General features: G+C 60.9%; 53 protein-coding genes (1 of these 53 cut by a window edge). 18 read left to right on the top strand and 35 right to left on the bottom strand.

Going from position 1 to position 56,602, the window contains the following annotated elements:
• From rplX to Q5Y75_RS20230, 7 genes are all read right to left on the bottom strand, one after another.
• On the bottom strand, nucleotides 1-260 hold the 5' portion of the coding sequence (rplX, locus tag Q5Y75_RS20260; protein ID WP_306200996.1) for a 50S ribosomal protein L24. Its footprint begins 52 nt before the window's first position; only the first 260 of its 312 coding nucleotides appear in the window; the start codon lies at nucleotides 258-260; the stop codon falls past the left edge of the window.
• Complete coding sequence (rplN, locus tag Q5Y75_RS20255; RefSeq protein WP_008757934.1) at nucleotides 260-628, bottom strand: 50S ribosomal protein L14; 369 nt, start codon at nucleotides 626-628, stop codon at nucleotides 260-262. The genes rplX and rplN overlap by 1 nt, the downstream gene beginning before the upstream one ends.
• Before the next feature lie 78 nt (nucleotides 629-706).
• Nucleotides 707-937 carry a 30S ribosomal protein S17 gene (gene rpsQ / locus Q5Y75_RS20250; protein WP_306200995.1) on the bottom strand — a complete coding sequence of 77 codons (231 nt, stop codon included), beginning with the start codon at nucleotides 935-937 and terminating at the stop codon, nucleotides 707-709.
• A 4-nt stretch (nucleotides 938-941) separates the two neighbouring features.
• On the bottom strand, nucleotides 942-1,148 hold the full coding sequence (rpmC, locus tag Q5Y75_RS20245) for a 50S ribosomal protein L29 (protein WP_306200994.1): 207 nt from the start codon (nucleotides 1,146-1,148) through the stop codon (nucleotides 942-944).
• A gap of 200 nt (nucleotides 1,149-1,348) precedes the next feature.
• Nucleotides 1,349-1,636: a hypothetical protein gene (locus tag Q5Y75_RS20240; protein WP_306200993.1), complete on the bottom strand. Its 288-nt coding sequence runs from the start codon at nucleotides 1,634-1,636 to the stop codon at nucleotides 1,349-1,351.
• An 82-nt stretch (nucleotides 1,637-1,718) separates the two neighbouring features.
• On the bottom strand, nucleotides 1,719-2,495 hold the full coding sequence (locus Q5Y75_RS20235) for an SDR family NAD(P)-dependent oxidoreductase (RefSeq protein ID WP_306200992.1): 777 nt from the start codon (nucleotides 2,493-2,495) through the stop codon (nucleotides 1,719-1,721).
• 99 nt (nucleotides 2,496-2,594) lie between these two features.
• Nucleotides 2,595-3,545, bottom strand: coding sequence for a GlxA family transcriptional regulator (locus Q5Y75_RS20230; protein ID WP_306200990.1), 951 nt, complete (start codon nucleotides 3,543-3,545; stop codon nucleotides 2,595-2,597).
• A 93-nt stretch (nucleotides 3,546-3,638) separates the two neighbouring features.
• Between Q5Y75_RS20230 and Q5Y75_RS20225 the strand changes: the two genes are divergently transcribed.
• Genes Q5Y75_RS20225 through Q5Y75_RS20210 form a run of 4 tightly spaced genes read left to right on the top strand, consistent with a single transcriptional unit; the run spans nucleotide 3,639 to nucleotide 8,111 of the window.
• Complete coding sequence (locus tag Q5Y75_RS20225; RefSeq protein WP_306200989.1) at nucleotides 3,639-4,349, top strand: GntR family transcriptional regulator; 711 nt, start codon at nucleotides 3,639-3,641, stop codon at nucleotides 4,347-4,349.
• Between the two features lie 7 nt (nucleotides 4,350-4,356).
• Nucleotides 4,357-5,274 carry a dihydrodipicolinate synthase family protein gene (locus tag Q5Y75_RS20220; protein WP_306200987.1) on the top strand — a complete coding sequence of 306 codons (918 nt, stop codon included), beginning with the start codon at nucleotides 4,357-4,359 and terminating at the stop codon, nucleotides 5,272-5,274.
• A 3-nt stretch (nucleotides 5,275-5,277) separates the two neighbouring features.
• Nucleotides 5,278-6,774 carry an aldehyde dehydrogenase gene (locus Q5Y75_RS20215; RefSeq protein ID WP_306200986.1) on the top strand — a complete coding sequence of 499 codons (1,497 nt, stop codon included), beginning with the start codon at nucleotides 5,278-5,280 and terminating at the stop codon, nucleotides 6,772-6,774.
• Nucleotides 6,771-8,111, top strand: coding sequence for an NAD(P)/FAD-dependent oxidoreductase (locus Q5Y75_RS20210; RefSeq protein ID WP_306200985.1), 1,341 nt, complete (start codon nucleotides 6,771-6,773; stop codon nucleotides 8,109-8,111). Before Q5Y75_RS20215 ends, Q5Y75_RS20210 begins: the two co-directional genes overlap by 4 nt.
• Before the next feature lie 12 nt (nucleotides 8,112-8,123).
• Here the strand turns inward: Q5Y75_RS20210 and Q5Y75_RS20205 are convergent, their stop codons facing one another.
• The 15 genes from Q5Y75_RS20205 to Q5Y75_RS20135 form a co-directional block, all read right to left on the bottom strand.
• Nucleotides 8,124-9,677: a trimethylamine methyltransferase family protein gene (locus tag Q5Y75_RS20205; RefSeq protein ID WP_306200984.1), complete on the bottom strand. Its 1,554-nt coding sequence runs from the start codon at nucleotides 9,675-9,677 to the stop codon at nucleotides 8,124-8,126.
• 104 nt (nucleotides 9,678-9,781) lie between these two features.
• The gene (locus Q5Y75_RS20200; RefSeq protein ID WP_306200983.1) at nucleotides 9,782-10,192 is read right to left on the bottom strand and encodes a GlcG/HbpS family heme-binding protein; all 411 of its coding nucleotides are present in this window, start codon (nucleotides 10,190-10,192) and stop codon (nucleotides 9,782-9,784) included.
• A 59-nt stretch (nucleotides 10,193-10,251) separates the two neighbouring features.
• Nucleotides 10,252-11,178, bottom strand: coding sequence for an SMP-30/gluconolactonase/LRE family protein (locus Q5Y75_RS20195; protein ID WP_306200982.1), 927 nt, complete (start codon nucleotides 11,176-11,178; stop codon nucleotides 10,252-10,254).
• The gene (locus tag Q5Y75_RS20190; RefSeq protein WP_306200980.1) at nucleotides 11,138-11,899 is read right to left on the bottom strand and encodes a cytochrome b561 domain-containing protein; all 762 of its coding nucleotides are present in this window, start codon (nucleotides 11,897-11,899) and stop codon (nucleotides 11,138-11,140) included. The genes Q5Y75_RS20195 and Q5Y75_RS20190 overlap by 41 nt, the downstream gene beginning before the upstream one ends.
• Nucleotides 11,899-12,834 (bottom strand): carbohydrate ABC transporter permease, encoded by a 936-nt coding sequence (locus Q5Y75_RS20185; protein WP_306200978.1) that lies wholly within the window; start codon nucleotides 12,832-12,834, stop codon nucleotides 11,899-11,901. Before Q5Y75_RS20185 ends, Q5Y75_RS20190 begins: the two co-directional genes overlap by 1 nt.
• The gene (locus Q5Y75_RS20180) at nucleotides 12,834-13,745 is read right to left on the bottom strand and encodes a carbohydrate ABC transporter permease (protein ID WP_306200976.1); all 912 of its coding nucleotides are present in this window, start codon (nucleotides 13,743-13,745) and stop codon (nucleotides 12,834-12,836) included. Before Q5Y75_RS20180 ends, Q5Y75_RS20185 begins: the two co-directional genes overlap by 1 nt.
• A 67-nt stretch (nucleotides 13,746-13,812) precedes the next feature.
• Complete coding sequence (locus Q5Y75_RS20175) at nucleotides 13,813-15,141, bottom strand: extracellular solute-binding protein (protein ID WP_306200974.1); 1,329 nt, start codon at nucleotides 15,139-15,141, stop codon at nucleotides 13,813-13,815.
• A gap of 30 nt (nucleotides 15,142-15,171) precedes the next feature.
• Nucleotides 15,172-16,260 carry an ABC transporter ATP-binding protein gene (locus tag Q5Y75_RS20170; RefSeq protein WP_306200973.1) on the bottom strand — a complete coding sequence of 363 codons (1,089 nt, stop codon included), beginning with the start codon at nucleotides 16,258-16,260 and terminating at the stop codon, nucleotides 15,172-15,174.
• A 100-nt stretch (nucleotides 16,261-16,360) separates the two neighbouring features.
• Nucleotides 16,361-17,401 (bottom strand): LacI family DNA-binding transcriptional regulator, encoded by a 1,041-nt coding sequence (locus Q5Y75_RS20165; RefSeq protein ID WP_306200971.1) that lies wholly within the window; start codon nucleotides 17,399-17,401, stop codon nucleotides 16,361-16,363.
• Nucleotides 17,402-17,495: 94 nt separating this feature from the next.
• Nucleotides 17,496-18,635, bottom strand: a complete 1,140-nt coding sequence (locus tag Q5Y75_RS20160) for a substrate-binding domain-containing protein (protein WP_306200969.1) — start codon at nucleotides 18,633-18,635, stop codon at nucleotides 17,496-17,498.
• Between the two features lie 85 nt (nucleotides 18,636-18,720).
• Complete coding sequence (locus Q5Y75_RS20155; protein WP_306200967.1) at nucleotides 18,721-19,839, bottom strand: ABC transporter permease; 1,119 nt, start codon at nucleotides 19,837-19,839, stop codon at nucleotides 18,721-18,723.
• Nucleotides 19,839-20,609 (bottom strand): ATP-binding cassette domain-containing protein, encoded by a 771-nt coding sequence (locus tag Q5Y75_RS20150; RefSeq protein ID WP_306200965.1) that lies wholly within the window; start codon nucleotides 20,607-20,609, stop codon nucleotides 19,839-19,841. The genes Q5Y75_RS20155 and Q5Y75_RS20150 overlap by 1 nt, the downstream gene beginning before the upstream one ends.
• Before the next feature lie 143 nt (nucleotides 20,610-20,752).
• The gene (locus Q5Y75_RS20145; RefSeq protein ID WP_306200964.1) at nucleotides 20,753-21,802 is read right to left on the bottom strand and encodes a substrate-binding domain-containing protein; all 1,050 of its coding nucleotides are present in this window, start codon (nucleotides 21,800-21,802) and stop codon (nucleotides 20,753-20,755) included.
• Between the two features lie 26 nt (nucleotides 21,803-21,828).
• Complete coding sequence (locus tag Q5Y75_RS20140; RefSeq protein WP_306200961.1) at nucleotides 21,829-22,851, bottom strand: ABC transporter permease; 1,023 nt, start codon at nucleotides 22,849-22,851, stop codon at nucleotides 21,829-21,831.
• Entirely contained in the window at nucleotides 22,838-24,364 is a 1,527-nt protein-coding gene (locus Q5Y75_RS20135; protein WP_306200959.1) for a sugar ABC transporter ATP-binding protein, read from the bottom strand. Before Q5Y75_RS20135 ends, Q5Y75_RS20140 begins: the two co-directional genes overlap by 14 nt.
• Nucleotides 24,365-24,487: 123 nt before the next feature.
• Between Q5Y75_RS20135 and Q5Y75_RS20130 the strand changes: the two genes are divergently transcribed.
• Nucleotides 24,488-25,519 (top strand): LacI family DNA-binding transcriptional regulator, encoded by a 1,032-nt coding sequence (locus tag Q5Y75_RS20130; RefSeq protein WP_306200958.1) that lies wholly within the window; start codon nucleotides 24,488-24,490, stop codon nucleotides 25,517-25,519.
• Here Q5Y75_RS20130 and Q5Y75_RS20125 read toward each other — a convergent pair.
• From Q5Y75_RS20125 to Q5Y75_RS20115, 3 genes are read right to left on the bottom strand one after another with little or no spacing between them, the layout of a single operon-like run.
• On the bottom strand, nucleotides 25,516-26,523 hold the full coding sequence (locus Q5Y75_RS20125) for a LacI family DNA-binding transcriptional regulator (RefSeq protein ID WP_306200956.1): 1,008 nt from the start codon (nucleotides 26,521-26,523) through the stop codon (nucleotides 25,516-25,518). The genes Q5Y75_RS20130 and Q5Y75_RS20125 overlap by 4 nt on opposite strands.
• Nucleotides 26,520-27,407, bottom strand: a complete 888-nt coding sequence (locus Q5Y75_RS20120; RefSeq protein WP_306200954.1) for an NAD(P)-dependent oxidoreductase — start codon at nucleotides 27,405-27,407, stop codon at nucleotides 26,520-26,522. The genes Q5Y75_RS20125 and Q5Y75_RS20120 overlap by 4 nt, the downstream gene beginning before the upstream one ends.
• Nucleotides 27,408-27,443: 36 nt before the next feature.
• Nucleotides 27,444-28,208 carry an SDR family oxidoreductase gene (locus tag Q5Y75_RS20115; RefSeq protein WP_306200952.1) on the bottom strand — a complete coding sequence of 255 codons (765 nt, stop codon included), beginning with the start codon at nucleotides 28,206-28,208 and terminating at the stop codon, nucleotides 27,444-27,446.
• 97 nt (nucleotides 28,209-28,305) lie between these two features.
• Here Q5Y75_RS20115 and Q5Y75_RS20110 point away from each other — a divergent pair, with 97 nt between their 5' ends.
• A complete protein-coding gene (locus Q5Y75_RS20110) occupies nucleotides 28,306-29,253 on the top strand; it encodes a 2-hydroxyacid dehydrogenase (protein WP_306200950.1) in 948 nt (315 codons plus the stop codon).
• Between the two features lie 7 nt (nucleotides 29,254-29,260).
• Nucleotides 29,261-30,289 carry an L-idonate 5-dehydrogenase gene (locus Q5Y75_RS20105; protein ID WP_306200948.1) on the top strand — a complete coding sequence of 343 codons (1,029 nt, stop codon included), beginning with the start codon at nucleotides 29,261-29,263 and terminating at the stop codon, nucleotides 30,287-30,289.
• Nucleotides 30,290-30,350: 61 nt separating this feature from the next.
• Here Q5Y75_RS20105 and Q5Y75_RS20100 read toward each other — a convergent pair whose 3' ends face one another.
• The 3 genes from Q5Y75_RS20100 to Q5Y75_RS20090 form a co-directional block, all read right to left on the bottom strand.
• The gene (locus Q5Y75_RS20100) at nucleotides 30,351-31,115 is read right to left on the bottom strand and encodes an enoyl-CoA hydratase-related protein (RefSeq protein ID WP_306200946.1); all 765 of its coding nucleotides are present in this window, start codon (nucleotides 31,113-31,115) and stop codon (nucleotides 30,351-30,353) included.
• 57 nt (nucleotides 31,116-31,172) lie between these two features.
• Nucleotides 31,173-32,147 carry an NAD(P)H-dependent flavin oxidoreductase gene (locus Q5Y75_RS20095; protein WP_306200945.1) on the bottom strand — a complete coding sequence of 325 codons (975 nt, stop codon included), beginning with the start codon at nucleotides 32,145-32,147 and terminating at the stop codon, nucleotides 31,173-31,175.
• A gap of 306 nt (nucleotides 32,148-32,453) precedes the next feature.
• Nucleotides 32,454-34,736, bottom strand: coding sequence for an adenosylcobalamin-dependent ribonucleoside-diphosphate reductase (locus tag Q5Y75_RS20090; protein WP_306200943.1), 2,283 nt, complete (start codon nucleotides 34,734-34,736; stop codon nucleotides 32,454-32,456).
• A gap of 119 nt (nucleotides 34,737-34,855) precedes the next feature.
• On the opposite strand from Q5Y75_RS20090, the gene Q5Y75_RS20085 reads away from it, so the two are divergent.
• Nucleotides 34,856-35,287, top strand: coding sequence for a DUF1489 family protein (locus Q5Y75_RS20085; RefSeq protein ID WP_306200941.1), 432 nt, complete (start codon nucleotides 34,856-34,858; stop codon nucleotides 35,285-35,287).
• An 85-nt stretch (nucleotides 35,288-35,372) separates the two neighbouring features.
• A complete protein-coding gene (locus Q5Y75_RS20080) occupies nucleotides 35,373-35,822 on the top strand; it encodes a cupin domain-containing protein (RefSeq protein WP_306200939.1) in 450 nt (149 codons plus the stop codon).
• On the opposite strand, the gene hisG is transcribed toward Q5Y75_RS20080, so the two are convergent.
• From hisG to Q5Y75_RS20060, 4 genes are all read right to left on the bottom strand, one after another.
• Nucleotides 35,819-36,511: an ATP phosphoribosyltransferase gene (gene hisG, locus Q5Y75_RS20075; RefSeq protein ID WP_306200937.1), complete on the bottom strand. Its 693-nt coding sequence runs from the start codon at nucleotides 36,509-36,511 to the stop codon at nucleotides 35,819-35,821. The two genes, Q5Y75_RS20080 and hisG, sit on opposite strands and share 4 nt — an antisense overlap.
• The gene (locus tag Q5Y75_RS20070) at nucleotides 36,508-37,596 is read right to left on the bottom strand and encodes an ATP phosphoribosyltransferase regulatory subunit (protein WP_306200935.1); all 1,089 of its coding nucleotides are present in this window, start codon (nucleotides 37,594-37,596) and stop codon (nucleotides 36,508-36,510) included. The genes hisG and Q5Y75_RS20070 overlap by 4 nt, the downstream gene beginning before the upstream one ends.
• Complete coding sequence (gene hisS / locus Q5Y75_RS20065) at nucleotides 37,596-39,092, bottom strand: histidine--tRNA ligase (protein ID WP_306200933.1); 1,497 nt, start codon at nucleotides 39,090-39,092, stop codon at nucleotides 37,596-37,598. Before hisS ends, Q5Y75_RS20070 begins: the two co-directional genes overlap by 1 nt.
• A 102-nt stretch (nucleotides 39,093-39,194) precedes the next feature.
• The gene (locus tag Q5Y75_RS20060; protein ID WP_306200931.1) at nucleotides 39,195-39,998 is read right to left on the bottom strand and encodes a crotonase/enoyl-CoA hydratase family protein; all 804 of its coding nucleotides are present in this window, start codon (nucleotides 39,996-39,998) and stop codon (nucleotides 39,195-39,197) included.
• Nucleotides 39,999-40,091: 93 nt separating this feature from the next.
• On the opposite strand from Q5Y75_RS20060, the gene Q5Y75_RS20055 reads away from it, so the two are divergent.
• Entirely contained in the window at nucleotides 40,092-40,286 is a 195-nt protein-coding gene (locus tag Q5Y75_RS20055; RefSeq protein WP_306200930.1) for a SlyX family protein, read from the top strand.
• Nucleotides 40,287-40,359: 73 nt separating this feature from the next.
• Nucleotides 40,360-41,028 (top strand): pyroglutamyl-peptidase I, encoded by a 669-nt coding sequence (pcp, locus tag Q5Y75_RS20050; RefSeq protein ID WP_306200929.1) that lies wholly within the window; start codon nucleotides 40,360-40,362, stop codon nucleotides 41,026-41,028.
• Nucleotides 41,029-41,059: 31 nt separating this feature from the next.
• On the opposite strand, the gene Q5Y75_RS20045 is transcribed toward pcp, so the two are convergent.
• Both Q5Y75_RS20045 and dnaE read right to left on the bottom strand, forming a co-directional pair.
• A complete protein-coding gene (locus tag Q5Y75_RS20045) occupies nucleotides 41,060-41,770 on the bottom strand; it encodes a DUF1194 domain-containing protein (protein ID WP_306200928.1) in 711 nt (236 codons plus the stop codon).
• Nucleotides 41,771-41,875: 105 nt separating this feature from the next.
• Nucleotides 41,876-45,376 (bottom strand): DNA polymerase III subunit alpha, encoded by a 3,501-nt coding sequence (gene dnaE, locus Q5Y75_RS20040; RefSeq protein WP_306200926.1) that lies wholly within the window; start codon nucleotides 45,374-45,376, stop codon nucleotides 41,876-41,878.
• A gap of 380 nt (nucleotides 45,377-45,756) precedes the next feature.
• On the opposite strand from dnaE, the gene Q5Y75_RS20035 reads away from it, so the two are divergent.
• From Q5Y75_RS20035 to Q5Y75_RS20005, 7 genes are read left to right on the top strand one after another with little or no spacing between them, the layout of a single operon-like run.
• Nucleotides 45,757-47,115, top strand: a complete 1,359-nt coding sequence (locus tag Q5Y75_RS20035; protein ID WP_306200924.1) for a xanthine dehydrogenase small subunit — start codon at nucleotides 45,757-45,759, stop codon at nucleotides 47,113-47,115.
• Nucleotides 47,112-49,523, top strand: a complete 2,412-nt coding sequence (gene xdhB / locus Q5Y75_RS20030) for a xanthine dehydrogenase molybdopterin binding subunit (RefSeq protein ID WP_306200922.1) — start codon at nucleotides 47,112-47,114, stop codon at nucleotides 49,521-49,523. Before Q5Y75_RS20035 ends, xdhB begins: the two co-directional genes overlap by 4 nt.
• Nucleotides 49,513-50,448, top strand: coding sequence for a xanthine dehydrogenase accessory protein XdhC (gene xdhC / locus Q5Y75_RS20025; protein WP_306200920.1), 936 nt, complete (start codon nucleotides 49,513-49,515; stop codon nucleotides 50,446-50,448). The genes xdhB and xdhC overlap by 11 nt, the downstream gene beginning before the upstream one ends.
• Complete coding sequence (locus Q5Y75_RS20020; RefSeq protein WP_306200919.1) at nucleotides 50,445-51,962, top strand: ABC transporter ATP-binding protein; 1,518 nt, start codon at nucleotides 50,445-50,447, stop codon at nucleotides 51,960-51,962. The genes xdhC and Q5Y75_RS20020 overlap by 4 nt, the downstream gene beginning before the upstream one ends.
• Nucleotides 51,963-51,992: 30 nt before the next feature.
• Nucleotides 51,993-53,075 carry an ABC transporter permease gene (locus Q5Y75_RS20015; RefSeq protein ID WP_306200917.1) on the top strand — a complete coding sequence of 361 codons (1,083 nt, stop codon included), beginning with the start codon at nucleotides 51,993-51,995 and terminating at the stop codon, nucleotides 53,073-53,075.
• 3 nt (nucleotides 53,076-53,078) lie between these two features.
• A complete protein-coding gene (locus Q5Y75_RS20010; RefSeq protein WP_306200916.1) occupies nucleotides 53,079-53,999 on the top strand; it encodes an ABC transporter permease in 921 nt (306 codons plus the stop codon).
• 34 nt (nucleotides 54,000-54,033) lie between these two features.
• Nucleotides 54,034-55,107, top strand: coding sequence for a BMP family ABC transporter substrate-binding protein (locus Q5Y75_RS20005; protein ID WP_306200915.1), 1,074 nt, complete (start codon nucleotides 54,034-54,036; stop codon nucleotides 55,105-55,107).
• 106 nt (nucleotides 55,108-55,213) lie between these two features.
• Here the strand turns inward: Q5Y75_RS20005 and Q5Y75_RS20000 are convergent, their stop codons facing one another.
• Nucleotides 55,214-56,038, bottom strand: coding sequence for a helix-turn-helix domain-containing protein (locus Q5Y75_RS20000; RefSeq protein WP_306200914.1), 825 nt, complete (start codon nucleotides 56,036-56,038; stop codon nucleotides 55,214-55,216).
• Nucleotides 56,039-56,602: the final 564 nt, after the last annotated feature.

Genomic DNA, 56,602 nt, shown 5'->3' with positions numbered 1-56,602 from the left:
CCTTCCATGCGGAAGCCAACGCGGGTCGGTTTGCCGTTCTTGTCCAGATAGGCCAGGTTCGACAGCTCGATCGGCAGGGCCTTGGGCAGGCGGCCACCTTGGCTGTTCTGGGTCTGGCGGGTGTGGCGGATGGCGATGTTCAGGCCATCGACAACAGCTTTGCCGGCTTTCGGGTCAACGGAAGCAATGGTGCCTTCCTTGCCCTTGTCCTTGCCGGCCAGCACGACGACCTTGTCGCCTTTTTTCAGTTTCGCAGCCATCAGAGCACCTCCGGAGCCAGCGAGATGATCTTCATGAAATTCTTGCCGCGCAGCTCGCGAACAACGGGGCCAAAGATACGGGTACCGACCGGCTCGTTGTTGTTGTTGAGGATGACGGCGGCGTTGCGATCAAAACGGATCGCGGTGCCGTCTTCGCGACGGACTTCCTTGGCGGTGCGTACGACGACGGCCTTGCGGACGTCCCCTTTCTTTACGCGGCCGCGCGGGATGGCTTCCTTCACCGAGACGACAATGATGTCGCCGACGGAGGCGTATTTACGCTTGGAACCACCCAGGACCTTGATGCACTGAACTCGGCGTGCGCCGGAGTTGTCAGCGACATCCAGATTGGTCTGCATCTGGATCATGTGGTTTCTCCCGACCTGTGGGGGCTGGTCTTGTTAGTTCCCCCAGGGTTTCGACTAAAAAGGAAAAGTCCTGGGGGCTTACGCCTCCAGAACTTCCCAACGTTTGGTTTTCGATTTCGGCGCGCATTCGATGATGCGGACCGAGTCACCTACCTTGAAGGTGTTCTTCTCATCGTGCGCCCGGTATTTCTTGGACTTACGAATGGTCTTTTTGAGAACCGGGTGCGTGAAGCGGCGTTCCACCGACACGGTTACGGTCTGTTCGTTGGCGTCGCTGGTGACGGTGCCTGCAAGGATACGCTTGGGCATCTGATTACTCCTCGGATGCCGCGGCAGCGGCCTTTTCATTCAGAATGGTCTTCACGCGCGCGGCGTTGCGGCGGGCCGCCTTGATGCCAGCGGTGTTTTCCATCTGGCCGGTGGCCTGCTGAAAGCGCAGGTTGAAGCTTTCTTTTTTCAGATTGGCCAGATCCTCACGGAGCTGGTCCGGCGTCTTGTCACGCAGTTCGTTGGCGTTCATCGCCCTCTTCCTTTTCTCAAAACACCAGAAGGCCCCGATTTGCCCGGGTGACCTTGGGCCTGGTGGATGAATGATAAAAACGAATCCCCCGACAAAGCCGGGGGAGCCGCAAGATGCCGCTCTATAGGGGGTTCGGATGTGGGTGGCAAGGGAAAGTTTGACCGCCCAGGAATATGCGCGATTTGCTGGCCCCGGGCTCTTCAGGGATTGCAGGTTTTCAGCACTTCAAACAGTGCGTAGAAGGTTGCGCCAAACGTTGCGGCCATCACAAACATCTCCAATATTGAGATGTTCTTCATACCGCGAAGCCCAATAAGCTCCAGAATACTCTCTCGGAAGTTCCAATCCAATCTGTAGAGTACCAATATAAAAAGTACGAATATGCCTGCAAAGGAAACAGGCGAGCTTGAATAAATCGCCTCGACTAGGCAGGCGTTGTTCGCATTTGCGCTCAAAACAAACATGGGGTCGCTGGTTGACTGACGCAATCAATGTCAGGCCTCAAACTAAACAGCCCAGTCATCAAGAGAAGCACCGAAAGTTCATTGACCATTAGTTCATAGTCAGTCCTCATTTCTCCTGCATCTTCCGCACCATTTTTAAACGCATGCCGCGCGGCAGGAAGGGCATGACCCAGCCCAGCATGAAAGCCAGCGACTTGTCATTGATGATCGTCAGCTTGCCGTCGATCATCGCGTCATAGCCCACTTTTGCCACGGCTTCTGCCGTTGCTCCTTTCTGGGCGACCAGTTGTGTGCCCTCAAGGTCAGCCACCGCTGCAAACTCGGTCACCACGTAGCCGGGTTCGAGCGCAGTGACCGTCACCCCTTTGTTCTTAAGCTCTTCCGCCAATGCCTGGCTGAAACTGGAGACATAGGCCTTGGTCGCGAAATACGTCGCTTGCAGCGGGCCGGGCATATGGGCTGCGGTTGAGCTGACATTGAGTATCTTACCGCCTCCAGACGCCACCATATCCCGACCGAACATGTGACAGAGCGAAACCAGCGCCTCGACATTCAGGCGGATCATGTTCAGGTCGTCGGTCAGATCGCGATCCAGAAACGCGCCATGCCCGCCAAAGCCTGCATTGTTGATCAGATAGTCGACCTTGATAGCCTCGGCCTTGACCGCCTCATAGAGCTTTGCGGCCTCGTCCGGTGCACCCAGATCAAGCGGGATGACCGTGACAGTGACCTCATGGGCCGCCTCAAGCTCGGCCTTGAGCGCATCAAGCGCCTCGCCGCGGCGGGCGGTGATAATGAGGTCACCGCCAAGCGAGGCGTGATAGCGGGCCAACTCACGACCAATGCCGGATGATGCTCCGGTGATAAGCGCGGTCTTGGACATAGAAACCTCCAGGAGAACTCCAAATCGCCTCCTAAACATAAGGCGGAACTTCTGGGCTTTTACCCTTACGCCGGATTATTCCCAACCAAAGGTGTCGCGCTACGTAATGCGGTCGCGTTGCTGGGTCGGGGGCAAACCATAGGCAGCACGGTAGACGCGGGCAAAATGACCGGCGGATTCAAAGCCGCAGGACAGGGCGATGTCGATGATTGACGCCTCGGATTGGATCAGCAGGTTGCGCGCCCGTTCCAACCGCAGTTCCATGTGGTATTTCTTGGGTGACGTGTTCAGGTAACGACCAAACAGGCGTTCCAGCTGCCGTGTGGAGATGCCGACCTCGTCGGCGATACTGGCCGGGGAAATGGCCTTGTCGGTGCGGTCACGCATGATCTTGATCGCCTTTGACAGATGCGCGTTGCGCATGCCGTTGCGCGATTGCAGTGACACGCGCTGCGCCGCGCTGGCATCCCGCACGGCGTTGTAGACCATCTGGTCGGCCACCTCGACCGACAGATCGCGGCCATGGTCCTGCTCGATCAGGTGCAACATCAGGTCGGCCGTTGCGGTTCCGCCCGACGCGGTGATGTGCTTGCCATCCGCGACAAAGACGCTCCGCACCAGATTTGCCTCGGGGAAGTGCTCCATGAAGCTGTCATGGTATTCCCAGTGGATCGCCGCCCGCCGCCCGTTAAGGAACCCGGCCTCGGCCAAAATCCAAGCGCCGGAACACAGCGCACCGATCTGCGTGCCAACCGACCGCTCTCGCCGCAAGGTCGCAAGCAGCGGCTTGCTGACGTGGTCGCGCATATTGATACCCGACAGCACGAACAGCCGGTCACATTTTGGGATATCCGCCAGCCCATGATGGACCTGCGTGACCGTCCCGTTCGAACAGGTCGCCACCGTGCCATCCTCGGAAATCAGCGACCAGCGGTACAGATCCTTACCGCTGACCAGATTGGCGATACGCAAGGGTTCAACCGCACAGGAGAACGCGAGATGCGAGAACTCCTCAACCAGGATGAAGCTGAAATGAAGCGGCGTCGCCATTGGTGTCGGTCCTGTGATCATTGGGGTCGTTATTTTGTATACAATGTGTATTCTTGCAGGATACGATACCTCTGACAATGGGAGAATTCACCGGTGAAAGACAGTGTTGGGGATCGCAAGGCAGGGCTCGCTGCGCATTTGAAACGTTCGGTGCTGACGCTTGCACTGGAACCGGGCGCCGATCTGGACGAGGCGCAGCTTTGCGAGGCGTTCGATGTCTCCCGCACGCCGCTGCGCGAGGTGTTTCGGGAACTGGCAGGCGAAGGATATCTGAGCTTGCGCCTCAATCGCGGCGCGCGGGTATCCGATCTGTCGCACACCACGCTCAGGGACTTTTTCCTTGCCGCGCCCATGATCTACGGGGCGGTGATGCGGTTGGCGGCGCTGAATGCCACTGCACAGCAGATCGAAGCGCTGAAGCTGGCGCAGTTTGATTTTCGCGACGCCTTGCGGACGGGTTCGGGCGCGCATCGGGCGCTGGCCAACAACCGCTTTCACCAGATCACCGGCGAGATGGCAGGCAATATCTATCTGCTGCCTTCGTTCAACCGGCTTCTGATCGACCATGCCCGGATCGCGATGACCTTCTATCAACCGCAGACACAACAGATGGCGCAGAACCTGACCGAGGCGTGCCAGCAGCATGACGCCATCATCGCGGCGATCGAGGCGCGGGACGAGGGTGCCGCGGCGCAACTGGCCGAAGACCACTGGAACCTGTCGCGCAACCAGATCGAGCTGTTTGTGATGCCCGCCGCGCTGGACATGCCCATGGGTGACCTGTCGCGCAAGACCCCTGCATGAGGATCAGATGACCCCACTCTTTCAATTCCAAGGCATTTATACGCCTGTTGTCACCCCCTATCACGCGGATGGCAGCGTCAATTGGGAGGCGCTTGCCGACGTCATCGAGTTCCTGATCGAAAAGGGCGTGCATGGCATGATCTCGGGCGGGTCGACGGGCGAAAACTATGCCCAAACCGTCCCCGCGCGGCTGGAGCTTGCGCGCTTCACCAACGACCGGATCGCGGGTCGCGTGCCGCTGGTTGTCGGCACGGGGACTATGCTGACGGCGGACTCGATCTCTCTCGCCTCTGCCGCGCGCGACATGGGGGCGGATGCCATCCTGCTGGCCTCGCCGCCCTATGCTGTGCCGACCGACCGAGAAAACGCGCTGAACGCGCTGGCCATCGACAAGGCGGCGGACCTGCCGGTCATGCTCTATAACTACCCACATCGTACCGGTACGATGATGGGCGAAGAATTTCTGGACCGCGTCGGCCGGTCGCGCAACTTCTGCGGCATCAAGGAAAGCTCTGGCGACATCAACAGGGTGCATCTGCTGGCGCGCGACTATCCGCATATTCAGTTGGGCTGCGGCATGGACGATCAGGCCTTGGAATTCTTTGCCTGGGGTGCGCCTTTCTGGGTCTGTGGCGGCTCGAACTTCCTGCCAGAAGAGCATGTGGCGCTCTACGAGGCCTGCATGGTCGAGGGCAATTTCGACAAGGGCCGCCGGATCATGTCGGCGCTGATGCCGCTGATGCGGGTGCTGGAACAGGGCGGAAAGTTCATTCAGACGATCAAACACGGCGTCACCATGAACGGCATCCCTGCGGGCGCGATGCGGGCCCCGCTGAAGGGTCTGAACAAAGACGACAAACGCGCGCTGGAACAGGTGACGCGGGTGCTGAAAACCACGATCGCCGCCATTCGAGCAGAAGGTTGAGCCATGGAATTGCTGACACAGGAAGAATACAAAGCCCTCGCCGCCGGTCTGGACCTGCCTTGTGGCGCGTTCATCGAAGGTGGTTACCGTCCTGCAATCTCGGGGCGGACCTTTGAAAGCGTCAATCCAGCCACTGGCGACAAGCTGGCCGATATCGCGGCCTGCGGGGCTGACGATGTGGATTTTGCGGTGCTGAAGGCGCGTGAAGCGTTTGATGACGGGCGCTGGTCGCGCCTGCACCCGTCCGAGCGCAAGGATGTGTTGATCCGTCTAACCAAGCTGATGACCCGCAACGCCCGCGAGTTGGCGGTGATGGAAAGCCTCGACAGCGGCAAAACGATCTATGATTGCGAGACAGTGGACCTGCCCGAGACCATCCATTGCCTGAAATGGCACGCCGAGGCGATCGACAAGATTTATGATCAGGTCGCTCCGGCCTCGGACGATCATATCGCCATGGTGGTGCGCGAGCCGATTGGCGTGGTAGGTCTGGTGCTGCCGTGGAATTTCCCGTTGCTGATGCTGGCCTGGAAGATCGCCCCAGCGCTGGCGGCGGGCTGCTCGGTCGTGGTGAAACCGGCCGAAGAAACCTCACTTACAGCGCTGCGTGTGGCGGAACTGGCCGCCGAGGCGGGGCTGCCGCGCGGCGTGCTGAACGTGGTGCCGGGCGGCGGGGCCGAGGTCGGCGAACCCATCGGGCGGCACATGGATATCGACATGCTGTCCTTCACCGGCTCGACCGTGACCGGCAAGCGTTTCCTGAGCTATTCGGCAGAGTCGAATGCCAAGGAGGTGGTGTTGGAAATGGGCGGCAAGAACCCGGCCATCGTGATGGAGGATGCCGAAAACCTCGACCGGGTGGCGCAGCATGTGGTCAATGGCGCGTTCTGGAACATGGGCGAAAACTGCTCCGCCTCATCGCGTCTGATCGTGCACATGGACATCAAAGAGGCTTTGCTTCAACGTATCGCGCATCACGCCAAACAATGGACTGTGGGCGATCCGCTGGCCCCTGACACACGCATGGGTGCCCTGGTTTCGCGCGCACATTTCGACAAGGTTTGCGGCTATCTGAATCAGGCTGAGACCGTCGTGCTGGGCGGCAAGGCGGAAGACGGGTTTGTCGAGGCGACGGTGATCGAAGTGACGGGCAACGATGTAGCTCTGGCACGCGAAGAGATCTTTGGCCCGGTTCTCTCGGTGATCGAAGTGTCGGGCTTTGACGAGGCCATCGCCATCGCCAATGACACCGATTACGGGCTCTGTGCCTCAATCTTCACCGCAAACGCCAAACGTGCACTCCGCGGCGCACGCGCATTGCTGGCCGGGACGGTGACAGTGAACTGCTTTGGCGAGGGCGATATCTCGACCCCGTTCGGAGGTTACAAGCAATCGGGCTTTGGAGGGCGCGATAATGCCATCCATGCGCATGACCAGTACACCCAGCTCAAGACCATCTGGATCGACCTTGCCGATGACGCAGACGAGGCGGTCGATTGACAGGTTACCGCGCTGCGCGGCTGCCTGTTCACCGGGGAAAGGCGGCCTGGAATGCGATCCTTGGGCCGCAGCCTGAACCGCAACAACTGACCGGCAACCATAGCGCGGATTTCGTGATCATTGGCGGTGGCTTTGCCGGGCTCTCCGCCGCACGCAGACTGACTCAATTGCAGCCCAGCGCGCGGATCGCAGTGCTAGAGGCCGGACGTCTTGCCGAAGGGGCCGCCGGGCGCAATTCCGGCTTTATGATCGATCTGCCGCATGAGTTGACCTCGGATGATTATGCCGGGCACGGAGATGACCGAAAGATCATCGCGTTGAATCGTCAGGCGATCTGTTTTGCCCGTGAGGCGGTGGCCGAGTATCGCATCGACCGGAACTATTTTGACGAAGTCGGCAAGGTGAATGGCGCGGTCGGGGATGCGGCGCTCGCCCATAGCCAAAGCTATGCCAGCCACCTCACTTCGCTAGGCGAGCAGGTCGAGATGCTGGATGCGCAGCAGATGCGAGATCTGAGCGGCTGCGCCTATTACAAGGCGGGTCTCTACACGCCCGGGACGGTGATGTTGCAACCGGCCGGATACATCCGGGGCCTGGGGGCCGGGCTGGCGGGCACCGGAGTCGGTATCTTCGAGAACAGCGCGGTCACCGGCTTCGAAAAGCAAAGCGGCGGCTGGCTGGTGCGGACGGATAAAGGCACGGTGACCACCGGCCGGGTGATCGTGACGGTGAACGGACATCTGGAAAGCTTTGGCATCGCACGTGGTCAGCTGATGCAGTTGTTCCTGTTTGCGGTGATGACGCCCGAATTGCCCGCCGACATCCTGCGGACGCTTGGAGGTCAGCCACGCTGGGGCATCACCCCGTCGGACCCGATGGGCACGACCATGCGCCGGATCGATACCGGTCAGGGTGGCAACCGCATCGTCACCCGCACCTGTGCCAGCCTGCGCCCCGACATGGTGTCGAAACAGACCGACCTGAACCGGGCCGTATCCGTCATGCAGCGCAAATTCGATCAGCGTTTCCCGCAGCTTGCAGGTATGGCCATGGAATATGCCTGGGCGGGGCATCTGTGCCTCAGCCTCAACGGTGTGTCCGTTGCGCGGGAGATCGAGGATGGTGTCTACTCCGGTTGCGTGCAAAACGGGCTGGGCACAGCGCGCGGCACCCTCACCGGGATCTGTGCGGCTGAACTTGCCTGCGAAGAGGTCAGCGATATCACCCGGCACTTCACCTCAGAAGAGCGCCCAACGCGCCTGCCACCGCAACCCTTCCGACAGATCGGAGCCAACGCGCTTCTCCGGTGGAAAGAGTGGCGCGCGCGCAACGAGTAGGTGCGCGCTGTTTCAATAGCTCTGATTCAATTCGTCCGCCGCGGGGATTTCCCGTTCACGCCGCGCGATAAAGTCACGCAGGGACTCGTCCTTGGCCTGGTCCAGCTTCGGCTCTTGATACTCACCCAACAGCTTTCGGGCACGTTTCAGGGCGCGTTCGGTGATCTCGACCTCGCCTTCTGCCACCCACTGCTCGATCGAGTTGTTGTCGAACAGTTCGGGCATGAAAAAGGCGCTCTGGAAGTTTTCCTGCGTGTGTGGATGGCCCAGATAGTGCCCACCCGGCCCGATATCGGGCACAGCGGAAACCGCCTGATCGAAATCATCCCATTTCGGGCCCTCGGCCATCCGATAGGCCATTGCGCATTGCTCGGCATCGACGATGAACTTGGCGACAGAGCAATGCATCCCCGCCTCGTTCCAACCTGCCGAATGCCAGACATAGTTGGCGCCCGCATGCATCACCGCTGACAAAGTGGTGGCGCTTTCATAGCCCGCCTGGGCATCAAAGGTCTTGGCCCCGCCCAGCGTGTTGGACGTGCGCCATGGCACCCCATAATGCCGCGCCATCTGGCCGATCATGAAGTTCATCAGGCTGATCTCGGGCGTGCCCGCCATCGGCGCGCCGGACTTCATGCTGACGGTGCTGAGGTAATGCCCATAAATCGCCGGAGCGCCCTTGCGGATCACCTGCGTATAGGCCAGCGCGCTGAGCGCCTCGGCGTTCAGCTGCGCCACGGTTGCGGGCACGCTGGCGGGCGTGTTGGCCCCGCCCAGCACGAAGGGTGAGCAGAGCACCGGCTGATTGCGGCGGCAGAAGGCGCGCATCGCTCCCAGCATGGTCTCGTCCCAAACCAGCGGGGAATTGCCGTTGCAATTGCCGGTGGTGACGGGGTGATCCTCAAGGAAATCCTCGCCAAAGAGGATCGCGCACATGTCCAGAACATCCTCGGCATTTTTGGGCGAGGTGGTCATACCCATGAACATCTTGTCCGAATGCTTCATCGATGAATAGGTGATGCGCAGATGCCGTTGGCTGATCGGGTGATCATAGGGTTCCACGATGTGGTGCGCCGAGGAATGCAGCGCGGGCATCATGTGGCTGAGCTTGTGGAACATAGCCAGATCATCCAGCGTCGGGTTGCGCCGTACATCATCCAGATCGCGCAGAAACGGCGCGCCGGTCATCGGAACAAACACCGCGTTGCGCCCACCCAACCGGACGTTCTTTCGCGGATCGCGCGCGTGATAGGTGAAATCCGACGGGATGGACGCGATCAGCTCGCGCACCAGGCCGCGATCGAGATAAACCATCTCTCCATCCACTTTCGCCCCCGCCTGTTTCCAATCTTGCAAGGCGATCGGGTCGCGGAACTGCACGCCGACATTTTCCAGAATATCCATCGAGGCGGCGTCGATACGCTCGACCTGGCTGCCGTCCATCACCTCGCAAAGCGGCAGCGCGTTGGTCAGCCCCGGCAGCATGCGAAAGTCTGGTGCGGCGCGCAGGGCGCGGCGGGCCGAACGGCCGCCGGAGCGGGATCGAATTGCGGTTTGCGCGGTCATCTTTGGCCTCCTGTGTTGCAGGAAGTGTCGAACAAATCAGATCAGCGTTCGCATGATTTTACGAAATCCGGTTGCAAAAACCGACATTGCCCCGATTGCAAGGATCATTGCGCGCCGATGGCATCCAGCGCTGCACGGGCGACGGTCACGTCCTGTTCCGGGCTGCCGGACCCCACGCCGATGCCTCCAACCAAGTGGCCGTCTATCAGAATGGGCAACCCGCCCCCCAACCGCGTTACATCGCCTTCGGTAGCTGCGGCGATGGGCAAACCGACCTGCTCGGGAATAGCCGTGGTCTCGGCCCGGATCGAGGCGGCGGTGCGGGCCTTGGCACGTGCGCTCTTCAGGCTCAGATATTTCGCGCCATTCATGCGGATCTTGCCAAGCGTCACGCCGCTTGCATCAACGATGACGATACATTGCGGCTGGCCGATCTCGGTCGCTTTGGCCACGGCCTTGGTCAGCATCGCAAGGATGGCCGCATCCGTCAGACGCAGGCTTGGTTCCACAAACATGGCTTAGACCCCTTTTCTTGCGGGTACCAAAACGGCATTGCCGCTTTTCGGCATATTGATCAAACCGGCGAGACCCCGTTCACGTTCAGGAACACGGAATAAAGCGAGGTGGTGCCGGTGATGAAGAGGCGGTTCAGCTTTGGACCGCCGAAACAGACATTCGACACCATCTCGGGGATCAACACTTTGCCGATCAGCTCGCCGTCCGGCGTCAGGCAATGCACACCATCGGCAGCAGAGCTCCAGATACGCCCGTCGCGGTCGGGGCGGAACCCATCAAAAACGCCGTTGCAGCAATCGGCGATGACCTCGCCACCGCTCAGCGTGCCATCTGCCGCGACCTGGTGTCTGCGGATGTGCGCGGGACCGCCGGGCGTGTGGGTGACACCGGTATCCGCGATATAGAGGCGGCGTTCATCGGGTGAAAAGGCCAATCCGTTGGGTTTGACATAGTCATCCGCCACGATCCGCACCTCGCTGGTCTTAGGATCGACGCGATAGACATGACAGGCACCGATCTCGCTTTCCGCCCGCTCGCCTTCATAATCCATCAGGATGCCGTAGCTGGGATCGGTGAACCAGATCGAACCATCGGATTTGACCACAACATCATTGGGAGAGTTCAGGCGTTTGCCCTGATAGCGATCCGCTATGACGGTGACGCTGCCATCCAGTTCGGTGCGGGTGACGCGGCGGGTCAGATGCTCGCAACTCACCAGCCGCCCCTGCCGGTCGATTGTGTGGCCATTGCTGTTGTTGCTTGGGTCCCGAAAGACCGAGGCCGAGCCATCGGTCTCGTCAAAGCGCATGATCCGGTTGTTGGGAATATCCGACCACAGCAGATACCGCCCGGCGGCAAACCAGACCGGCCCTTCGGTCCAGCGCCCGCCAGTCCACAGACGTTCGACCTTTACATGCCCGATGAAGCATTCTTCGAACCGGGGATCAATGACCTCGAACCCGGTTCCCTCGATCACTCCGAACATCTGTTTCTCCCTTGCCTGTTGTCTTGCCAAACCTGCGCATTCCCCATCCCGGCGCGGGTCGCTTATTGCCCGGATGGTCCGGGTCATTCCCCCAGATCGCCTGATAGGTGTCAACGGCCATCCCGCGTCTTTGCAACAGTATGAACACCGCGATCAGCCCGGCCCACCAGAGCAGGAGCAACAGCCACATCCAGATCGGGGCGTTGGCCTTCCACAGGCCCAGAAGGATGGTCACAAGCGCCAGCCCCAGCAGGGCATATCCGATCAGCTTGTGCAGCAGTTCGAACGCCAACCGTCGCGGGGTCATGTCATAATGATCGCCGCGCGGGCTGCCATCTGCCGCCGGGGCCGTTGGCCCGCCTTTGCTGCCACGAAAAACGCCCAGCAGGACCTGCACGCCCATCAAGACCAGAACCAGATACCCCAACCAATTGTGCAGGCTCATCGCGTCCCAGCGACTGGGCAGGACAAGGGCCAGACCAAAGATCGACAAACCAGCCACCAGCGCCTGCCCCATCCAATGCGCGCGCCACCAGCTTTGATTGTCCAACTCTCTTGGCCAGTCCTGACCCGGTAGTACCTTGAAGAACCGTGCAGCGATGACCACCAGCGGGGCCAGCACGCCCCAACCCAGAACCATGCTGCGCGCGTGCCACGAGATGGCAAAACCAACCTCATGCGCGCGGCTGGGATCAAGGGGAGAGATCAGCCAGTCCCACATCAGCCCTTCACGGCCCCTGCAGTCATACCGGTGATGATCTGCCGCGAAGCAAAGAGCGTGAAGATGATCGGCGGGATCGCCAGCAACATGCCGGTCGCCATGATGACTCCCCATTCCACGTTGAACTCGGACATATTGTTCACGATGAGGATCGGCACGGTCTTGGTATTGCGGTCCGAGAGTGCCGAGGCAAGCAGATATTCGTTCCAGGCGATGCGGAAGGTAAAGATCGCGGCAGCGGCCAAGCCGGGCTTGATCAGCGGCAGCACCACCTTGAAGAACACCTGAAACGGCCCGGCCCCATCCACGCGCGCCGCCTCTTCCAGCGAGCGCGGCACTTGTACGATAAAGCTTTGCAGGATCCAGATCACAAAGGGCAGGTTCATGGCGACATAGACCAGGATGATTCCCGAATGTGTGCCTGCAAGGCAGACATCCCCCCTGCCCCCGAAGGTCTCGCGGATCAGTGACCCGACATAGGTGGTCTTGCCGATGCAAAACTCGTTGTTCCACAGGCCAAAAACCGGAACCAGCAGCACGGCGGGCGGCACCATGCGCACCATCAGCGTTGTCAACGAAACCGAATCCCGCCCCATGAACTTAAACCGCACCAGCGCATAAGCGGCCATGCAACCGATCACCAGCGTCAGCGCCGTCGACACCAAAGCAATGATCAGGGAATTGCCAAAGGCATTGCCGAATTTTAGCGAGCAATGGTCCACGTGATCGGGCTTGTACCAAAGCACGTCACATAGCGCGGTCTCATAATTCTGGATCGTCGGCAGAAAGATCAGGCCTGACGTGCCCGAGATGATATCGACATCCAGTTTAAACGAGTTGACGAACATCAGTAGCACCGGCCCCACCGACATGACGACCAAAGCGGCGATCAGCGCGTAAAAGGCTGGCGGTTGTTTGTCATAGCTGGTGGCCATTATTCATCCCCCTCCACAGCAGCGCGCAAGCGGTTGGCGCGCATTTCCTGCCAGCGCGTGAAGGCAAACATCATCACGGTGATGAACAGCAGCAGGATGAGCAGATAATTCGACATCGCTGCCGCGACGCCCAACTCGCGGAACTCGGTTGCGGTGCGCGAGATGCGCAGCGCCAGGATTTCAGTGCTCAACCCCGGCCCGCCTTCGGTCATGACCAGGATCACCTCAAGTACTTTGAAGGCGTCGATCAGGCGCAAGAGGCCGGTGACAATCAGGACCGGCATCATCAGAGGCAGTTTGATATGGATGATCTGCTGCCACCCGGTAGCACCGTCGATGCGCGCGGCCTCCAGCGCCGAGCGGGGCAGCGATTGCAGCGCAGCCAGTGACAGGATGAAGATGAACGGGGTCCATTGCCAGATATCTGCAATGATCACCGACATCAGAGCGTTTGCCCCAAGCCAGTCCACCGTGGGCAGGCCAATCGCCTCGAAGAACCGGTTAAACGTGCCAACCGTGGGGTGATACATATACCGCCACATCAGGCCGACCACGACCGGCGCGATCATCATCGGCAGGATGAACAGCGTCCGCAGTACCGACATGCCCCGAATATTGCGGTCCAGTAGCAGCGCCAGGCCCACCCCGATCACCATCTCGAATGTGACAACGAAAAACGCAAAGCTGAGCGTCACGCCAAGGCTTTCACGGAAATTGGGGTCGTGCCAGAGGGTGATGTAGTTCTTGAGCCCGACGAACTCGGCCTCGCCAATGGTCTGGCTCGGGTCCCAGTCGCGAAAGCTGCCCCAGACCATGTAGCCCAGCGGATAAAGCAGTGCGATGACCATGATCACGACCGCAGGGGCCATGAACATGTAAGGCGTCAGACGATTGGCCGTGGCGCGTTGCATCCGTGGTATCCTTTGGAAGTCTTGCTATCGGACCGGGGCGCGCACGCCCCGATCCCGACCTGCTCGGTTAGTTCCAGGTGTAATATCCGGCCTCGGTCATCACGCCCTTGGTGCGCTCAGCGACACCATCCAACGCTTCCTGGATATCGAGGTCTTCGGTCAGAACCTTGGACAGGGTCGTGCCCAGATCAGCATTGATCTTGCCCCAGACCGGGATGATCGGACGCCAATCGGGATCGGCATGTTTCAACGCCTCGCCAAAGGTGGCCATATGGGGATATTTGGCGTTTACCTCTTCATCAGCGTGGGTTGAGAAGCGCGAGGGGTTGCCGCCCGCCATGGCAACCAGCTTGTCGCCTTTCTTTGAGGTCAGCCACTGCATCAGCAGGAACGCGGCCTCTTTATTCTCAGCATTGGCCGGAATGCCGATACCGAAGCCGCCGGTCTGGCTGGCGCGCTCAGTGTCCATTGGATGCAGCGCCCAGCCCACCTTGCCGACCACTTGGCTTTTTGACGGATCGTCGATCTGCCCGGCCACAACGGTCGTATCGAGGAACATCGCAGTGTCGCCGTTCAGGAAGGACCCCAGCGCCTCGCCAAAGCCAAAATTGGTCGCGCCTTCAGGGCCACAATCCACGATGGTCTTGAGCGCCTCGGCCGCCTTCACGCCCGCCTCATTGTTCACCACCGGGTTCCACTGATCGTCAAAGATCGCCCCGCCCATCGGGTTGAGGTGCAGAAGGAAGGCATGCGCCGCGTGATGCCCGGAAGCCGCGCGCGATGACAGCCCGCCCATGCCCGGCTCAAGCTCCGGGATCTTGCAGGCGATCTCCAGAAGCTCATCGTAGGTTTCGGGCACCTCAAGACCGTGCTTGTCGAAAATATCCTTGCGATAGCCCAGCACCGAGGTTTCCGACCCGTAAGGAATGCCGAACAGCGACCCGGTTGCGCCTTCTAGGTAGCCTTTGTCGCCTCCGGCGAAGCCGATATTGTAGACATACCCGTCGATCAGATCGCCTGCATCATAGCCCGGATCAGACAGTTTGGGGTTCATGAAATACTTGGCTAGGTTTTCCAGTTGATCGGCAAAGACATAGTCGGCCTTGGAAAACACCACATAAGCGATCAGGTCGTATTCGCCCTCGTCCTGACCCAGTTCCAGCGTCTGGCGTTCGCGCATCTTGAGATAGGGCAGTTGATCCACCTCGACCTCAATCCCGGTTTCCGCGGTGAATTCCGGCAGGATCTTCATCACCGCATCATAATGTGGATGTGCTGGGAAATTCACGATCAGCGTCGTGCCCTCATAATCGGCGTAAGGGTTGGCGAAGGCCGTTCCCGCCATACAGGCCGCAACCGTCAGGCTGGCGACCGTGGATTTGAGTGAATTTGACATGCGTTCCTCCCTTTGCATGAAATCGGGTCGCTAGATCGCAACCTCGTTGTGGCGGTCGAACAGGTGGACCCCGTTCGGATTGACCGCAAATGTCAGGGTTTGTCCCAGCGCGACGGGTGTTTCCGAGTTCACCTCGACCATCACCTTGGCCGGTCCGCATCTGCACAGCAGGACCGATTGGGCACCGACATATTCCGAGACCATGACATCCAGCGTCAAAGCCTCCTGTTTCGACGCGTCTGCGTCAAAGGTCAGATCAGAGGGGCGAACGCCCAGTATGACCTCTTTGTTCTGATGGGCTTTTGCAGCGGCGGCCTTGTCAGCCGCCAACCGCAGATCGAAACCGTCGCCGGAAACAAAGACGCCCGTGTCGCGCTCGAAAATCTCACCTTCCAGGAAATTCATTGGTGGCATGCCGAGGAAGCCAGCGACGAACTTGTTCACCGGGCGCTTGAACAGTTCTTCCGGTGTGCCCTGCTGCTGGATATAGCCGCCATGCATCACGACGATCCGATCCGCCAGCGTCATCGCCTCGATCTGATCATGGGTAACGTAGATCATGTTCTTCTGGACTCGCTGGCTCATCAGCGCCAGTTCGGCCCGCATCTGCCCGCGCAGCTTGGCGTCGAGATTGGACAGCGGTTCATCAAACAGGAACGTAGCGGCATCTCGGGTCAGCGCCCGCCCCATCGCAACCCTCTGGCGCTGTCCGCCCGACAGCTCGCCTGGCTTGCGCGCCAGATAGTCGGTCAAACCCAGCGTTGCGGCAACCTCTTTGACCTTCTTGTCGATTTCGGCTTGCGGGCGTTTCTGTAGGCGCAGGGCGAAGGACATGTTTCGCGCCACGTTCATATGCGGATAAAGTGCGTAGTCCTGAAACACCATGGCAAGGTCACGATCCTTGGGCTCCAAACGACTGACCGGCTTGCCCCCGATGTAAATTTCGCCCTCGGACACATCCTCAAGCCCGGCGATCATCCGCAATGTGGTGGATTTCCCGCAGCCCGACGGACCGACCAAAACCGTGAATTCATTATCGGCCATCTCAAGCTCGATCCCGTGCAGGACCTCAACATCGCCATAGCGCTTGATCAGGTTCTCAAGGTGGATGTTTGGCATAACAGGGCTGACTCTCCGCTTTGTTACCGGTCACATTAACAATTGTGACCGGTAACACAAGGAAAATTGCGATTCCCAGTAAACCTTTGAAACTAGGGGATCACAATTCCCGTGTGGAGCCGCGAAGGATCGGTCGGGCCTCGATCTTGATATGCTGGGGAATCACTGCACCTTCGCCCTGCGTGTCAAACAGTTCTGCGATCAACCGACCGCTGGCCCGCCCGATACCCTTGGGATCGACCATCACCGTGGTGATGGCGGGCGAGGCGAATCGCGAGACTTCGAAATTCCCGAACCCCGCAATCCCGATATCACCCGGCACAGACCTGCCCATCGCGGGCAAGGCTGAAAGCGCCCCAAAGGCCGGAGCGTCCGATACACAGAAGATGCAGTCGACATCGGGAAACCGCCCCAGCAATTCAGGCATGGCCGCCGCCCCGTCTTCGATGGAGAGCGGCGGCTTGCCGAATTTGAGGATGCGATGCGCGGACAGGCCTGCCTTTGTCATCGCGTCAACAAACCCCTTGCGACGCGCGGCCCCCCGGGTCCAGGCGTCATCAGCCTCACCCAGAAAAGCGATGTTACGATAGCCGCGCTGGATCAAGGCCTGGGTCATCTCGGCAGCGGCGACGCGGTTGGAAAAGCCGATCGTGTGGCCAATCGGGTCCTCGGGACGTTCCCAAAGCTCGATCACTGGGACATTGGCGTCGCTCAACAACTGGATCGTGCGATCCGAATGGCCGTCATAGGACAACACGACGGCTTCGGGCCTGCGCCGCAACATGGTCTCAACCAGGGTCTCTTCGCGCTCGGCGGAGTAGTTGGTGTAGCCCAGAAGAATCTGCTGCCCGATACCCTCAAGCTCTTCGGTCAGGGCCTGAACGGTTTCAGCGAAATGCAAATTGTTCAGCGAGGGCACCAGAACCGCCACGAAGCCCGAGCGTTTGGTGGTCAGGCTGCCCGCCATCTGGTCGGGCACATAGTTCATGTCGCGCACCACCTGCAGGATACGCTCGCGCGTTTCTTTCGAAATCGGGCTGTTTGCCTTGAGCGCGCGCGACACCGTCATACGCGATACGCCAGCGGCGCGCGCCACGTCGCGCATGGTAACCGGAGAGTGGGTTTTCTGGGACTGTGACACCGGCGAACCGCTTGCGTTGTTATCGGTCACAGAATGCGGCAGCGCCTACTGCGGATCAAGGGGCGCCGCAAAATTCGCAGCGCCCCCGATGGTGTTAGCGTTCCAGCGCGCCGACGCCGGAGAAGCGGAAGGCTTCCTGTTCCAGCGCATCGATCTCTTCGGCGCTCATCTGGTCATGGGCAACGGTGATCCGACCCAGGAAGACCAGCGGCAACTCATCGGCACGCCCCTCCAGATCGGCGCGGATCGCTTCAGCGGTGGCCGCGCCCACATCATCACCCATACGCATCGGTGTGGCGTCCAGCTCGCCCCGACGAATGGCCTCAAGCTCCAGCCCGGTGCCGCCCCAACCGGTCGAGAAGATGTCTTTCTCCTTGCCTTGGGACACCTGCGCCTCAACCGAGCCCATGGCCATGGCGGTGTTGGCGTTGTGGATGATCGTCGCCTCCGGATAGGCCTGCATGATCAGGCTGGTGCCCTCGAAGCCACCCTCGCGCTGGTATTCACCATAATGCTCATAGGCCGTTGTCCAGTTGCCCTTCTCTTCCACGCAAGCCTTGAAATCACCCGAGCGCTGATTGTCGGTGATGCCGGGAATGCCCCGGTTCATCGCCATGGTCACGTCATTGCCCAAACGACCCAGCATGTAGTCGCACATGGTCAAGGCCCCCGCTGCCGACGAGAAGTCGAACCAGGCATCAGGTTGGGTCTTGAGATCCTTCAGCGGTGTGTGGAACGCCCAGACATAGGTGGAAAACCCGTCATTCCCGGCCAGCTTGTCGATATTGTCGGCCTGAATGGCGAGCTCCGACGGGCCGAAGATCACATAGTCATAGAGATCGGCATCCTGTTCGACCTGATTGGCATAGGTCGATTGCAGCGAATGCTCGATCTGGCGGCTGGCAAACTCGGTGGTCTCATAATTGATGCCCAACTCGTCCAACCGCTTGGTCAGCGCCAGATAGTTGCGCGCCCAGAAGTCGGACGTATCCGCCGACGGATAGATCAGCGCGATCTGCACCGGCTTGTCGAGCGCGCCGGAAAACGGCACCGCCTCTGATCCGACCACCGCCTGCAGCGCTTCGAGCTTGCCATCGGCGTTGACCTCATCCGGCACCCAATAATCACGCTCGCCGATATCGGGCAATACCTTGAGCGGCAGAGTGCCCTCGGCGAAGGCGCCCCCACCCAGGGCCACGCTTGCCACCAGTGCTGTTGTCGTCAATAACCTCATTTCGGTTCCTCCCTTTGCATGAGTGCGGAGCCATCGGTCGGGTCGGGGCTGCACCCCCGGCCCGGCCACCCCGCGTGTTGGCCGGTCACCCGCTAGGGTTGGGGTCACCGGCAAATAGTCCGCCAATCGCAAGCAGCGCGATCAGCACACCAATCAGGGCCGCGCTGAAGCGCAGCATTTTCTGTCCATCCGGGGTCATGAGACCCGCAAACAAGCCGCCTGCCCCGTCCCGGTCCTTCTTCTGCATCCAGGTATAGAGCGCGACCGAGCTGACAATGACGACGCCCGAGGCAACGGATTGCCAGAAGAACTCTATCCGCAACGTCACTAGCGCGTTGATCATCATGCTCAGCAGCAGCACCCCTGCGAACGACCCCAGCATCGAAGCACGTCCGCCAAAGAGTGAGGTGCCGCCCACAACCACCGCCGCAATGACATGCAGATTGAAATAGGGGGCCGATGTGGCCTGGATGGCGTTCAGTTTACCGGTCAGCATGACCCCACCCAAAGCCGCGCAGGCGCCCATTAGGACATAGGCGTAGACCTTGTGGCGATTGACCGAAATGCCCGTCAATTCGGCGGCTTCGGGGTTCGATCCGATGGCGATGGTGTAGCGGCCGAAGTAACTGCGGGTCAGTAGCACATAGCCTGCGATCATCGTCGCGATACCGATGATGACGGGGATCGGGATGAAGCCGGGGATTTGACCCCGCCCGATCTCGGTCAGGAAGTCCGGGAAACGCGCAAGCACAAGCCCCTTAGCCAACACAAGTGCAAAGCCGCGATAGACCAGATCCATTGCCAGTGTACCGATTAGGTCCGGCACATTGAATCGTGTGATGATCAGCCCGTTGATCAGCCCCATCACCGCACCCAGCATGATCGCAATGGGCACAGCGACATAGACGGAGAAGCCGTATTGCTTGATCAGAAAGGCCATCATGATGCCACTGAGTGCCGCAATCGAGCCAATCGACAGGTCGATACCCCGTTGCGTGATAACAAAGGTCATTGCCATCGCCATCGGCATATATAGCGCCGCATCCAGCAGGATCAGGTTCAGGTTTGTGGCCCGGAAATACCGCGCGGGTTCTGCGACCGCCATGAACAGCAGGATCGCGAGGATCATCACCATCGGGCCGATGATCGCGATATAGGGCTCCATCCGTTCGGAGAGTGTTTTCTGAGCAGTAATCGTGGCCATTATGCCGCCTCCTCTGCGCCAACAATCAGGCCCAGAACCTCTTGTGTGTTGCTTTCTGATGCTTTGACCACGCCAACGCATTGGCCGCGCCGCTGCACGTGAATGCGATCAGACACCTCAAAGACATCGTCCAGCGAATGGCTGATCAGGATCACCGCCAGCCCCTGCGCCTTCAGCGTCTTGATCAATTTCAGCGTCCGCGCAGTTTCCTGCGGACCCAATGCGGCGGTTGGTTCATCCATGACCAACACCCGCAACCCCTCGTGGTAGACGGCGCGCGCAATGGCGACGGCCTGACGCTGGCCGCCAGAAAGGCTCTCTGTGGGCGCATCAAGCGACTTGAGCTTTACGCCCAGGCGTTCCATCAGCACGCGCTCGGTTTCGGACCGCATCCGTTTGTTATCCAGCATGGTGATGCCAAACACTTTGCGCGTCAGTTCGTTGCCCAGAAACATGTTTGCCGCCGGATCAAGGTGATCGGCCAGCGCCAGCGTCTGATAGACCGCGTCGATCCCCAATTCGATGGCATCGGCATGGCTGGCAAAGTCGACCTTTTCACCAGCCAGATAGATATCGCCTTCGGTCGGCTGGTAAACACCGGTCAGCACCTTGATCAGTGTTGATTTTCCGGCGCCGTTGTCGCCGACAATGGCCAGCACTTCACCGGCATGGGCGTCAAGGTCAACATTCGACAAGGCGGTCACACCGCCAAAGCGTTTGGTAATACCGCGCATTTTCACAAGCGGGATGTCGGGCGGGGTGTCTGGCATGAGATACTCCGTGAATTGAATACAGCGTTCCGGCATCGGCTCACATGAGCCAGCGACCCGAACCGCAATCTGTTTTGGTGTCCCAAAAGGACCTCCTTGGGCCCCCGGAACCGTTTCCGGCCCGAGGACCCCGGGGAGAGTGGCTATTTGCCCCAGATGTTCGAATAGGCCTCTCGGTAAGGCGAATCCGGATCGAACTGGTTGCTGTCGCCCAGCTTGGCCAGCCCGTCCTGCGTCACCAGCGCCGGAGAGGTCACATAGCCGGAGCAGGCTTCGCCCTGAATGGCGCGGTTCAGTTCATCTACCAGTTGCCAGCCCTGCAGGTTCAGCGGTTCGGCCACAGTGATTGTCTGATACTGGCCACCGCGGATGCGCTGGAACGCCGCCTCGGACCCATCACCTGCCGAACCCGCTTTCGGTGATCCGTCGCCGGGAATGCCCGCCGCCGCAAGCGCAGGCCCCATGAAGTCGAAATAGAGGTCGTTGATCGCCAACGCGTGGGTCCAGCTGTCGCCATGTTTCTGCAAGAGAGATGTGGTCAGCGGCCCCATCCGGCTGGAGGTGTCGGCGATTGGCGTGTCGACATATTCCAGAACCTTGCCACCTGCGGCCTCGATGGTTTCCTTGATCCGATCCGCCTTGTCGATCGCAATCTGATAGGTGGAATCGGTAAAGATCACCGCACCCACATTGTCACCGCCGTCCTCCATCGCCCATTCGGCTGCGACTTCGGACACGGTCATCGCATCGGTGGAGACATTGGCAAAGATTCCGCCCGGCGCATCGCAGCCGATTTTGGGGCCAGAATGCCAGGCCACCATCGGGATATTGGCCCCGACAACACCCTCCAGCGCGGCCTGCTGTTCGACCGCATCGAACCCGTTGATGATCACGCCGTCCGGCTTGAGCGCCAAGGCCTGACCTATCGCCGCCGTCCGCCCTTGAATCGAGCCCGCACCATCGAGCACACGCACGTCCCATCCGATCTTCCCTGCAGCTTCTTCGACCCCGGTGGTCACCCCGAGGATGCCTCCGTTTTTGAGATCTCCGGCGACCACGACGATAGACTTGCCTTCAGCCGCCGTCGGCCCCGTGGTTGGCCCGTCCCAAGCGGTCTCCGCGAGCCCGGCTGTGCCAAACCCGGCCAGCATCGTGGTTGCCAACATGGCGTTCAGAAATGTTCTTTTCTTCATGACTTCCTCCCTTTGCACGTCTTTGCTCAGCGCTTTTCTGCACCTTTTCTGCGCTGCGCATATCCTGCGATGCCGATGGCGATCAGCAGGGTCACCCCGTTGAACAGCGGCTCGACCCAGAAGGAGCCACCGAATTGTTGAATTCCAGAAATACCGACCGCCAGAATGGCGACACCCACGATGGTGCCCCAGACATTGACCCGGCCCGGTTTGATTGTGGTTGATCCCAGAAACGCCCCCACCAGTGCGGGCAGCAGAAATTCCAATCCAACCGAGGCCTGCCCGATCCGCAATTTCGAAGCCAGCAGCACACCTGCCAGAGCCGTCATTGTGCCAGAGGCGACAAAGGCGCCGATCACGTATTTGCGGGTGGGAATGCCGTTCAGCTGCGCTGCGCGCTGGTTGGCACCGATGGCATAGAGGTACCGGCCCACAGGCGTGTATTCGAGCACGACCCACATCACCACGGTGATCGCGAGCAGGTAATACCCGGTGATGGGCAGCCCGAAGACGAAGGTGCTGTTGAGCGCATAGAAGCCATCCGGCAGCACGCCAACCATCTGTCGCCCGCCCGTATGCCAGAGCGCCAGCGCATAGAGCACCGTGCCGGTGCCGAGCGTCGCGATGAAACTGTCGATCTTGGCCACCTCGACCAGCAGTCCGTTCAGAAACCCGGTGATCGCACCCAGCATCAGCACCAGCGCCACGGCCACCGGCCAGGGCATGCCCAGCAGGGTCTGAAAGCTGATCGCCAGGATGTGCCACAGGACGATCCCGTAGCCTACGGTCAGGTCAATGCGCCCTGCTGCCATCGGGATCATGGCCCCAAGCGACAAGAGCGCAATGATTGCCTTGTCCGACACGATCGCACGCAGGTTCAGCATCGTCGGAAAGGTGTTGGGCAGCAGGACGGAAAACAGCCCGATCAGAAACACCGTTAGGATCACCAGGCCATATACCGGCAGCAGCCGGACCAGGCGCTGGCCAAAGCTCAGACCCTTCAACTCGGCCTTGGTCGGCTCCAGTGCGCCCGATTCAAGCGATTGCATTCTGGCTGTCCTCTCGTTTCTTGATATTCCCGGCAGATGCCGACTGGATCAGATTCTCGGTGGTCAGTCGGGTCCCGTTTAATTCATCAACGATGGCCCCCTGACTGAACACGATGGCGCGATGGCAGATGGTCGCGATCTCTTCGAAATCGGTAGAGACGACAAGAATACCCAACCCATCCGCCAAGGCCCGGTTGAGCAGTGCGTAAATCTCGGATTTGGCACCCACATCGACACCGGCGGTCGGATCCTCGCAGATCAGCAGACTGCGCTTTGTGGCCAGCCAGCGTCCGATCACCACCTTTTGCTGATTGCCGCCTGAAAGCGCCTCGATCGCCAGGCTGGGATCATTTGGGGACAGCCCAAGCTCCGCCCCAATGATTGCCGCCTGATCGGCTTCGGCTTTGGGTGACAGCAGGTTTAGCAGTTTGCGCCCGATCCCCTCGGGATTGAGGAACGTGTTTTCTCGAATCGTGAGGCTCATCGCCACCGATTCCTCGGTCCGGTCCTTGGCCACCAGCCCGACACCTGCCGCAAGCGCGCGTTGCGGGGTCGACAGATCAGGCACACGGCCCGCAAGCGTGACTCGCCCGTCATAGGGCTCTAGACCAAAAAGCGCGCGCGAGATCGCCTCATGCCCCGCCCCGCGCAGCCCGACCAAGCCAACGATTTCATTCTTGCGCAGTTCGAAATTCAGCGGCCCGACGCCCGCGACGCGAAACCCGTCCAACGTAAGCACCGGTTCGCCGGGCGCATCCGTGCTCTTGACGGTCTCGCGGGTTTTGCGACCGACGATCTTCTGTACCAGTTCCTCGGGCGTGGTGTGGTCTATGCTGCGCACGCCGACCATTTCACCATCGCGCAGAACCGCCACGCGATCAGCAATCTGGAAAATCTCGTCAAGCCGGTGACTGACATAGATCATCCCGACCCCCCGCTCACGCAGGGGCCGCAGCGCATCGAACAGCCGCTCCACCTCATCCGCCGGAAGCGAGGCGGTCGGTTCGTCCAGAACCAGAAACTCACTGTCCACTGCTAGTGCACGGGCAATCGCAACCAGCGATTTTTCGGTGCGCGAAAGATTCTCGACCCGGGTGGTTGGGTCAAAGTCGCAATCAACCTTTCGCAGCGCCTCAGCGGCGAAGCTCTCGACATCATTCCACTTGATCAGACCATTCTTGCGAGAAAAACCCAGCGCCAGCGCGATGTTCTCTGCCACCGTCATCCATTCGATCAATCCAAGATCCTGGTGGATAAACGCCACCTTTTGCCGCTCGCCAAATCCGGCGGGTCGATGGGCATAGGGCTCACCATCAATCAGCACGCGTCCCGCATCCGGCTGATGAATGCCACCAAGCACTTTGATCAGTGTTGATTTGCCAGCCCCGTTTTCGCCCAGCAACGCGAGAATTTCGCCGCGCTCCACGGTCAGAGACACATCCTTCAGCGCATATGTGCCGCCGAAATGCTTGTCTATTCCGTCAAAAAACAGACCTGAGGCCAGGTTCTGCATGCGGGCTCCTCCTTGATCCGGGCCCCAACCCTCCCGTTGAGTTACCCGTAACATTGCGCTAGTGTTTCGCGTGGCAGCCCAATCTGTCAAGCTTTAAGTTACCCGTAACGTAAGCATGTCGATATGAAAGAAAAAAGCAGCAAAAACAACCGGATAAGCCTCTCCGAGGTCGCCCGCGCCGCAGGTGTGTCAAAGATGACTGCCAGCCGCGTTCTGCGTGGCGAGGGCGGGTACTCGGAAAAAACCCGCGACAAGGTGATGGAGAAGGTCGACCAGTTGGGCTATCTGCCGAATCGTTTGGCCACGGTTTTTGCGGGCGACCAGAGCTCGACCTTTGTGGGCGTGTCGATCCCGGACCTCGGAAACGAGGTCTTTGCGCAGGTTCTCGAAGGCATCGACCGCAAGCTCGGCTCCTTTGGTCGGCAGACCGTTCTGGGCCTGACCCAACACACCCAGCAGGAAGAAGAAAACTGGATTCGCACCGTTCTGTCCTGGCAGCCTGCGGGCCTGATCCTGACCGGTCGCTACCATTCCCCGCGCGCCACCGAAATGTTGCGCAATGCCGGTATTCCGATTGTCGAGATCTGGGACCTGAACAGCAGCCCGCTGGATATGTCGGTGGGCATCAACCACTTCGACAGCGGCTTCGACATGGGCCGTTATCTGACAAGTTGCGACTATTCCAATATCGGATATGTCGGCACGTCGCATGACACCGCCAACGCCGCGACAACGCGGCTGGACGGGTTCTGCAAGGCTGTCGAAGGTGGCGGTGGGCGGGTGGTCAAACAGCTCTGCCTGCATGACACGGCGACCTATTACCCCGGGTTTTATGGCACCGAGCAACTGCTGGCCTCAGGCAGCGGTGTTGAATGCATCTTTTATCAGAATGACGCGATGGCCTTTGGCGGGCTGCAATATTGCGCCTCTAAGGGTATGCTGGTGCCGCATGATATCGGCATTGCGGGCTGGGGCGATCTGCCGATTGCCTCGGTGATCGCGCGGCGACTGACATCGATGCATGTGCCGCATCTGAAACTCGGGCAGGCCGCAGCAGAGATGATGATCGGGCGGCTCAGCGATGAACCGGTCGAACCCTGCCGGGATATCGGCTTTCGCTTGATTCCCGGCACGACGGTGCGTAACAGCGCCTAGCTGGTCTCGCCCCGCACAAGGCGCGCACCGACATTAACCACGCGCGGACCGTCCTGTGGGGTGCCGGCAAACAGATCCTCAAGCAGCAAGGCCACTTGTTCTCCGATCTGTCGGGCCGTGACGCCAATCGTGGTGATCCTTGGGTCCGAAACAGAGGCCACCTCGAAGTTGCCAAACCCCGTGACGGCGATATCGCCGGGCACATCCAGGCTCATCCGTCTGCATTCGCTCAACACCCCAAATGCCACCGGGTCCGAAACGCAGACCAAGGCGTCAAACTCTCTCACCCGCGAGCCCAACGCCGATACCGCCTGCGCGCCGTGTCGCATCGACACCGGCGCGGGCCCCGCGTCGAGGATTTCGACCTCGGGCAAACCAAGTTCCACAGCTCTGGCGATCACCCCGTCGCGGCGCTCGGCCCCGCGAAGATCGGTCAGATCGGTCGCCCCGACATAGCCCAACCGACGCCTGCCGCTTTCGGCCAGATGCGTGACCAAGGTGGCCATCGCCTCTGCGTTGGAAAACCCGACAACATGGCCCAAAGGGTCTGCGGGCAGGTCCCACATCTCGACAATTGGCAGATTTCGCGCGCTGAGCAGCGCGCGGGTTTCGTCCGTATGATGGCCACCGGTCAGAACAATTGCCTCGGGGTTGCGGGTCAGAAGCTGGCGCACCAGTTCTTGTTCCTTCTCGACGCTGTAATTTGTGCTGCCCAGCAACAACTGCATCCCGCTCGGGCCAAGGCCATCAGAGAGGCCGCGAAAAGTTTCCGCGAAGTTTGCGTTGTTGATCGAGGGCAGCGTGACTGCGACAAAGCCGCTTTTCTGGGTTCGGAACGCCTGCGCCGTCGTGTCATAAACATAACCCAGATCATTGGCGACCTGCCGAATCTTGCGGCGAGTCTTTTCGTTGACCGTCTCGTCATCACGCAAGGCGCGCGACACCGTCATGGGCGAAACCCCGACGGCGCGCGCCACATCCCGCATCGTGACCCGAGCGGTCATCCCGCGATCTCTTCTTTGGCGCCCTTGAAGAACTCCATCACCGCCGCCTCATCCTCACCCCCGAGCCCGGCGGCGGTCAGCATCCGGTGAATTTCCGCGCAGATGGCGGTCATCGGCATCGAGGTGCCGGTCTGGCGCGCCAGATCATTCACCGCGTTCAAATCCTTGACCATATTATCGATCCGGCCAGTGCGCCGATAATCCTTGGTCGCGAAACGCGGCAGATATTCCTGCAGCAGCGCGCTGTCGGCGCGGCCGCCTTTCAAGGCCTGCGGGATCTTTTCAGCTTTCACGCCGGCATCCAGCGCCAGTTGCGTCGCCTCTGCCACAGCCAGAAACCCGATCCCGCAGAGAACCTGATTGATCAGTTTCGTTGTCTGGCCTGCCCCGGACGGCCCCATATGGGTGTAGTTTGAGGCCACATGGCGCAGTGCCAGATGCGCGCGTTCCACATCCGCAGCCGCGCCGCCCGCCATCAAGGTCAACTCGCCAATCAGCGCCTTGGGCGCACCGCCCGAGAGCGGGCTGTCGACCCAGGCCAGGCCACGCTCTGCCGCCATCGCAGCGAATTTCCGGGTGGCATCGGGTTCGATCGAGGACATGTCGATGATCACGGTTCCCTCAGAGGCCCCGTCAGCGATGCCATCCGCGCCAAAGGCTGCCAGTTCCACGATGCGCGAGGCGTTCAGGCTGGTGATGACGAAATCTACCCCCTGGCTGGCCTCAGCCGCCGAAGCAGCAGCGACAGCCCCTTTGGCAACCAGTGCGGCGACCTTTTCCTGATCCAGATCGAAGACGTTCAGCGTATTTCCGGTCTCCAGCAGCCGTGTGCCAATCGCGCCGCCCATGGCCCCGGCCCCGATCAGGGCAATCTTTTCGCTCATATCCCTGTCTCCTCTTGTGGTTCTGCCGGCCTGCCCTCAAAGCGACGCGGTGATGCCGCCATCGACATAGAGCGTATGCCCGTTCACGAAGCTCGACGCATCCGAGGACAGGAACACGCAGGCGCCCACCAGTTCCTCGACCCGTCCCCAGCGGCCTGCGGGGGTTCGTTTCTCAAGCCATGCCGAAAACTCCGGATCAGCCACTAGAGCGGCATTGAGCGGGGTGTCGAAATAGCCCGGCGCAATAGCGTTGCATTGCAGCCCGTGTTTAGCCCAATCCGTGGCCATCCCCTTGGTCAGATTGCCGACCGCGCCTTTGGTCGCCGTATAGGGCGCGATGCCGGGACGGGCGAGCGCGGTCTGGACCGAGGCGATGTTGATGATCTTACCCGCCCGGCGCCCGATCATGTGCCGCGCCACCGCTTGGCCAACATGAAAGACGCTGGCGATATTGGTTTGCAACAGCTTCTCAAACGCGTCCGCCGGAAAGTTCTCCAACTCTGTCCGGTGCTGCATTCCAGCGTTGTTGACCAAAATATCGATAGCGCCGGTCTGCGCTTCAAAACCATCAACGGCGGCACGCACCCCATCGTGATCGGTGGCATCGAAGGCCAGTTCGCTCACATTTGCCTCTTCGGCGCGCAGGGCCTCTGCTGCCGCACTCAATTTGGATGTATCGCGACCGTTCAACACGATCTCTGCTCCGGCAGCGGCCATCCCGCGCGCCAGGGCATATCCTATGCCCTGCGAGGACCCGGTGATCAGGGCGCGCTTGCCCGAAAGAGAGAAAATATTGGTCATGTGGATACCCTTGTTGCGCAGACACGCATTGACTTAATCTATTTGGTACCGATAACATGTTACGGGTAACAATGCTTGTCAAGCAAGGAATCAGCCCGTGTCGAAACCGATCATTCTGCAAGTTGGCCCTTATCCTGAATGGGATCAAACCCCTCTTGATAGCGCCTTTGACGTCAAACGGTATTTCGAAGTCTCCGACCAATCCGCCTTTCTGGCAGAACACGGCCCGAACATCCGCGCCATCGCGACTCGGGGCGAGTTGGGGGCGGATCGCGCCATGATCGAGGCCTGCCCGGCGCTTGAGCTGATCTCGGTCTATGGTGTTGGCTTCGATGCCGTCGATCTGGACGCCTGCCGCGAACGCAGTGTCCGGGTGACCAACACGCCGGATGTTCTGACACAGGATGTTGCCGATCTGGGCGTGGCCATGATGCTGTGTCAGTCGCGCGGCATGATCGGTGCGGAACGCTGGGTGCGCGACGGGTCCTGGGCCGACAAAGGCCTTTATCCGCTTAAGCGGCGCGTGTTCGGGCGCAAGGCGGGTATCCTGGGTCTGGGTCGGATCGGTTTCGAGGTCGGCAAGCGGCTGGCCGGGTTCGGCATGGATATCGCATATACCGATATCGCCGCCAAAGACTATGCGCCGGACTGGACATTTCTGCCCGACCCGCTGGATCTAGCGCGGCATGCCGATTTCCTGTTTGTTACCCTCGCTGCCTCGGCCCAAACCCGGAATGTGGTGAATAGCGACCTGATCGCGGCGGTTGGGCCTGATGGTATGATCATCAACATCTCGCGCGCCTCCAATATCGACGAAGACGCCTTGATCACCGCCTTGCAGGACGGCACGCTGGGCGCTGCCGCACTGGATGTGTTCGAGGGCGAACCGGCGCTTGATGCGCGGTTTCTGGAACTCGACAATGTCCTGCTGCAGCCGCACCATGCCTCGGGCACCATTGAGACCCGCAAGGCCATGGGCAAGCTTGTCCGCGACAACCTGACCGCCCATTTCGCCGGGCAGGACCTCCTAACCCCTGTTCTCTGAGGCTGACATGAAAACCATCGTTGCGCATGCTGCAAAAGACCTCCGCATCGAGGCCCGCGAGATGCCTGAACCCGGCCCGGATCAGGTTCTGATCCGTATGGCCGCCGGGGGCATCTGCGGCTCTGATCTGCATTATTACAATCACGGGGGTTTTGGACCCATTCAGTTGAAAGAGCCAATGATCCTCGGACATGAAGTGTCGGGCCATGTGGCGGCAATTGGGGAGAATGTCACCGGCCTGAAGGAGGGCCAACTTGTGGCCATTTCACCCTCAAGGCCTTGCGGCACCTGCGAATATTGCCTTGAAGGCAAGCAGAACCATTGCCTGAACATGCGATTTTATGGCTCGGCAATGCCGTTTCCCCACATCCAGGGCGCGTTTTGTGAATACCTTGTGGCCGATGCCGCACAATGCGCGATCGCCGACGGGTTGAGCGCCGGTGAGGCCGCGATGGCCGAGCCTTTGTCAGTGGTGCTACACGCCGCACGGCAGGCGGGTGACCTGATGGGAAAACGGGTTCTGGTCACCGGATGCGGCCCCATCGGTCTGCTCGCCGTTCTTGTCGCCCGGTACGCGGGCGCGGCCCAGGTCGTGGCAACAGACATCATGGCGTTTACCCTCGGCATGGCTCGCAAGATTGGCGCTGACCTCACTTTGAACGTCGCGGACGCACCGGATGGTCTGGATGAATTTGCCGCCGACAAGGGGCATTTCGATGTGCTCTTCGAATGCAGCGGAGTAGCTGCGGCACTGTCCTCGGCTGTACCGGTTCTACGCCCCGGCGCCACCATTGTGCAATTGGGTCTGGGCGGGGATATGACGTTACCCATGCAGGCGATGACCGCCAAGGAGATCACGCTCCAAGGCTCGTTCCGTTTTCATTCGGAGTTTTTCACGGCTGTCGAGATGATGCGCACCGGGCGTCTGTCGGTGGACCCGCTGATCACCCACACGATTCCGATGGCAAACGCCGTATCCGCCTTCGATCTGGCATCTGATCGCAATCAGGCGATCAAGGTGCAGCTTGCGTTCTGAAGAGCGATCCCGCCCCCGGGGCCAGACGGCACCGGAGGCGGCTTTTACACCCTTGAAAACCTCAGAACTTGGGCGCGCGTTTTTCCAGGAATGCGGTGTAGGCTTCCGCAAATTCGGCGGATTTGACGCCCTCAGCAAAGTCCACCAGTTCGGCGTTGACCCGGTCCATCAGGTTCCCGGGCTCAGAGGCGCGCAACAGCGCCTTGGACTTGGCCATCGCAACAGGAGCCCGCTTTGACAGCGTATCGACCGCCGCTTGGGCGGCCTGCGCTACCTCGGTCGCTGGCAACACCGCGTTGATGAACCCCATCTCCAGCGCTTCGCCTGCATCGAACATGCGGCCCAGAAGGATAAGCTCAGCAGCCTTGGCCTGCCCGACCATTCTCGGCACCAGATAAGAGGCACCGGCTTCGGGCACCAGGCCAAGATCGACAAAGGGCATCTGGAACCGGGTGTCCTCGGCCGCATAGATCAGATCGCAATGCAGCAGCATCGTTGTGCCAATCCCGATCGCAAGCGCCTCAACCTGCGCGACGATCGGTTTGGGAAAGCCGATGATCGCCCGGAGAAAATCCGCAGCCGCAAGATCGCCGGTCTTCACCGCCTGGGCAAAAGAATTCACATCGTTGCCGCTGGTAAAGACGCCGCCCGCCCCGCTGAGCAGCACGACCCGGATCGCGCTGTCTTGGGCCGCATCTTCCAGCGCTGAGACCATGGTGCGGTACATGTCGTTGGTAAGCGCGTTCTTTGTCTGCGGCGCAGACATGATCAGGTGCAGGATCGCGCCCGATTTTTCGCTAATGACTTGGGCGTTTCCACTGGTCACAAGAATTTGTCCTTTTTTCCTGTCCGATCTAGACGGGCAAGTGTTCCCCTGCGGCGGCTAGGCAACGGCCCCTACCAGACGCGATGTGATGATCTCGTTGGCTTCGTCCATGATGCGGTCGATCAATTCCTGGCAGGTCGGAATGTCGTTGATCAGGCCAACAACCATCCCGCAGGACCAGGCCCCGGCTTCCATATCGCCATCTTTCATGATGCGGGGATAGACGCCGGCAACCTGTTCGATGATGTCTTCGAATTGCAGCTTGTGGCCAAGCTCGCGTTCTTTTTCCAGCAGTTTTTGAACCGCATCGTTGGTCATCACACGCTCGGTATTGCGCAGCGGACGCATGACCAGGCGGGTGTCCAACTCGGTCGCGGCCACGATGGCGTCTTTGACGTTCTGGTGCACAGGGGCCTCTTCTGTCGCGATGAAGCGCGTGCCCATGTTCATGCCGGATGCGCCCATCGCCATTGAGGCTACCAGTGAGCGCCCATCGGCCTGACCGCCCGAAGCGACAAAGGGGATCTCGAGCTCATCCGCAGCGCGGGGCAGCAGTATCATGTTGGGCACGTCATCCTCGCCGGGATGACCGCCGCATTCGAACCCATCGACCGAGACCGCGTCGCAGCCGATCTCCTGCGCCTTCAGCGAGTGGCGCACCGAGGTGCATTTGTGGATCACCTTGATGCCTGCATCCTTGAGATAGGGCATCACCTGCGCCGGGTTGCGCCCGGCGGTTTCAACCACGCGCACGCCGCCGTCGATGACCGCCTTGACGATAGCGGGGTAATCCGGCGCGTTCACGGTCGGCAGGAAGGTGATGTTGACCGCGAACGGCTTGTCGGTCATGTTCTTGCAGCGCGCGATCTCATTGGCCAGATCCTCGGGCGTCTTCTGCGTTAGGGCGGTGATCGTGCCAAGGCCACCGGCATTCGACACCGCCGCCGCCATTTCGGCAAAGCCCACATAATGCATGCCGCCCTGAATGATCGGGTGTTGAATGCCAAACAGTTCAGTGATCTCGGTTTTCATTGTCACCAGTCCCTCGGTTTTCTTGTGTCTATGCCTGTCATCCGTCGCCCGGCCATGCGATACGGCTTTCGGCTTGCTTAAACCGTTCTGATGACTTCGGTCATTATTACGTTGCGTCCGCAGGCGCTTATCTTTCCGCAAGGTCAGTGACTCCCTCGAATGCAAAATTGCACTTTCCGAGTGGGCATGCGTGCAGGTAAAGCTCTGAGCTTATGTGTTTGATCCCAAGGTTTTATGGTGCGACCCATTCGATGGAATGAAAGGTGCCCAATGCACCCTGAAACACAATAAGCCGAGCTCAGGACGCTATTGACATTTTGAGTGGCCACAATTGCGGCACGTCATACAGCCTTCGACCATTTGCATCTCGTACTGGCCGCAACTCGGGCAGGCCGGGCCTCGGGGCGCGTCGGTGTTGACGACCTGGGCCTGCGGGTCTGACTTCAGGCCCATGCCTTCGCCCTCAAGAAAACCGATCGAAACCATGTGTCGTTCGATAACGCCACCAATCGCTGCAAGGATCGACGGGATGTACTTGCCTTGCACCCAAGCCCCACCACGCGGGTCGAACACCGCCTTCAACTCCTCGACCACAAAGGACACATCGCCGCCGCGCCGAAACACCGCCGAGATCATCCGGGTCAGGGCCAGCGTCCAGGCGTAGTGCTCCATATTCTTGGAGTTGATGAACACCTCGAAGGGCCGCCGCCGTCCGCCGATAACAATATCATTGATGGTCAGGTAAATCGCGTGTTCGCTATCGGGCCATTTCAACTTGTAGGTGCTGCCCTCCAGCGCCTGCGGGCGATCCAGCGGTTCCGACATGTAGACCACCTCGCCACCATCAACGCTATGGGGAGAGATCGCGTTTTCCCCCGGGGCGGTGTCAGCTTTTTCGCTCACCGTCAGCACCGAACCGGTCACGTCATTGGGCCGGTAGGTGGTGCAGCCCTTGCAGCCCTTATCCCAGGCCTGCATGTAGACATCCTTGAACGCCTCAAAGCTGATATCTTCCGGGCAGTTGATGGTTTTTGAGATCGAACTGTCGATCCATTTCTGCGCGGCGGCCTGCATCTTGACATGCGCCGAAGGCGCGAGGGTCTGCGCGTTCACGAAATGATCGGGCAGTTCGACATCACCGAACTTGTCGCGCCAGAGCTGCACGGCATAATCGACGACCTCTTCTTCGGTGCGAGAGCCATCCTTTTGCAGCACCTTGCGCGTGTAGGCATAGGCGAAGACCGGCTCGATCCCGGACGAGACATTGCCCGCATAAAGGCTGATCGTGCCGGTCGGCGCGATCGAGGTCAGCAATGCGTTGCGGATGCCGTGTTCGCGGATCGCATCACGTATATCCGCGTCCATCGCCATCATCGACCCGCTGGCCAGATACCCGTCAGCATCGAACAGGGGGAAGGCCCCCTTCTCGCGTGCCAAATCCACCGACGCCAGATAAGCGGCGCGGGCGATCGAGTGCAGCCAGCGCTCCGTCTGACGCGCCGCCTCGTCCGAGCCATAGCGCAGCCCCAGCATCAGCAGCGCGTCCGCCAGTCCGGTCACACCCAGCCCGATCCGCCGCTTGGCCTGCGCCTCAGCGGCCTGTTCCGACAGCGGGAATTTCGAGACGTCGACCACGTTGTCCATCATCCGGATCGCGGTCGCCACCAGTTCCTGCAGTGCGGCCTGGTCCAGTTCGGCATCACCCTCGAACGGGTCGCTCACCAGCCGCGCAAGGTTGATCGAGCCCAACAGACAGGCCCCGTAAGGTGGCAGGGGCTGCTCCCCGCAGGGATTGGTGGCCGCAATGGTTTCGACATAGTTCAGGTTGTTGGCCGTATTGATCCGGTCGATGAAGATCACACCCGGCTCGGCATAGTCATAGGTCGACTGCATGATCTTGTTCCACAGGTCACGCGCCTGAACCGTGTGATAGACTTTGCCGTCGAATTGCAACTCCCATGGGCCGTCGGCCTTGACCGCCTCCATGAAGGCGTCGGTGACCAGAACCGAGACATTGAACATCCGCAGCCGTGCCGGGTCGGATTTGGCGGTGATGAAATCTTCGATATCGGGGTGATCACAGCGCATTGTCGCCATCATCGCGCCGCGCCGCGAACCCGCAGACATAATCGTCCGGCACATGGCATCCCAGACATCCATGAAGCTCAAGGGACCCGAGGCATCCGCCGCCACGCCGGTGACCGCCGCGCCTTTGGGCCGGATGGTCGAGAAATCGTATCCGATGCCGCCGCCCTGCTGCATGGTCAGCGCCGCTTCTTTCAGCATATCGAAAATACCGCCCATGCTGTCTGGGATGGTGCCCATCACGAAACAGTTGAACAGCGTCACCTGCCGCGCGGTACCTGCACCCGCCGTGATACGCCCGGCGGGCAGGTATTTGAAATCCTCCAGCGCGGCATAAAACCGGTCTTCCCACAGTTTGGGGTTTTTCTCGACCTTGGCCAGATCACGGGCGATACGACGCCAGGTATCCTCGACCGTCTGGTCGACCGGCGTGCCATCCGCCTGTTTGAAGCGGTATTTCATGTCCCAGATCTGTTCCGAGATGGGGGCGGCAAAACGGGTCATTGGCTGATTCCTAGGCTGATCGGGCGATCAAGCTTACCCAAATCACCGATACGATGCTACAACAGTTTGAAGTTCTTTCCCAACAGGCTACTATATGAGCCACTCTTGGGGGCGACTCTGTGGATAAGTATGTGAATCTCATCAAACTGTCGGTTGGATCGGAAAGCGTCGAAACGCTGGCCGACTGGCAACAGACCCGCGCTGCGCAGGCAGAGGACGGGTTGCCGCGCCATGTCACCCGTATGTGGCCCAAGCGCGAGGCGGAGATCCTGAATGGCGGGTCAATCTACTGGGTGATCAAGGGGCTGGTGCAATGCCGCCAACGCATCCTGCGCCTAGATGAGGTGATGGGATCGGATGGCATCCGCCGCTGTGCCATCGTACTGGACCCGGAACTGCACTGCACCCAAAGCGCACAGAAGCGCCCGTTTCAGGGCTGGCGCTATCTCAAACCCGAGGATACCCCGCCCGACCTGCCAAAAACCCGGCAATCGGAGGACGCGCTGCCCGATGATCTGAACCGGGCGCTGGCCGAGATCGGCGTGCTCTGAACCGCACAGAAACTGTGCAGCCATCCGTATTTTGTTGACCCGCGCACAGGGCTAGCCTGCCTCCCGTCGCCAGAAGGAGGTAGAAATGACTCATTGCGTCTACAATGACAGCGAAATTCTGGATTTCCCCGGTGCAATCACCTTGCGCATCCTGCTCGGCGGCGATCAAACCGGCGGCGCGTTGGAAGCGTTCGAGGATATCGTGCAGCCCGGCGTCGGCCCTCCCCGCCATGTCCACCTGCATCAGGACGAGACGTTTTTCTTTCTGGAGGGCGATTTCGAGGTGGAGATCGCGGGCAAACGCGCCAGGGTCGCGCCGGGTGATCTGGCCTTCATTCCGCGCGGGACAGAGCATGCCTTCAAGAATGTCGGGGCAAGTCCGGGTCGCCTGCGCTATGTCTTTTCCCCCGCCTACAAGATGGAGGAGATGTTCCGCGCGCTGCATGCCGCGCAGCAAAGCGGTGCGTTGAACCCGGAAGAGATGGCCCGCATCGCGCCGCAGTACGGGCAGGAGTTCACCGGCCCGCCGCTCTAAAGCGCGATCCGGTCGAGGAACTCGTTAAGCGTTTTGCGGTCGTCCCCCTTGCATGCCGCCACGCGGCTGCGCCAGAGCGTTGCCTGCGATCGCAGAACCATTCCATCGGTCAGGATTTTCAGGTGGTTGGCCCGCAAGGTCTCGCCGGTCGACGTGATGTCGGCGATCGCCTCGGCGGTTTCGTTCTTGACCGTGCCTTCGGTAGCGCCCTGACTATCTACCAGCGTATAGTCGGCCACTCCGGCCTCGATCAGGAAATCCCGCACGAGGCGATGGTATTTGGTGGCAATCCGCAGGCGGTGGCCATGAGTCGCGCGAAAGGCAGCTGCCGTCGCGTCGAGATCGCCCAGCGTATCCACATCGACCCAGGCGCGCGGGACGGCCAGGATCAGATCGGCCTGACCGAACCCCATCGGCGCGATCTGCTCGACCTGCTGTTCCCAGAGCGGCAGTTTCTCATGCACCAGATCAGTGCCCGTGACCCCCAGATTGATCCGCCCCGCCGCCAGTTCGCGGGGAATCTCGCCCGCAGACAACAGCACGAGGGTCATGTTGCCGATCCCGTCCACGCGACCCGCATATTCCCGGTCCGACCCGGTACGCGACAAGTCGATACCGCGCTTGGCGAACCAGGCAAATGTCTTGTCCATCAGGCGGCCCTTGGAGGGGACCCCAAGCTTGAGGCTCATGATAGGCTCTCCTGCAGATCAAGGATCAGGCCCGGGCGCAGGATGCCGCCCACTGCGGGTATCTCGGCCCCGTCACCCAGATAGCGGGTCAGAGCGTCGTAACGCCCGCCGGTGGCCAAGGGCGGCAGATCGGGACGGCCCTGCCGGTAAAAGCCAAAGACGAACCCGTCGTAATATTCCATCGAAGTGCGCCCATAAGAGGCTTCGAAATCCAGGTGATCCACATCGACGCCGCGTGCGGCGAGCGCACCAATGCGCGCCTCAAGCCGGTCCAGCGCGGGGCCGATCGATGGCAGATCAACCGCCACATCGCGCAGATGTTCCAACGCAAAAGGCAGCGTCTCACGGATGGTGAGCAGCGTTTCGAGCGCGGACAATTCGGTCTCGGAAATCCGCGGCGCCGCATGATCGGCGCGCAGCGCGTCAATCCGCGCAGCAATCTCGGCCTGCGTGCGCTTGCCGATCAGCGGCGCGTCCGTCTCGACCGGGCCCGTGCCCGCCAGCAGCGCCGCGCGCGCCTCGCTCACCGAACGCTGGCCACCAAACCGCTCCAACAGGGCGCGAAACCGGCGGGGCCGCCAGATATGCCGCATCAGCGCCTGTTTACGCCGTTCATCGGTTTTCAGCCCTTGCACCGCCGCCATCAGGATGCCGATATCGCCGGTCGAGGCGGTGATGGGCAGGTCCCCCAAAGCCCGCGAGATCAGCGCGAAAACCTCTGCATCGGCGCGAGCGGGGTCAGCCCGATCGAACACCTCATAGCCCACTTGAATGAACTCATTGGGTCGGTCCGGATCATGTTCCTGCCGCCGGAACACCTCGCCCGAATAGGTATACCGGGCTGGTTCTGCACCATCACTCATGTGCATCTGCACCACCGGCACGGTGAAGTCAGGGCGCAGCATCTGTTCGCCGCGCAGCGCGTCCGTGGTCACATAAGCGCGGGCACGGATATCCTCGCCATAAAGATCAAGCAGGGTTTCGGCCGGTTGCAGGATCGCCGCCTCAACCCCCCGCGCACCCGCTGCCTCGAACTGCGCCCGCAGATCTGCTGCCTTGAGCAGCACTGTTTCGCGATCTGCCATCAGGATGCGTCCGCCTGCGCCGCCAGCATCGCGCGTACCTGCGCCACCAATTCGCCACGCGGCGCTTCGATCTGAGAGGGGCGTTCCTTCCATTCCTCCAGTGTCGCGCTTTCGGCCAGTTTTGCGCCCAGGATCAGGTCCTTGATCTGCACGATGCCATTGGCCTTTTCGTCGCCGCCCTCGATGATGGCAATCGGCGCGTTGCGCTTGTCGGCATATTTGAGCTGGTTGCCGAAGTTTTTCGGATTACCCAGATAGACCTCGGCCCGGATGTCTGCATTGCGCAGCTCGGCCACCATCGCCTGATAATCGGCCATGCGGTCCCGATCCATCACTGTCACCACAACCGGCCCATCTGCCTCGGTAGTCAGTCGGCCTTTTTCGCGCAGCGCGGCGAGCAGACGATCAACACCTATCGAGACGCCGGTTGCGGGAACCTCCTGCCCGGTGAACCGCTTGACCAGATCATCATAACGTCCGCCACCCGAGACTGAGCCAAACTGCCGCTTGCGGCCTTTTTCGTCGAGGATTTCGAAGGTGAGTTCGGCCTCATAGACCGGTCCTGTATAGTAGCCCAACCCGCGCACCACCGATGGGTCAATCTCGATCCGGTCCGGCCCGTAACCACCCGCGGCGAGCAATGCGCCGATCTGTTCCAACTCTGCGATTCCGTCCGCGCCGGTCTGGCTGTTGCCGACTGCCGCGCGCAGGTTCGCCAGCGTTCCGGCAGCATCCGCCGCCTTCGAGGTCAGGAAGGCGATCACAGGTTCAGCCTGATCGTCGCTCAGACCCACACCGTCAATGAACGCGCCCGAGGCATCCAGCCGCCCTTTGGTCAGCAACTCGCGCACGCCCTGCTCGCCCACCTTGTCGAACTTGTCGATGTTGCGCAGCACGTTGTCGCGGGCACTTGCGTCATCACCCAGCCCCATCGCCTCAAGCACGCCGTTCAGGACCTTGCGGTTGTTGACCCGCACCAGATAATCGCCACGCGGGATGCCGACAGTTTCCAGCGTGTCGCTGAGCATTGCGCAGATCTCGGCATCCGCCGCCATTGAGGCGCTTCCCACGGTATCGGCATCACATTGATAGAACTGGCGATAGCGACCCGGCCCCGGCTTTTCGTTCCGCCAGACCGGTCCCATCGCATAGCGGCGATAGGGCGTGGGCAGATCGTTGCGATGCTGGGCATAGACCCGCGCCAGAGGTGCGGTCAGATCATAGCGCAACGCCATCCAGTCGCCACGGTCGTTTTCGTCCACCTCCTGCCAGGCAAAGACGCCCTCGTTGGGGCGGTCCACATCGGGCAGGAACTTTCCCAGCGCCTCGACCGTTTCCACCGCGCTCGATTCCAGCGCTTCGAACCCATAGCGATGATAGACCCCGGCAATGGCGCGCAGCATCTCGGTCCGCTGCGTCACCTCACCTCCGAAATAGTCGCGAAACCCTTTAGGGGTCACGGCCTTGGGGCGGGGCTGTTTCTTGGGCTTTGCCATCGGGGCATCCTTGGGGTGGTGGTTCCGCGCGCGGTCTAGCCCATGCCCCAAGAAGGGGCAAGCCACTGCGCGGCCCCTTTGCACGTCCGTTAGATGTCGCGCTCAGATATCGGCGAAATCCCCCGCGCGCCCCTTTCCGGCAGCAAATCGCGCAGCACCCGGTCGACTCTCCTGCTCGAACACGGCGACTGAGGCCCATTCCCTGCGCAACGCCTGAGCAAGCGCCTCGGGCGTGGCGCGGGCCGAGAGATGATCGACACGCAAACAGCCCTGCGGAAAGCGGATCAGGTCCTGCGCCAGACCCATTGCGGTTTCCAGCGCAGCGCCTTGCGGGCAGGTATAATTGGCAAAGCCTATCGCCTGCGCCTCATCCGTCTGCACGGGGCGCCCGGTCAGGATCAGATCATTCGCCCGCCCCTGCCCCAGAATCGCGGGCAGCCGCACCGTGCCGCCATCCAGCAGCGGCACCCCCCAGCGGCGGCAAAACACACCCGTCACTGCGCCCTGTGCCATCACCCGCATGTCGCACCAGGCCGCGAGCTCCATCCCGCCTGCCACGGCCGGGCCCTCGATGGCGGCAATCACCGGCTTGCTCAGCATCAGGCGCGTCGGACCCATCGGAGCAGGACAGGGTTGCGTGACGGGATCGGTCCAGTCTTGAGGAATATCGAGGCTCTTGATCCAGTCATCCGCCGCCCCCGATCCGGCCGCTTTCAGATCGAACCCGGCGCAGAAATACCCCCCTGCCCCGGTCAGGATCGCCACCAACTGGCTGTCATCCGCCTCAAACGCCAGAAACGCTTCATAAAGCGCCTGCGCCGTTTCCGGGTCCACCGCGTTGCGCGCATGGGCGCGGTCGATGGTAAGGGTGGTGATGGCCACGTGGCGCTGGATGATGACACTCACGGTAATCCTCTCTGCCTGCGTCTTCAGGTCATGTGGCACTGGCAAGTGCGGCGATGCCTCTGTATCACCAAGCAAACGCCAAGGAGCCCGTCCATGCAACATCTGGAAGAACAGATCGCCCATCTGACCAAGACCGTCGACGAGATTAGCGCAGTGATGGCGCGCCAGCAGACCGAGATCGACCGCCTGACCCGTCGCGTCCAGATGCTTATCGAACGCGAGGCCGGGCGCGAACAGGATGCTGGTGGCGGCGTCGTGATCGGAGATGAGCGCCCGCCGCATTATTGACGGCACAGGGCTTCCCATGAGCCCGGGCCACGACCTAATGTTGGTGCGCGTTGTTCCACCCGGAGGCTGAGCCATGCCAAACCTGCTACTGACCGGATTCGAGGCGTTCGGCACCACCCCGATCAATCCCGCCGAGCAGGTCGCACGCCATCTCGATGGTGAGACCGTCGTTGGGCTGACAATCGTGTCGCGTATCATTCCCAACAGTTTTTTTGAATGTATCGAAGTGGTCAAAGCCGCGATCACCGACACGACCCCCGAAGCAATTGTCATGATGGGAGAGTTTGGTGGGCGGGCCATGGTCACTGTGGAACGCCTCGCGCAAAACCTCAATGACGGCGCGCGCTATGGCTTGCGCGACAATGCGGGCAAGCTGCTGCAGGACGTGATGACCGCGCCGGACGGGCCGGTGGCCTATCGCGCGACTCTGCCGATCCGCGCCATGGTGCATAACATGCGCGCCGCGGGGATACCGTCTGACATCTCCGATGCCGCTGGGACTTTCTGCTGCAACCACCTGATGTATGGCATCCTGCACCATCTTGCGGTCACCGGTTCGGATATCCGCGCGGGTTGGGTCCACCTGCCACATCTGCCCGAGGTCGCCGCGATGGAGCAGAACCTCGGCGCGCCCAGCATGTCAGTTGAGACTTCGGCAGAGGCATTGCGTGCGGGCATACGGGCGATCGCCGACCACCCGACGGATATAGATGAGGTTTCCCCGTCACGACTGCAGATCTAAACTGCACCAGGCTATTGGTTTGTTTCGGGTCTCAGCGCTGCGCATATTGCGGTGCCTGAATTTCCCGCAGCAACTTCCGCTTCATCGCCTCTTCGTAGTCCTCGAAGCCAAGGGCTATTTCCACAAACGCGCCGGGGCCATGAATGACCGTTTCTAGGTAGTAGTCCACAACACTGGCGTCACCGGTGTCGATCACCAGCCCGTTAACCGTAATGCCCGCCACCGGGAAATGCCGATAGGCGCTGTCCGGGGGATACCCGTGGTTATTGGCCCCGTCCCCGGAAACATCCAGCACATGGCGGGCGCAGGAAGAAGCCCGCTGCAGCATCGTCGCTCCATACCCGATCGCCGCGCCCAGCGCGGTCGGAAATTCGTTGTGCTTCCGGGTATGTCCCATCACTTGCGCCACAAAGCGGGACAGGTCGGCGTCGTCTGCGATGATACCCCAGGGCGCGATGACCTCCTGTTGGTTGGAACCGCTCCACTCATAGGCCATCAACATCACCGGGCTGCCATTGCTGAAAATCGCGGTGCGCACATCAGCATCCTGAAGCGCGGCGGCAAGCCCGGCGCGTTGCAGCTCGTATTCGGTGTCGTCAACGCTGGTCGAGATATCGAGCGCGAAGGCCAGCGCCAGAGAGCAGTCTGCATTGGCCAGATCTTGCGCTCTTGCCGAAAAGCCCAGCAGCACGAAAACACCTGTCAGTATCGCACATGAGGTCTTCACAAGCTGCTCCTGCATGGGCGGGTCCAAGGCAGGCACCCTAGCACCGCACGACCCAAAAGTCGATTTTCGCCTCCGGCCAAGCGTCGAGGCGAGAGAGGCTGCTATGCCCGGTAAACCAGCTTACATCTCCTCAACTGACAGAACACCCTCCAGCGACTTGATGGCCCCTTTGATCTGCGGGTTGATGGGAAAGTCCTGACCCAGATCCATCTCGACATCCCCCGGCAGGCCGGGGTCGAGCAGGCAAAGCTGGATCGGCCCTTTAGCCGCGTTGCGCGCAGCTTCGGTGGCGTCTTCGAGCACTTTGGCAACGGTCGGGACCGCCTCTGCCGCGTCCAGGAAAATTCGCAGACCCGTTGCACCGGCATCGACCACCGTGGCATCTATCGGCCCGACCGAGCGTCCCAGCAGCTTCAACTGGTCCGCCTCCATCGTTGCCTCTGCGGTCAGCACAACCTGCGCGCCGGTCTCCAGAAACTCCCGGCTTTTCTCCAGCGTTTCGGAAAACAGCGTGATCTCATAAGCCCCGGTCGTGTCTGACAGCTGTGCAAAGGCGAACCGGTTGCCGCGCGCCGATTTGCGTTCCTGTCGACCGGCGACAACACCGGCCATCTTGGCAATGAAGGGACCGCCACGGGCCTTTTCGGTCACCTGATCCAGCGTCAAAACCTGCTTGCGCTTGAGCGCGGGCATGTAGTCGTCCAACGGGTGGCCCGACAGGTAAAATCCGATCGCTTTAAACTCCTCGCTTAGCCGTTCGGCAGGCAGCCAGTCGGGTGTGGGCGATAAACGCGGTTCCGGCAGATCATCACCTGCCTCGCCAAAAAGCGACACCTGGTTTGAGTTCTTCTGCTCGTGGATCGCAGCCGAGTAGTTCATCAGCGGTTCCAGACTGTCAAAGACACGTCGCCGGTTGGGGTCGAGCTGGTCAAACGCCCCCGCGCGGGCCAGCATCTCAAGCGGGCGCTTGCCGACCTTTTTCAGATCAACCCGGCGGGCGACGTCGAAAAGGTTCACGAATGGCGTGTCGCCACGCCCTTCAACCATCAGCGTCATCGCCTCGACACCCACATTCTTGAGCGCGCCCAGCGCATAGACCAACTGGCCATCCGCCACATCGAACGTCGCCTGCGACCGGTTCACGCAGGGCGGCACATAGGGTAGGTCCAGCCCCTTGCGCACCTCTTCGAAATACACTGCCAGCTTGTCGGTCAGATGGATATCGCAGTTCATGACGCCCGCCATGAACTCCACCGGATGGTTCGCCTTCAGCCAGCCAGTCTGATAGCTGACCACCGCATAGGCGGCTGCGTGGGACTTGTTGAAGCCATAGTTGGCGAACTTGTCGAGCAGATTCCAGACTTCGGTCGCCTTATCTTTATCGACGCCGTTTTCGGCGGCCCCTTTCAGGAAATTAGGCCGCTCTGCGTCCATCGCCTCCTGAATCTTCTTGCCCATCGCGCGGCGTAACAGGTCCGCGCCACCCAGCGAGTATCCCGCCATCTCCTGCGCGATCTGCATCACTTGTTCCTGATAGACGATGATGCCCTGCGTTTCGTCCAGGATATGGTCAACGGTCGGGTGCAGCATGTCGCGTTTACTGAGTCCGTTCTTGACCTCGCAGTATTTCGGGATATTCTCCATCGGACCCGGACGGTAGAGCGCCACCAGCGCCACGATATCCTCGATACAGGTGGGCTTCATCCGCTTGAGCGCGTCCATCATGCCCGAGCTTTCCACCTGGAACACCGCAACCGTCTTGGCCGCCGAATAGAGTTTATAGGTCGCCTCATCATCCAGCGGAATCGCGTTGATCTCGTTCACCGCACCTTCGGGCGGGTCGTAAAGTTGGGTGCCGTCAGAGGTCACGTGCAGGTCGCGGCCCGATTTTCGGATCAGATCGACCGCGTTCTGGATCACGGTGAGGGTCTTTAGGCCCAGAAAGTCGAACTTCACCAGCCCGGCCTGCTCCACCCATTTCATGTTGAACTGGGTCGCTGGCATGTCCGAACGCGGGTCCTGGTAGAGCGGCACCAGCGCATCCAGCGGCCGGTCACCGATCACCACGCCCGCCGCGTGGGTCGACGCGTTGCGCAGCAGCCCTTCGACCTGCTGGCCATAGGTCAACAGCCGGTCCACCACCTCTTCACTACGCGCCTCTTCGCACAGGCGCGGTTCGTCCTTCAGCGCCTTTTCGATGCTGACCGGCTTGACGCCCTCAACCGGGATCATCTTGGACAGGCGATCCACCTGCCCATAAGGCATCTGCAGCACGCGTCCGATATCGCGGACAGCAGCCTTGGAAAGCAGCGCACCGAATGTGATGATCTGGCCGACTTTGTCCCGGCCATATTTCTCCTGCACGTACTGGATCACCTCTTCCCGGCGATCCATGCAGAAGTCGATGTCGAAATCGGGCATCGACACCCGTTCGGGATTCAAAAACCGCTCGAACAGCAGCGAATAGCGCAGCGGATCGAGGTCGGTGATCGTTAGCGCATAAGCCACCAGAGAGCCCGCGCCAGACCCCCGTCCCGGACCCACCGGAATACCCTGATCTTTGCCCCATTTGATGAAATCCGCAACGATCAGGAAATAACCGGGAAAGCCCATACCCTCGATGATGCCCAGTTCGAAATCCAGCCGTTCCTGATATTCTTCGACGCTGACCGCATGCGGGATCACAGCAAGGCGCTGTTGCAGCCCTTCATTGGCTTGCCTCCGCAATTCCTCGATCTCGTCATCGGCGAATTTCGGCAGGATCGGATCACGGCGATACGCCATGAAGGCGCAGCGCCTAGCGATCTCGACGGTGTTTTCGATGGCCTCGGGCAGATCGGCAAACAGCGTCGCCATCTCCTGCGGAGATTTGAAATAATGCTGCGCGGTCAGGCGGCGGCGGTCTTCCTGCTGATCGACATAAGACCCCTCGGCGATGCAGATCAGTGCATCATGCGCCTCATACATTCCCGCCTCGGGGAAATAGACATCATTGGTTGCCACCAGAGGTATGTTCTTGGCATAGGCAATCTCCACATGCCCGCGCTCGGTCAATCGTTCCGCCTCGGGCGCCACGCCATCGCCGGGATGGCGCTGCAACTCGATGTAGAGGCGATCTGCGGACATGTCCGCCAACCGATCGACCAAAGCCTCGGCCGCCGGGCGCTGACCGGCCCGCAACAACCGCCCCACCGGGCCATCCGGACCGCCGGTCAGGCAGATCAGGCCGCCGGCATGGGTCGCCAACTCGTCCAGTGTCACCTGCGGCAACTGCCCGCCCTTGTCCACGTAGAGGCAGGAGTTCAGTTTCATCAGATTCTCATAGCCCATCTCGGACTGTGCCAGCAGAACCAGCGGCGCGGGCGGCTTCGGCTTCTCGCCGGGCTGTGTCTGCACATAGGCCAGATCGACCTGACAACCGATGATCGGCTGAATGCCCGCCCCGCTGGCGGTGATGGAAAACTCCAGCGCCGAAAACAGGTTGTTCGTGTCGGTCACCGCCACGGCAGGCATCTGGTATTTTTCGCACAGGCCCGGCAGCTTCTTGAGGCGGATCGCGCCTTCCAAAAGCGAGTATTCAGTATGGACACGGAGATGGATGAATCGGGGATCGCTGCTCATGCCGGGACGCTATCTCAGCCGCCCGTCGGTTGAAAGCACTCAGGCTGCGGGCACCCTGTACTTGCCAAATAATTGAGCACGATTGTTCGGGTATTTTTGAAGCTGCTTTCGGCGCCGCGAAGCTGCGATCAGACCCAAGCGGATGATTTATATGGTTTTCTTTGCCTCACGGGGGCACACTGGCAGGTGAAACTGCCACAAAATGTTGCACCGCAGAAGGAGTTTTTCTTGCCAGACGGATCACCCGGTTTCTAACCTCTCTCACGGAAACAAGAGCATCCGCCTCTTCACGCACGCATAATACGCCCGCCAGAGTTTCTACGTCGCATCGAGGCCTGGCACGCATGGGATCAACGGGGTAAAGCGACAGGCTTCAAATGATGACTATCTCGTTTCTTCTGAACGGAGAGACTGTTGAGATCGAAGGGGCGTCGCCGACGACAACCCTGCTGGACTGGCTGCGCGAAGACCGTGGCCTGACCGGCACCAAGGAGGGCTGCAACGAAGGCGATTGCGGGGCCTGCACGGTGATGGTCACCGATATGGACGAGGCAAAGGCGCTGAACGCCTGCATCCTGTTCCTGCCCCAACTGCATGGCAAGGCGGTGCGAACGGTCGAAGGAGTGTCCGGCCCGCGGGGCGAGGCCCATCCGGTGCAGCAGGCCATGGTTGACCATCACGGCTCGCAATGCGGTTTCTGCACCCCGGGCTTTGTGATGTCGATGGTGGCCAGCCATTGCAACGGCGCAACGGATCACGACACCCAACTGGCCGGCAATCTCTGCCGCTGCACCGGCTACGCGCCAATCATCCGCGCAGCAGAGGCGGTCGAGGGGCAACCGGTGCCGGTCTGGGTCAAGGACGCCGCGCCGGGCGGTGCGCCCGACCCGATGCTGCCACGCTCCTCAGACGAATTGGCGCGGGCCTATGCGGCGCGACCAGAGGCGACGCTGGTGGCCGGGGCCACGGATGTGGGCCTTTGGGTGACCAAGCAGTTGCGCGACCTTGATCCGGTGATCTTCCTGACGGGTTGCGACGATCTGAAAGAGATCAGCATCGACGATCACACGATCCGCTTCGGTGCGATGGTCGATATGAACCGAATGGGCGCAGCCCTGGCGCCGCTGCACCCCTCTTACGCCGAAATGATCCGCCGCTATGCCAGCGTACAGGTGCGCCATGCGGCGACCGTCGGGGGCAACATCGCCAATGGCTCGCCCATCGGGGACAACCCGCCCGCACTGATCGCACTCGGCGCGACGCTGCATATGCGCCACAGCGAGAGACGTCGCTCATTGCCGCTGGAGGAGTTTTTTCTCGATTATGGCAAGCAGGACCGCGCGCCGGGCGAGTTTGTCGAAGCGGTGAGTTTCCCGCGCCAGCCCGACCGGCTGAAATGCTACAAGCTGAGCAAGCGCTTCGATCAGGATATCTCGGCCGTCTGCGGGTGTTTCAACATCACACTCGACGAGGGGACCGTAACGGCTGCACGCATCGCTTTTGGCGGCATGGCTGGCATTCCCAAACGCGCCGCAACGGTCGAAGCGGCGCTACTGGGTCGGCCCTGGTCCTGTGAGACGATCAACGATGCCAAATCCGGCTTTGACGCCGATTTCACCCCGCTCAGCGACATGCGCGCCTCGGCCGAGTACCGGCTTGAAACCGCACGCGCGATGCTGGAACGCTATTTTGCGGAAAGCCACGGGGCTACGGGCAACGTTCTGGAGGTCACCGCATGAGCGTCTCCAAACCTCTGCCCCATGACGCCGCGCCCCTGCATGTGTCAGGCGAGGCGCGCTACATCGACGATATTCCAACGCCCAAGGGAACGCTGCATCTGGCCTTTGGCCTGAGCACGGTCGCAAAAGGACGTATCCGGTCGATGGATCTGGATGCCGCACGCGCCGCTCCCGGCGTGGTGACGGTGCTGACCGCCGCGGATTTACCTTATGCAAACGATGTTTCGCCATCCATCCATGACGAACCCCTGCTGGCGGAGGATATGGTCCATTACATCGGTCAACCCATCTATGTGGTCGCGGCGACGTCTCATCTGGCGGCGCGCAAGGCCGCACGGCTGGGCAGGATCGCGTATGAAGAACTGGACGCCATCCTGACCATCGAACAGGCGCTGGACGCCGACAGCCGGTTCGAAGAAGGCCCCCGCATCTATCGCAAGGGCGATGCCGAGGCGGCGATTGCCTCGGCGAAACACGTCGTCGAAGGCACGTTCGAACTGGGCGGGCAGGAGCATTTCTACCTCGAAAGCCAGGCCGCCATGACCATGCCGCAAGAGGGCGGCGACATGATGGTCTATTCCTCGACCCAGCATCCGACCGAGATACAGCACAAGGTCGCCGATGCGTTGGGCGTTCCGATGCATGCCGTCCGGGTCGAGGCGCGGCGCATGGGCGGCGGCTTTGGCGGCAAGGAAAGCCAGGGCAACGCGCTGGCCGTGGCGTGTGCGGTGGTCTCGCGGGCGACGGGCCGCGCCTGCAAGATGCGCTATGACCGCGATGACGACATGACCATCACCGGCAAGCGCCACGCGTTTCGTATGTCCTACCGCGCAGGCTTCGATGCGGATGGGCATATCCAGGGCGTTTCCTTCCTGCATCACGTGATCTGTGGCTGGGCGCAGGATCTGTCGCTACCAGTGGCCGACCGCGCCATGCTGCATTCCGACAATGCCTATCTGCTGCCCACCGCCCGGATCGAAAGTCACCGGCTGAAAACCAACACCCAATCCGCCACCGCCTATCGCGGCTTTGGCGGGCCACAGGGCGTGGTCGGAATCGAGCGGGTGATGGATCACGCCGCGCATGTGCTGGGGATCGACCCGGTCGAATTGCGCCGTCGCAATTATTACGAACCGACCCATCCAGTGCCGCCAACGCTGTCGAAACCGCCAGAAGCGCTGGAGCCGGTCGATCCACATGAAGACCTGACCAGCCGGGGCGCAGTGGAACAGATCACCCGCCCCCGTCCCGTGCGATCGATTCCCCAAGGGGGCAACACCACGCCTTACGGGATGGAGATTTCCGATTTCGAATTGCACGAAATGACCGAGGCGCTGCTGGCCTCCAGCGATTATGCGGCACGCCGGTTGGCCATAGCCGACTGGAACAAGGAAAACCCGATCATCAAGAAGGGGCTGGGGTTTTCGCCGGTCAAGTTCGGCATCTCTTTCACGCTGACCCATCTGAACCAGGCGGGTGCGCTGGTGCATGTCTATCAGGACGGCTCGGTGCATCTGAACCATGGCGGGACCGAGATGGGGCAAGGGCTGTTCCAGAAGGTGGCGCAAGTGGCCGCAGCGCGCTTCGGCATCCCGCTTGAGATGATCAAGATCACCGCCACAGACACTGCCAAGGTGCCCAACACCTCTGCCACCGCCGCCTCGTCGGGCAGCGATCTGAACGGTATGGCAGTCAAAGCCGCCTGCGACACGATCCGCGACCGGATGGCGGCGTATCTGGCGGAACACCATCAGGCGGATGCCGGATCGGTGCGCTTCGCGGACGGCCATGTGGAAGTGGGCGAGGCGCGCTACAGCTTCGCCGAAGCCGCGGCTCTGACCTATCAAGGGCGGGTCAGCCTGTCGGCCACGGGCTTTTACAAAACCCCCAAGATCGAATGGGACCGGATCAAAGGCCACGGGCGGCCGTTTTTCTACTTCGCCCATGGCGCGGCCCTGACCGAAGTGGCGGTGGACACGCTGACCGGTGAAAACCGCATCCTGCGCGCTGATATCCTGCATGATGCGGGCGCGTCACTGAACCCGGCACTGGATATCGGTCAGGTCGAGGGCGGCTATGTGCAGGGCGCGGGCTGGCTGACGACCGAAGAACTGGTCTGGGACGAGAAAGGCGCGTTGCGCACCCATGCGCCCTCGACCTACAAGATCCCCGCCTGTTCGGACCGGCCCGATATCTTCAACGTGACGCTCTGGGATGGCGAGAACCGCGAGGATACGATCTATCGCTCCAAAGCGGTGGGTGAGCCGCCCTTCATGCTGGGCATCTCGGCCTGGCTGGCGCTCTCGGACGCGGTGGCGGCCTGCGGACCCGCCTATCCAGCGCTGAATGCTCCGGCCACGGCGGAAGAGGTCTGGCGCGGAATCCGGAGGGTGCGCGATGGGGTTTGACCTTGACACCCTGCGCGCAGCGGTTGCCGCACATGGCCGCGTGGTGCGCGTGGTGATCGCGTCGATCAAGGGTTCCTCCCCACGCGAAGTGGGCGCGGCGATGCTGGTCTGGGAGGGCGGCCAATCCGGCACGATCGGCGGCGGCACGCTTGAGTTTCAGGCCGCCGAAGCCGCGCGCCAGCAAAGCGTGGACCGGGTTCTGAGCCAGCACGCGTTGGGGCCTGATCTGGGCCAGTGCTGTGGCGGCGTGGTACGGTTGCTGAGCGAGGTCTATCACACCAAGGCGCTGGACGCGTTGGAAGGTGACGTGATCGCCCGCCCTGTCGGAGCGACCGATATGCCTTTGTCGGTGAAGCGCCTGCTGGCGACGCGGCGCCGTCAGGGCCTCGCCCCCGAACCACAACTGATCGATGGCTGGATGGTCGAGCCGGTTCACAGACCCACCCGCGCGCTCTGGATCTGGGGCGCGGGTCATGTGGGCCGGGCGCTGGTTGATGTGTTGGCCCCGCTACCCGATCTGGCGATCACCTGGGTCGACACAGCAGCGGACCGCTTTCCCGACACCGTGCCCGATGGCGTAACGGTCGTTCCAGCGGCAAAGCCTGCCGATCTGGTGAACTATGCGCCGCCACGGGCAGAACATCTGGTTCTGACCTATTCGCATGTGCTTGACCTGAACCTGTGCAACCAGTTGCTGCGCCATGATTTCGCCTTTGCGGGCCTGATCGGTTCGGCCACCAAATGGGCGCGGTTCCGGTCCCGGCTGAAGGCGCTGGGTCATGCGCCGGACCAGATCGCGCGCATCACCTGCCCGATCGGAGACCCCTCACTGGGGAAACATCCTCAAACGATCGCCGTGGGCGTCGCCGCGCAGATGCTGCGGCCTCGTGAAGCACTCGAAAACAAAAAGGATCTGAGCGCGTGACCACCCCACTTCTCAGTCTGCAAGGCCTGACCAAGGCCTATCCCGGCGTTGTCGCCAACGACACCGTTTCCTTCGATATCGGCGCGGGTGAGGTGCACGCGTTGCTTGGCGAAAACGGTGCCGGAAAATCGACGCTGGTCAAGATGATCTATGGGCTGGTGAAGCCCGATAGCGGCACCATGTTGCTGCGCGGTCAGCCTTACGCCCCTCCCGAGCCGCGCGCGGCGCGCGCCGATGGGATCGCGATGGTGTTTCAGCATTTCTCGCTCTTCGATGCGCTGGACGTGGCGGAAAACGTCGCCCTGGGCATGGAAAACCCGCCCGCCATGGGTGATCTGGCCTCGCGCATCCGCGACGTGTCCGAAACCTACGGCCTGCCGCTCGACCCCTATCGCCGGGTCGGGGATCTGTCCGCCGGGGAACGCCAGCGGGTCGAGATCATCCGCTGCCTTTTGCAGGACCCCAAGCTGCTTATCATGGATGAGCCCACCAGCGTTCTGACCCCGCAAGAGGTCGATATCCTGTTCCAGACGCTGCAGAAACTGAGCTCTGAGGGCACGTCGATCCTCTATATCTCGCACAAGCTGGAGGAAATCCGCACGCTCTGCGATCACGCCACGATCCTGCGGCTGGGCAAGAATGTGGGCGAGTGCATTCCCGCTGAAACCTCGGCGCGCGAGATGGCGGAGCTCATGGTGGGCGAGACGCTGCAAACGCCTGAACGCGCCGGACGCGACTTTGGCGCGGTCGCGCTGGATATCTCCGGCCTGTCAGTTCCCTCACCCTCGGAATTTGGCACCGCGCTCAAGAACCTGCATCTGACGGTCCGCAAGGGCGAAGTGCTGGGGATCGGCGGGGTTGCGGGCAACGGGCAGGACGAGTTGCTGGGCGTGCTGTCGGGCGAGATTTCGACCGATGCCGAAGCGGTCAAGCTGGCAGGCGAGCCTATCGGTAGAGAAGGCCCGACCGCACGGCGACGCATGGGTTTGCTCACCGCGCCGGAAGAACGTCTTGGCCACGCTGCCGCCCCCGATATGAGCCTGACGGAAAACGCGCTGCTCACCGGTTCAGTGCGCGAAAAGCTGGAAAAGCGCGGCTTTCTGAAATGGGCCGAGACGCAGGGTTTTGCCGAAAAGATCATCAAGGCATTCGACGTGCGCACGCCCGGACCCGACAACGCGGCACGGTCGCTGTCAGGCGGCAATCTGCAGAAATTCGTCATCGGTCGCGAAGTCCTGCAAAACCCGGATGTGCTAGTGGTTAACCAGCCGACCTGGGGTGTGGATGCCGCAGCCGCAGCGGCGATCCGGCAGGCCATTCTTGATCTGGCCGCAGGAGGCGCAGCGGTGGTCTGCATCTCTCAGGATCTCGATGAATTGATGGAAATCTCCGACAGTTTCGCCGCGCTGAACGAAGGCCGGTTGAGCGCGCCGCGCCCGACCACGGAGCTGAGCGTGGACGAGATCGGCCTGATGATGGGCGGCGCACACGGGATCGAGGTGGCGCATGTTTGAGGCAAGCAGAGACAACGAGGGCGCAAGCAGATGATCGTTCTGGAAAAAAGACCCCAGCCCTCGCAGGCCTGGTCGCTGGCCACGCCGCTTGTCGCGGTCCTGGCCACCATGTTCTTTGGCGGGTTGCTGTTTGCTGCTTTGGGCAAAAACCCGGTCGAGGCGATTATGACCATCTTCTGGGAGCCGCTTTTTGGGGAATTCTCGTTCTATTACCGTCCGCAACTGCTTGTCAAAGGCGCGCCATTGGTGCTGATCGCAATCGGGCTGTCGCTAGGCTTCAAGGCGGGCATCTGGAATATCGGCGCCGAGGGGCAGTATATCATGGGCGCCATCGTCGGTGCTGGCGTTGGGCTGGCTTTCTACCCGCTGGAGGCGTGGTACATCTTTCCGCTGATGGTGATCGGCGGCGCGCTGGGGGGATGGGCCTGGGCCATGATCCCGGCATTTCTGAAGGTGCGGTTCGGCACCAATGAAATCCTCGTGTCGCTGATGCTGGTATATGTGGCCGAACAGATGCTGGCTTCGGTCTCGCTGGGCCTGCTGAAGAACCCCGAAGGGTTCGGCTTTCCCGGCTCGCGCAACTTTCAGTCTTATGCCAGCGCCTATAATGCCGACCTGATCGAAGGCTCGGGCATGCATTGGGGCGTTGTGGCGGCGTTTATCGCTGTGATCTTCGCCTATGTGCTGCTGAACCGGCATATGTTGGGCTTTCACATCCGGCTGACCGGTGAGGCCCCGCGTGCGGCGCGGTTTGCAGGCGTGAACCCGGCGCGGCTGATCCTGTTCTGCCTCGGACTCTCCGGCGCGCTGGCAGGCCTTGCGGGGCTGTTCGAGGTCTCCGGCCCCTCGGGCCAGGTCAGTATTGATTTCAACGTGGGCTATGGCTTTACCGCGATCATTGTGGCCTTTCTAGGCCGCCTGCATCCGGTAGGCATCCTGCTGGCGGGCAGCCTGATGGCGCTGACCTATATTGGCGGCGAAATCGCACAATCCGAGATGGGCCTGCCCGCCGCGGCAATCCAGGTGTTTCAGGGCATGCTGCTGTTCTTCCTGCTCGCCTTCGACCTTCTGACCAATTACCGCCTGCGACTGGCGCTGAAAGAGGTGGCCTGAGCCATGGACCTATCTGAGATTAATCCCGTCCTGCTGATCGCCTCGCTGATGGTGGCCGCAACTCCGCTGCTGCTTGCCGCGATCGGGGAACTGGTGGTCGAGAAGGCCGGTGTTCTAAACCTGGGCGTCGAAGGCATGATGATCATCGGCGCGATCTGCGGGTTCGCGATCACGGTCGAGACCGGATCGACTTTCGTCGGCTTCCTCGCCGCAGCGCTTGGCGGGGCGGTTCTGTCGCTCTTGTTTGTGCTCCTGACACAGGTTGCGCTGGCCAATCAGGTCGCCTCGGGCCTTGCCCTGACGCTCTTCGGTCTGGGGTTGAGCGCGTTGATGGGGCAAAGCTATGTGGGGGTCAAACCACCCGACACGCCAGAGCTGAACATTCCGGGGCTGAGCGATCTGCCGGTGGTGGGCCCGATCCTGTTCAGCCACGATCTGGTGCTCTATTTCGGTATCGCGCTGATCGCGGCGGTCTGGGCCGTGCTGAAATTTACAAGAGTGGGTCTGATCCTGCGCGCGGTGGGGGAAAACCACGATGCGGCCCACGCACTGGGCTACAAGGTGATCCGAATCCGTGTCCTTGCAATCATGTTTGGCGGGGCCTGTGCCGGTCTGGGCGGGGCCTATATCAGCCTCGTGCGCGTGCCGCAGTGGACCGAGGGCATGACGGCAGGCATCGGCTGGATTGCCTTGGCGCTGGTGGTCTTTGCCAGTTGGAAGCCCTGGCGCGTTCTACTGGGTGCCTATTTGTTTGGCGGCATCACCGTATTGCAGCTCAACCTGCAGGCAGCAGGCGTTGCCATTCCGGTGGAGTATTTGGCAATGTCGCCCTACATCATCACGATCCTTGTGCTCGTGATCCTTTCAGCTGACAAAAGCAGCGCACCTGCCTCACTCGGCAGGATATTCCACGCCTCGCACTAGGGGCCAACTTAGAAAACCAACTGGGGAGAACCTGATGAAATTCACCACTCTACTTGCAACCGCAGCGATGACGCTGGGGATGGCGACCGCAGGCATTGCGCAGGACAAGACCAAGGTCGGCTTTGTCTATGTCGGGCCTGTCGGCGATGGCGGCTGGACCTACGAACATGACAAGGGCCGCCAAGCGGTCGAGGCGGAATTCGGCGACCAGGTCGAAACCGTGTTTGTCGAATCCGTACCCGAAGGCCCCGACTCCGAACGTGTGATGACGCAGATGGCGCTGGACGGCGCAGATCTGATCTTTACCACCTCTTTCGGCTACATGGACCCGACCATCAACGTGGCCAAGAAATTCCCCAAGGTGAAGTTCGAACACGCCACGGGCTACAAGACCGCCCCGAACGTGTCGGTCTATTCTGCACGCTTCTACGAAGGCCGCGCGGTGCAGGGCCATATCGCGGGCAAGATGACCAAATCGAACATCATAGGCTATATCGGCTCTTACCCGATCCCCGAAGTGATCCGGGGCATCAACTCGGCCTATATCCACGCCAAGAAGGTGAACCCGGATGTCGAGTTCAAAATCGTCTGGGCCTATACATGGTTCGACCCTGCGAAAGAGGCCGATGCCGCCACAGTTCTGATCGAACAGGGTGCTGACGTGATCTTGCAACATACGGACTCCACCGCACCGCAGGCGGCCGCGCAGGATGCGGGTAACGTGATTACCTTTGGCCAGGCCTCGGACATGAGTGAATACGCCCCGATGCCGCGTGTGAGCTCGATCATCGACGATTGGGCCCCCTATTACATCGCCCGCACCAAGGCGGTGATGGATGGCACTTGGGAGACCGCGAACACTTGGGACGGGATTGGTCCTGGCATGGTTAAAATCGGCGAGATTTCCGACGCAGTTCCAACGGATGTGAAGGAAGAGGCGCTGGCGATGAAAGCCGCGATCGCCGATGGCAGCTATCATCCCTTCACCGGTCCGCTGAAAAAGCAGGATGGCAGCGACTGGCTCGCCGAGGGCGAAGTGGCCGATGACGGCACGCTGGCCGGCATGAACTTCTATGTCGAAGGGCTGGAAGGCGAAATCCCGCAATAAGCTGTCCGGGACGGATTGATACAAAGGGCCGCCCCGGTTTGGGGCGGCCTTCGTCGTTCGCGGTGCGGACACTCAGGCAGAGGACATCGCCTCCAGCGCGCATACCTTAAGTGCCATCAAAGGCCTCCGCGTAGCGTTGCCGCAGAAACGCGCTGCGCCGCCCGAAGATCGACTGCGGGATGCTGTTTCCGGGCAGATCCCAAACGGCAAATTTCGGGCTCAGGCAATGGGATCCCAATCGTATCATGCCGATATCACGGCAGACCTGCGCGCCTCCGGGCGAGACCGAGATCGTACCGATCCCGTGCAGATATACATCCCTTTCGGCCAGTGTTTCGAGGAAGCCCACAAAGGAGGACATCAACAGCGCGCTCGCCGCTTCGTGCCCCGGCCGCACGATCAACGCCGGACAATAGCCAAAATAGGTCCCCGGCAGGATCGGGCGGCGCAACCGATCGACGCTCAGATCACATTCGATCAGCTGCCCTGCCCGGAACAGCGCCTCATCCTCAGGCAACAGGAAGGGCAGGGTCCATTTCGCCACCATCTCGCCGTCGCACATTATGGCAGCCCAATGGGCGCGGAAGGTTTCATAAATCGGCAGGAACACATCCTCATTGGCTTCCAGCTCACATGGCAGATCCTGCAGTTCCGCATCCGCCATTGCGATCGAGGCCAGGCAGGCCGCGCGCCACGACCCGTCGAACACGGTATCGACCAGTGCGTCATCCAGCAGGCGATAGCGGCTTTTCGTAGGTTTCCGCCTTGTATCCCAATCCTTGCGGCAGGCAATCACATCACCCCGACCCCAGCCGAGACGTTCGGTCAGCCTGTACTCAAGATCACCTCGGATGAACGAAACCGAGCGTTCGTATTTCCCGATCGCCTCCACGCTTACCCCCAGAAGGTCCGCAAGCTGCTCTTGTGTCATCCGGCCGTGCCGGCCGTGTGACGTGCGATGCGCTTTGAGCTTCCGCGCAAACAGGGACACGAGGTCTGACATGGGAACACCGGGTTTGACACTCTCATCAAGCCGCCACGATGGCACCAAGCACAGCACAATGCAAAGAGAGTTACGGGTGGCTTACGGGTCGGTTCGGGCTTGCGGCTCTTGTCGGTTCAGCCTTGCCCCGCAGGCGTCCAGACTGAGGCTCACACATCCCGCGAGGAGCAACCCCATGACCCGACGGATTTCCGCAAATTTCCTGAGTTTCGAACACCGCACTCCAAGATCGGAGATGATGCGGAGCGAACCCCGCATCAGATCTGAAACAGATGAGGACCCACGGCCAACACCCCGGCGCGCGCCGGGCTGGGCCGACAGGCGCAAGCGGCTCAGAGGCCAGCCTGTCCCGGAGCCACACCCAACGTGAGAGGCTCTTCGTGACAAAAAAGGCCGCTCCGGGTTGGAGCGGACTTCTTTGTTCGTTGGCAGGGTTCCCGGCGGAGTGTTCTTTGAACAATCGCCTGCCGTCACCCTCACAGCAGAGCTGTG

The sequence above is a fragment of the Ruegeria discodermiae genome (genome assembly GCF_030758345.1).
Classification (GTDB): Bacteria; Pseudomonadota; Alphaproteobacteria; order Rhodobacterales; family Rhodobacteraceae; genus Ruegeria_C.
The sequence above is the reverse complement of the archived record's forward strand: the minus strand, read 5'-3'. Positions and strand labels throughout refer to the sequence as shown.

What these genes read in the sequence shown, in the direction of transcription:
- Q5Y75_RS20120 (WP_306200954.1), bottom strand. Translation starts at nt 27,407, where the DNA reads ATGAGCGAAAAGATTGCCCTGATCGGGGCCGGGGCCATGGGCGGCGCG.
- Q5Y75_RS20190 (WP_306200980.1), bottom strand. Translation starts at nt 11,899, where the DNA reads ATGTGGGACTGGCTGATCTCTCCCCTTGATCCCAGCCGCGCGCATGAG.
- Q5Y75_RS20140 (WP_306200961.1), bottom strand. Translation starts at nt 22,851, where the DNA reads ATGCAATCGCTTGAATCGGGCGCACTGGAGCCGACCAAGGCCGAGTTG.
- xdhB (WP_306200922.1), top strand. Translation starts at nt 47,112, where the DNA reads ATGAGCGTCTCCAAACCTCTGCCCCATGACGCCGCGCCCCTGCATGTG.
- Q5Y75_RS20200 (WP_306200983.1), bottom strand. Translation starts at nt 10,192, where the DNA reads ATGTTTGTGGAACCAAGCCTGCGTCTGACGGATGCGGCCATCCTTGCG.
- Q5Y75_RS20105 (WP_306200948.1), top strand. Translation starts at nt 29,261, where the DNA reads ATGAAAACCATCGTTGCGCATGCTGCAAAAGACCTCCGCATCGAGGCC.
- hisG (WP_306200937.1), bottom strand. Translation starts at nt 36,511, where the DNA reads ATGAGCCTCAAGCTTGGGGTCCCCTCCAAGGGCCGCCTGATGGACAAG.
- Q5Y75_RS20045 (WP_306200928.1), bottom strand. Translation starts at nt 41,770, where the DNA reads ATGCAGGAGCAGCTTGTGAAGACCTCATGTGCGATACTGACAGGTGTT.
- Q5Y75_RS20035 (WP_306200924.1), top strand. Translation starts at nt 45,757, where the DNA reads ATGACTATCTCGTTTCTTCTGAACGGAGAGACTGTTGAGATCGAAGGG.
- Q5Y75_RS20095 (WP_306200945.1), bottom strand. Translation starts at nt 32,147, where the DNA reads ATGAAAACCGAGATCACTGAACTGTTTGGCATTCAACACCCGATCATT.
- Q5Y75_RS20220 (WP_306200987.1), top strand. Translation starts at nt 4,357, where the DNA reads ATGACCCCACTCTTTCAATTCCAAGGCATTTATACGCCTGTTGTCACC.
- rpsQ (WP_306200995.1), bottom strand. Translation starts at nt 937, where the DNA reads ATGCCCAAGCGTATCCTTGCAGGCACCGTCACCAGCGACGCCAACGAA.
- Q5Y75_RS20150 (WP_306200965.1), bottom strand. Translation starts at nt 20,609, where the DNA reads ATGCCAGACACCCCGCCCGACATCCCGCTTGTGAAAATGCGCGGTATT.
- Q5Y75_RS20055 (WP_306200930.1), top strand. Translation starts at nt 40,092, where the DNA reads ATGCAACATCTGGAAGAACAGATCGCCCATCTGACCAAGACCGTCGAC.
- Q5Y75_RS20130 (WP_306200958.1), top strand. Translation starts at nt 24,488, where the DNA reads ATGAAAGAAAAAAGCAGCAAAAACAACCGGATAAGCCTCTCCGAGGTC.
- Q5Y75_RS20205 (WP_306200984.1), bottom strand. Translation starts at nt 9,677, where the DNA reads ATGACCGCGCAAACCGCAATTCGATCCCGCTCCGGCGGCCGTTCGGCC.
- xdhC (WP_306200920.1), top strand. Translation starts at nt 49,513, where the DNA reads ATGGGGTTTGACCTTGACACCCTGCGCGCAGCGGTTGCCGCACATGGC.
- hisS (WP_306200933.1), bottom strand. Translation starts at nt 39,092, where the DNA reads ATGGCAAAGCCCAAGAAACAGCCCCGCCCCAAGGCCGTGACCCCTAAA.
- rplN (WP_008757934.1), bottom strand. Translation starts at nt 628, where the DNA reads ATGATCCAGATGCAGACCAATCTGGATGTCGCTGACAACTCCGGCGCA.
- Q5Y75_RS20015 (WP_306200917.1), top strand. Translation starts at nt 51,993, where the DNA reads ATGATCGTTCTGGAAAAAAGACCCCAGCCCTCGCAGGCCTGGTCGCTG.
- Q5Y75_RS20155 (WP_306200967.1), bottom strand. Translation starts at nt 19,839, where the DNA reads ATGGCCACGATTACTGCTCAGAAAACACTCTCCGAACGGATGGAGCCC.
- Q5Y75_RS20125 (WP_306200956.1), bottom strand. Translation starts at nt 26,523, where the DNA reads ATGACCGCTCGGGTCACGATGCGGGATGTGGCGCGCGCCGTCGGGGTT.
- Q5Y75_RS20090 (WP_306200943.1), bottom strand. Translation starts at nt 34,736, where the DNA reads ATGACCCGTTTTGCCGCCCCCATCTCGGAACAGATCTGGGACATGAAA.
- Q5Y75_RS20235 (WP_306200992.1), bottom strand. Translation starts at nt 2,495, where the DNA reads ATGTCCAAGACCGCGCTTATCACCGGAGCATCATCCGGCATTGGTCGT.
- Q5Y75_RS20215 (WP_306200986.1), top strand. Translation starts at nt 5,278, where the DNA reads ATGGAATTGCTGACACAGGAAGAATACAAAGCCCTCGCCGCCGGTCTG.
- Q5Y75_RS20170 (WP_306200973.1), bottom strand. Translation starts at nt 16,260, where the DNA reads ATGCCAAACATCCACCTTGAGAACCTGATCAAGCGCTATGGCGATGTT.
- Q5Y75_RS20080 (WP_306200939.1), top strand. Translation starts at nt 35,373, where the DNA reads ATGACTCATTGCGTCTACAATGACAGCGAAATTCTGGATTTCCCCGGT.
- rpmC (WP_306200994.1), bottom strand. Translation starts at nt 1,148, where the DNA reads ATGAACGCCAACGAACTGCGTGACAAGACGCCGGACCAGCTCCGTGAG.
- Q5Y75_RS20135 (WP_306200959.1), bottom strand. Translation starts at nt 24,364, where the DNA reads ATGCAGAACCTGGCCTCAGGTCTGTTTTTTGACGGAATAGACAAGCAT.
- Q5Y75_RS20180 (WP_306200976.1), bottom strand. Translation starts at nt 13,745, where the DNA reads ATGCAACGCGCCACGGCCAATCGTCTGACGCCTTACATGTTCATGGCC.
- Q5Y75_RS20070 (WP_306200935.1), bottom strand. Translation starts at nt 37,596, where the DNA reads ATGGCAGATCGCGAAACAGTGCTGCTCAAGGCAGCAGATCTGCGGGCG.
- Q5Y75_RS20230 (WP_306200990.1), bottom strand. Translation starts at nt 3,545, where the DNA reads ATGGCGACGCCGCTTCATTTCAGCTTCATCCTGGTTGAGGAGTTCTCG.
- Q5Y75_RS20185 (WP_306200978.1), bottom strand. Translation starts at nt 12,834, where the DNA reads ATGGCCACCAGCTATGACAAACAACCGCCAGCCTTTTACGCGCTGATC.
- Q5Y75_RS20000 (WP_306200914.1), bottom strand. Translation starts at nt 56,038, where the DNA reads ATGACACAAGAGCAGCTTGCGGACCTTCTGGGGGTAAGCGTGGAGGCG.
- pcp (WP_306200929.1), top strand. Translation starts at nt 40,360, where the DNA reads ATGCCAAACCTGCTACTGACCGGATTCGAGGCGTTCGGCACCACCCCG.
- Q5Y75_RS20160 (WP_306200969.1), bottom strand. Translation starts at nt 18,635, where the DNA reads ATGAGGTTATTGACGACAACAGCACTGGTGGCAAGCGTGGCCCTGGGT.
- Q5Y75_RS20175 (WP_306200974.1), bottom strand. Translation starts at nt 15,141, where the DNA reads ATGTCAAATTCACTCAAATCCACGGTCGCCAGCCTGACGGTTGCGGCC.
- Q5Y75_RS20145 (WP_306200964.1), bottom strand. Translation starts at nt 21,802, where the DNA reads ATGAAGAAAAGAACATTTCTGAACGCCATGTTGGCAACCACGATGCTG.
- dnaE (WP_306200926.1), bottom strand. Translation starts at nt 45,376, where the DNA reads ATGAGCAGCGATCCCCGATTCATCCATCTCCGTGTCCATACTGAATAC.
- Q5Y75_RS20115 (WP_306200952.1), bottom strand. Translation starts at nt 28,208, where the DNA reads ATGACCAATATTTTCTCTCTTTCGGGCAAGCGCGCCCTGATCACCGGG.
- Q5Y75_RS20195 (WP_306200982.1), bottom strand. Translation starts at nt 11,178, where the DNA reads ATGTTCGGAGTGATCGAGGGAACCGGGTTCGAGGTCATTGATCCCCGG.
- Q5Y75_RS20010 (WP_306200916.1), top strand. Translation starts at nt 53,079, where the DNA reads ATGGACCTATCTGAGATTAATCCCGTCCTGCTGATCGCCTCGCTGATG.
- Q5Y75_RS20005 (WP_306200915.1), top strand. Translation starts at nt 54,034, where the DNA reads ATGAAATTCACCACTCTACTTGCAACCGCAGCGATGACGCTGGGGATG.